Origin of the sequence: Achromobacter deleyi, assembly GCF_902859705.1 — a bacterium.
GTDB classification, from domain to species: domain Bacteria; phylum Pseudomonadota; class Gammaproteobacteria; order Burkholderiales; family Burkholderiaceae_B; genus Achromobacter; species Achromobacter deleyi.
The window spans coordinates 395797-451394 of sequence record NZ_CADIJO010000002.1; the positions used below are offsets into that span (position 1 = coordinate 395797).

Sequence of the window (55598 nt, forward strand, 5' to 3'; positions counted from 1 at the left end):
CAACATGCTGGGTGCGTTCCGCCAGTTCCGCCAGGCCAACATCGCCTCGGGCTTTCCGGTGTCCAGCGGCGGCTCGCCCGGTTCGCCGTACGCCAACACCGGCCAGGCGCTGCCGTACAAGGCCTACGATCCGGCCACCGACAACGCGGCCAATCCGCTCTACAAGGGCATTGCCAACACGCTGCCGGGCACGGCGCCCGAGCAGTATCTGGATGCCTTCAAGCGCGATATCCGCGAAGGCAGGCTGCCGCAGGTCTGCTGGATGAACGCGCCGTCGATCTATTGCGAACACCCCGACCCGTCCAGCCCGGTGCAGGGCGCCTGGTTCCTGCAAGAGGTGCTGGACGCGCTGACCGCCGTGCCCGAGGTCTGGAGCAAGACGGTGCTGCTGATCAACTTCGACGAGAACGACGGCTACTTCGACCACGTGCCGTCGCCGTCCGCCCCGGCGCCGGCAGGCGGCGGCGCCTTCGCGGGCAAGACGACGCTGTCCTCGGCCGACATGGCGTTCGAATACTTCAACCACCCCGCGCCCACCGGCAGCACCAGCCAGCCCGCCCGGGACGGCCGCGTGTACGGCCCGGGCCCGCGCGTGCCGATGTACGTGATTTCGCCCTGGAGCCGCGGCGGCTGGGTCAATTCGCAAGTGTTCGACCACACCTCGGTGCTGCGCTTCCTGGAAGCGCGCTTCGGTGTGGCCGAGCCCAACATCAGTCCGTTCCGCCGCGCCATCTGCGGCGACCTGACCAGCGCCTTCAATTTCAAGACGCCCAACACGGAATCGCTGCCGACCCTGGCCGGACGCGCCACCCGCAGCGCGGCGGACCAGTTGCGTACCGCGCAGGAAGCGCTGCCGCAGATGCCGTTGCCCACCGACATGCAGCTGCCGATCCAGGCCAGCGGCACGCGGCCGTCACGCGCCTTGCCGTATGAACTGCACACCAGCGCCCGCTGCGACGCGGCCGGCACGGTGCAGCTGGTGTTCGCCAATACCGGCACGCAGGGCGCGGTGTTCCACGTGTACGACCGTTACCACCTGGACCGCCTGCCGCGCCGTTATGCGGTCGAGCCGGGCAAGACCCTGGACGACACCTGGAACGTGCTGGCCGACAACCTGGGCATGTACGACCTGTGGGTGCTGGGCCCCAACGGCTACCTGCGCCATTTCAAGGGCGACACCAACCGCATCACGGATAGCGGTTCGTTGCCCGAGATCCGCGTCTGCTACGACATCGCCAATGGCGAGGTCTACACCGAACTGCTGAACACCGGCGGCAAGGCCTGCACCTTCACCATCACGCCGGTGGCGTACCGGCAGGACGGCCCCTGGCCGCAGTCGGTGCAGGGCGGCGGCAAGGCGTCGATGAACTGGGCGCTGGCCGCCAGCGGGCAGTGGTACGACTTCGCCGTCACGTGTTCCAGCGACCCGGCGTTCTATCGCCGTTTCGCCGGCCGCGTGGAAACCGGCGCGCACACGGTCAGCGATCCGGCCATGGGCGTGGTGGCGGCGTAACTCAAACGCGAAAGTCCGCCGCCATGTCCTCGTCGGTGCGCATGGGCAACCTGCCCGCGCGGCATGCGTCCAGGAAGTGGCGGTAGTCTTTCTCGTTCTGCCGCGCATAGGCCTGGGCGTAGGCGACCAGCGCTTCGGCGAACTGGGTCGAGCGGCCCATGTAGGCCGCCAGTTCCACCGAGTGGCCGCTGGCCTTGGCATGCGCCCGGGCCAGCGCGCGGGCGCACATGCGGGCATAGCCGGTCAGGATCTTCTGATTGAAGCTCTCGACATCGGCCGATACCTTCATGTCGCGCAACTGGCGGAAGTAGTAGTAGCGTCCGCGCGGCCCCGTCGACCAGCCCAGGAAAATGTCGCTGGCGGCCTGCAGCAGGCGCTGGCCGGCCACCACGCGAAACCCTTCATGCCCCGGGTCCTTGCCGCGCGCATAACGGTCAATGACCGACTGGCGCGCTTCCTTGGCCTGCAGGAACAGCGGGTTGCCCCAGCTGTCCACCATCAGCAGCACCAGGCAGACCGTGCCGACGCTGCCCACGCCCACCACTTTGAAGACCACATCCTGCAGGTGAAAGTGCATGAGCAGCGCGCGCCGGTCGGGCGCCAGGCTGTCCAGGTAGCCGGCATAGCACTTGGCCATCTTCTTTTTCCAGGCGGCGGTGTCGGGCCAGTGCTCGCCGGGGCCCAGCAGCGTGGCGGGGCCGGTGGGGTGAAACAGGGCAGGCGGCGCATCGCGGATGCGCCAGCGGCCTTCGTCCTGCCAGGCCATCTTGCGCAGCATGCTTTCGTTGGTGCGGCCCGCGGCCTTTTCCATGGCGCGCTGGATCAGGCGGCGGCCTTCCTGCGTTTCGGCATCCTGCAGCATGCGTTCGAAGGTCAGGCCTTCGTACCAGACGTCCAGCGTGCTGTTCTGCGCATATTCGGTCATGCGGCGCTGGTACTCGGCGGCGGCCGCCATGACGATGCCCGCGGTGTCGCCGCGGCCATACCCCATGTGCTGCGCCGCCACCGCCAGGCTGGCGGTCAGGCGCTTCACATCCCATTCCCAGGGGCCGGTGGCGGTTTCGTCGAAATCGTTCAGGTCGAACAGCAGCTGCCGCTCGGGCGTGGCGAAGCCGCCGAAATTGAGCAGGTGCGCGTCGCCGCAGATGGGAATGGAAATGCCGGTGTGGGGCGTGCCGGCCAGGTCGTGCGCCTGCAGAATCGCGGCGCCGCGAAAGAAGGTGAAGGGCGAGGCGGCCATGCGGCCGTAGCGCAGCGGGATCAGCGCCTTGACGCGTCCGGCGCTGTTGATGCGCAGCAGCTTGACCGGATCGCGGTCGACGTTGCCGATCGCCGCATGGGAAGAACGCCTGGCGTGTTCGCGGGCCTTGTGTCCATGGGACTTGCGCGCCTGGATGCTGTCTGTCTCGAGCATGGGGAATCTCCCGGGTCATACACAGAAGTCGACGGCTGGCCAGGGGCTGCGGACACGCAAGGGAGCGTTCCCTGGAAGTCGGCAGGGCCTGGTCGGGCAAGTGTACGGGGCCGGCGGCGGCTTGGCTATGCCCCCGCCACGGCGGGACGTGAGGGCCGGCCGTGCAGCCGGGTCAGATCACGGTGATGCGCAGTTCGGCCAGCAGGGTGGCCGCCTGGGTCTTGGAAATGGCGGCGCCGGCCAGCCGGGCGGCCGCCGACAGGTCGATGCCGCCCAGGTCGGCCTCGCGCAGGTCGGCGCCTTCGAAGCGCGCGTTCTTCAGCGTGGCGTTGCGCAGGCTGCCGCCGTGGAATACCGTATCGCGAAAGTCGCAGCCGGTCAGGTCGGCGTCGGAAAAATCCAGCTGGTGCAGGTCGGTCTTGCGAAACGAGATGCCGCGCACCAGCGCGCCGACCAGCAGGCATTCTTCCAGCGTCCAGCCCAGGCAGGCGATGCCGTCGAAGTCGGACCCCGTCAGCTTGCAGCCGCGAAAGCGGGCCGTGGCCAGGCGCGCGCGGCGCCAGCTGGAATTGTTCAGGTCGCAGCCGGAGAACACCGCATCGCTGGCGTCGGCCGAGGCGAATACGGCATGGCCGCCGCGGCAGCGCAGCCATTCGGTATCGGCCAGGGTGGCGCCCTGGAACGAGGCGTCGGCGATGGCGCAGGCGGTGAAGCGCGCGCCGCGCAGGTCCAGTCGGGAAAAGTCGGCGTCCTGGAAATCGCAGTCTTCGAAGACCAGGGGGCGCTCTTGCGCCTGTTCGATCAGCGCCTGCATTGCCTTGCGGTCCAGCGCCAGGCCCGTTATCGGGGGCTGCGTCATGCCATCTTCTCTTGGGGGTTGCGACAGGCGCTATTGGAACATGCCGCTTTCGGCACAGAACGTCACCAGTTCCTGGTCGGTCTGCACGTTCAGCTTGCGCATGGCCGATATCTTCTGGCCGCTGACGGTCTTGACGCTGCGCTTGAGGCTGTCGGCGACCTGCATCATGGATTCGCCGCGCACGAAGTGCCGCAGCACCTCGAATTCCTTGGGGGTGAGGCTGTTGATGCGTTCGCCCAGGAACCGGGTGCGCGCCGCCGCGCTGCCGTCGCGCTGGAAGTTCGGCGGATAGTAACGGCGGCCGGCTTGCAAGGTGTGCAGCGCGGTGACGATTTCGGCCAGGTCGTCGTGCTTGAGCACCACCGCCGCCACCCCCGCGTCGTACAGCGCCGAGATGATCATGGGGTTGGACACCATGGTCAGCACCACGATGCGCGTGGCCGGGTAGTGGCGGATCAGGTACTTGACCAGGCGGATGCCGTCGCCGTAGGTCTCGTCGCCGGGCATCGAATAATCGGTGATGACGACCTGCGGCAGATCCCGGGCCAGGTGTTCGACCAACGCCGTCGGGCTGGACAGCGTGGCCACGACATCGAAGCTCAGGTCCTTGCCCAGCAGGTCGCTCATGCCCATCAGCACCAGCGGATGGTCATCGGCGAGGACGATGCGAAGTCTTTGCATGCGGGGCGCGGTCAGTTGGGGGCAGGGAGGCAGACGGGATCGAGCAGCCCGCTCAGCCGATCTGCTCGGCCTGCAGGCGGCCCAGGATGAAGCCGTCGACCGCGTTGCTGCGGCCGCGCCACAGCGTGGGCTGGCCGGCAATCGGTGTGCCGTCGGCGGTGAAGAACAGGGCGTCCGCCAGGTGGATGTAGTTGGGCAGCGGTTCGGCCGGTTGAGGCAGGCGGAACACGTCGCCCAGCTCGGCCAGCGAGTTGCGTACCGTTTGGCGGCCCGCCGATTCCATGTCCGTCAGCGAATCCGCGAAGCTCTCGGCGAAGCGGTCGAAGTATTCGGCGCCCGACACGATCGAGCCGGACACCAGCATGCCGCCCATCTGCAGCGTGACGCCGATGCTCTTGAGCTGGCCGCCGTTGTTCACCAGGTTCACCAGGAATTGCAGGAACACGTCGGCCTGTGGGTTGGCGGCAACGGGGGAAACGGGCGTATCGGGGGTCGGGTCGAGACTCATGGCAAGAGCGCTCCGGTGAATGCGAGGGAGTCACAAGATACTCGAACCGCGCCGAATACGCATCAGGCGCAATCGGCGGATAAGGCGCCGGATCGGGCGGCAGTCCGGCCAATCGAGGGTGGCGGCGCAGGAGTAACTTTCGGAGAATCGAGACTTTGACCGATCCGGCCAGACCATGACCATTGTGAACTCGTCGACCGCCGCCACTGCCGCGGACGCCCGCAAGACCAGCGCCACCAACGGGGCGGAAGGCGGCGCCTTCCGCGCGGCCTTCGCCGATGCGCAGCAACGCAACGCCTCGGCCCTGGCCGGCGGCGTGAAGGGCGCGGCCCCGGTAGCCGCTTCCGCGGCCGAGCAGGAATTCATGGACTACGCGTCCATGTCGCTGCAGGACAAGATGTTCTATGCCGCCCTGGCGTCGCTGGGCATTTCCAAGAAAGACTACGACGCCATGTCGGCCGCCGACAAGCTGAAGGTCGCCGAGAAAGTGTCTTTGATGATGCAGCAGCTGTCCAAGGCCGACCAGGCCAAGCTGGCCAGCTGACCTCCTGACGGGGCGACGACACGTCCGTTTCGCCTTTCGGCAAGACGTCAGCCCCATGCCGGCAAGCCGGCTGCGCGGTCAAGCCGGGCCGCCCGCCTCGCGCCGTTGCAGCATGCGGGCGACGCGTTCGCCCGCCGCCTGAAAGCGCTGCGCCAGCGAGTCGGGCGCCAGCACCTCGAATTCCACTTCCAGCGCCATCAGCCAATACGTCAGCGACTCCAGCGATTGCCCTGTGCAGCGCAGCAGGCAGCGGCTGTCGTCGTCCAGCGCCTCGACCTGGCCGGCCGATGCGGGAATGCGCGCCGCCATCACCGCGCGCGGCGCGTGCAGCACGATGCGGGCTTCTTCGGCATTGGGCGCCTGGCCCACCGAACGCGCCACATACGCGCGCAGGTCGCCGCCTTCCGGGGGCGGCCGTGGTGCGAAATGCGCGCCCAGCGCCACGGGGCCGGCAATGCGGTCCAACCTGAAGGTGCGCCAGTCGTCCCGCGCCGGGTCCCACGCCACCAGATACCAACGCCATCCTGTGTGCGCCAGCCCTTGCGGCTCGACCTGGCGCGTGCTGGCCTGGCCGCGGCTGTCGGCGTAGTCGAAATTCACGCGCAGTTGATCGCGGCAGGCCGCCGCCAGCGTGGCCAGCTGGCCGGCGTCCACCAAGGGGCCTGCGCGCGGCAGCGGCACGATGGCCGAGCGCAGCGCGTCCAGCTTGTGGCGCAGCCGCGTGGGCATGACCTGTTCCAGCTTGACCAGGGCGCGCAGCGCGGCTTCTTCCACCCCGCCGACCGAGCCGGTGGCCGCCGTGCGCAGCGTGATGGCCACCGTCATGGCCTCGTCATCGTCCAGCAGCAGCGGCGGCAGCGTGTTGCCCGCGCGAAACGCGTAGCCGCCCGCCACGCCGCTGCTGGCCTGGATCGGGTAGCCCAGTTCGCGCAGCCGGTCGATGTCGCGCCGCAGCGTGCGCGGGTGCACCGCCAAGGCTTGCGCCAGCTCGGCGCCGGCCCAATGGCGGCGGGTCTGCAACAGGGAAAGCAGGCGGAGCAGGCGGTTGCTGGAACTGAGCATGGTGAGGCGACGATACCTCGTATCGAGGGCGGAAACTGTCCGCAATGGATTCTACAGTTCGTCCGTCGTCAGCGGCCACGGGGCCGCGGCACTCACCCCCGAAATCCGGAGCCTTTTCCATGTCTATCGTTTTCTATTGGCACCCCCAGTCCAGCGCTTCCCCCATCGCCTGCGCCCTGGCCGAATTGCAGGTCTCGCACGAACGCGTCAAGGTGGATATCCGCGCGGGCGAGCAGCGCCGCCCCGAATTCCTGGCCCTCAATCCCAATGGCAAGGTGCCCACGCTGACGGTGGACGGCGCGCCGATGTTCGAGGCCCTGGCGATCCATCTGTGGCTGGGCGAGAACTGGGGCGTCAAGCAAGGCCTGTGGCCCGTCGCCGGTACGCCCGAGCGGCTGGCCGCCCTGTCGTGGTGCGCCTGGGCCTACGTGACGTATGGCGCGGTGCTGTCGCGCCTGTTCCTCACGACCCACGGCGATGAACAGATCCGCGATGCCGGCCAGGCCGCGCGCGCCACCGCCGACCTGGATTCCCTGCTGGGTCTGCTGGACGCGCATCTGGCACGCCAGCCCTGGATGCTGGGCGGCGAATACTCGCTGGCGGACCTGGTGGTCGGGTCGGTGGTCGGGTATTCCGCGATGGTGGGCGCGCCGGTGGCCGCGCACCCGAAGGTGCAGGCCTGGCTGGGCAAGGTCAAGAGCCGCCCCGCGATGCAGGGCGACGTCTGAATGTGAAACCGCCGCGCCAGGCCGCTCGCTTACCAGCCCCAGCAGGTGCCGGCGGCGGGCTTGCCGCAAGCGCGGTAGTTCACCGAATACCAGAGCTTGCCTGCGGTGCGCGGATCGCCATTGGTCTTGACGTCGTTGCGCGGCAGTTCTTCAAGCGCGTCGCGCGCCGCCTTGGTGGGCGTGCCGCTGGCGGCACCGGCCACCAGCACGATGCGGCCCAGGCTGGCGGCGGTGCTGTCCTGGAACACGATGTCGGTGTCGGCCAGCGCGGTCATCTTCAGGGCGGCATTGCGCACCGCGGCGGCGTAGCCGTCGTTGGCGCCGGTGGGCGCCAGCGCGGAACTCAGCGTGCTGACCGTCAGGATCTGCGCGGGCGTGGCCGGGGCCACCATGGCGTACGCGTCCAGGCCGGCCAATTGGCCGCCTGCCACCTGGCGGCGCAGCCAGTCGCCCCACAGGAATTCGGCGAATTCCGGCAGGCTGCCGTTGCTGTAGGCGATGTCGCGGGTGAAATACACCAGCGAGCGGTAGCGGTCTTCCTGCATGCCGCCGGCTTCCTGCGCGTTGGCGATGCCCACGCGCGACGGCAGCTGGTCCACCGTGATCGGCTGGTTCTGGCCATCACGCAGCCACGCGCGGCGCTCGTCGACCATGCGCTGCCAGAACGCGGACGACGTGCCCAAGGTACTGTAGTTGGCGCTGACCTTGACCCACACCGGCAGCTTGGGGCCGCCGTCGAAGATTTCACGCAAGGACGAGAACGTGTGGTGTCCGTCCGTCAGGTACAGATTGCCATCCCAGCCGATCACCACCGTCTTCAGGTTGGTGGGGTCGCTGCCGGGGGCGGCGGTGCAGGCGAAGCTGTCGGGCTTGTCCAGGCGGGCGGCCTGGGCCTGGGCGACCGAGGTGAATGCGACGGCCGTGGTGCCGCCCATGTCTTCGCAGTAGTCGCTGAATTTCTTGCCGACCGTGCGGTTCACATAGTCCAGCTGGTTGACGGCATTGCCGGCCCAGGTGGGGCGGGCGAAGTCACCCTGCCAGCGGCCGAGCTTGTAGTAGATCTGGTCGTAGCCGATGGCCGCCTGGGTGGGGCGCAGCTCTTCGATGCGCACCTTGAGCACGTCGCCCGTCTTGGCGGTCAGGTAGGCCTGGTTGCGGGTGTCGACGGGCGGCGGCGCGGGAGTTTCCGCAACGGGAGGCGTGGGGGCGGGGGTGTCGTCATCGTCGCTGCTGCCATTGCAGGCGGCCAGCCATAGCGGCAACGAGGCCAGCGCCAGCACGCGCAGGGCGGGGCGCCAGCGCGCGGCAAAGGGCAAGGGAGCAACGGGGGAGGGCGTGCGGGACATGGGCGTCGAGGGGGGATTGATCAGAGAAGTATCCAATGATGACGGAACCGTGTTGCGTGATCATTGCACTTGTCATGTGCGCGACAAAATTGTCGGTGCGCGCAGCACCATCAGTATCAGGGCCACGGCCACCCAGGCGGCGGACAGCGGCCGCGGTGTGTCGAACGGCAGCCACGCGCTGGCTGCCAGCCCCAGGCCCAGCAAACTGTAATAGGCCAGCCCGAACAGCGCACCGGCGCGTCCCAGGCAATGCCCATAGCGGTGCAAGGCCGGCCCCAGCAGATTGGGAATAGCCAGGCCAACCCCCACGAAGATCGGCAGCGCCGCCGCCGCCCACAGCCAGCCCGGTTCCGGCCGCCAGCACACGGCCACGGCTTGCGCCACCGCGCCCAGCGCCACGCCGCGCAGGCCATGGCGTACCCGCGTGGCCGCCGTCATGGCGTTAGGCATCACCCGGTTCAGCATTGCGCCCAGCGTGCCGGCCAGGGCAACGCCCAGCCCCACCCAGCCGAATCCCAGGCCGGGCAGTTCGCCGGTCATGAACGGCCCCGCAGCATAGAAAGAGAACACCAGCAGGTTCAGGCCGGCCACGCGTAGCACCGCCAGGCGCAGCTCGGCGTCGGCCAGCATCTGGCGCGCCAGCGCCGCCAGCGGCACCGCGGCGGTGACAGCCGGGCGGGTTTCGCACCAGTGGCGCACGGCGAACAGCAACAGCCCGGCAATGGCCAATGCAATCACCGCCAGTACGCCCGCATAGCCCTGGCGCTGCGCCACCAGTTGCCCCGTCAGCGGGCCCACGGCGGGGGACCACGCCAGCACCGCGCCCAGCGTCACGAAGTAGCGCGTCAGGCGTTCGCCGGCCAGGCAGTCCCTGAGCAGCGTCTGCGTCACGACCGAGCACGCGGCCAGGCCGAGCGCCTGGATGAAGCGCCCGGCCAGCAGCCACGCATAGGTCGGCGCGGCCAGCGCGCCCAGCGTGCCCGCCAGGCTGATGGCCAGTGCGGTCAGCATTGCCGGGCGGCGGCCCCAGGCGTCGGCCAGTTGGCCCCATAGCAGGACGCCGCAGGCAAAGCCCATGAAGAAAATGCCCATGACGGGTTGGGTGGCGGCCGCGTCCAGGCGCCAGTGGCGCGCCAGGTCCGGCAGGGCCGGGGCCAGGATGGTTTCCGCGATCTGGGGCAGGGCCAGCAGCGCGATGATGAGCCAGCGCGGCGGCAATGTGGGCGCGGACGAAGGGGGAGCGGTGTGAGGCATGGCGAAGCGGTGCGGCAAAAGGACCCTAGCGTATCGGGCCGGCTTTGCGCAAAATCACGACATCTCGCCATAAAACATCGCCAATCGGACATGCCTGTCTATTCCCCCACTTCGGTCGAAGATCCCGACAGCGTCGTCTGTCCCGTCGTGGGCCAGGCCATCGATACCCGGGCCCATGCCTCGGACTGGCACGCCCATCGGCGCGCGCAACTGCTGTATCAGGTGCAGGGCGGGGTGACCTTGTATCTGGCGGATCGGGTGGGGCAACTGGCGCCCTTGCAGGCGGCCTGGCTGCCGGCAGGGTGCCTGCACCGCACGGTCATGCAGGGCGCGTTCGCCTATCGCAGCCTGTATTTCGACGTGGGTGTGTTTCCGAATCTGCCGCGGCAGCCGGGCATCCTGGACGTGAACCCCTTGCTGCGCGAGATGATCGTGCGCATCACGCAATGGCCGTCGGACCAGCCGCTGGACGCGGTCCGGCAACGCCTGGTGGCGACCCTGCTTGATGAAATGGCGGCGGCGCCCACGGCGCCGCTGCATCTACCGATGCCGCGCGACCGGCGGCTGGCGCCGATTGCGCGCGCGCTGCTTGCCGACCCGGCCTGCCCGCGGTCCATCGAAGACTGGGGCAGGCAGGTGGGTGCCAGCGGCCGCACCTTGGCGCGGGCCTTCCTGGCCGAGACGGGGTTGCCGTTCACCCGCTGGCGCACCCAGTGCCGCTTGCTGATCGCGCGGGCCCGGTTGGCCGAGGGTGCCTCGGTGACGGAAGTGGCGCATTCGGTGGGCTATGCCAGCGACAGCGCCTTCATTGCGATGTTTCGGCGCGCCTATGGCGAGCCTCCGCGACGAAGGCTGCACAGGCGCGCCGTGGCGCTTTAGAACACGTGGCGGATGCCGACGCCGGCCGCGGTGCTCTTCAGGCCGTCGATGAACGCGTAGTCCTTGCCGTACGAGCCGTAGGCGTACAGGTTGGTGCGCTTGGACAGGTCGTAGGTGTAGCCCACGCTCCAGACGTTCATGTTGGCATCGCCGCCGGTCAGGCGGTCGTTGGACGGCGACACGTGCTGCCACGACGTGAACACGCTGCTGGCGCCGCCCACGGGGATGGTCGCGCCCAGCATGTAGGCGTTGGCCTTGAAGCCGTCGACGTAGCGGTTGGTGCCGAATTCATCGCTGAACGGCGTGCCGCCGGGCAGGTCCTGGCCGACGAACCAGCCGTCGGTGGTGCGGCCGTAGGCGGCGGCCAGCTTCACGACTTCCAGGTCGTACGAGATGCCGGCGGCGTACTGGCGCGGGGTGGCATCGTGGTCGATGGCGGCGCGGTTCGAGCCGTTGAGCTGGTCGTAGGTCAGCGTGAAATTCAGCGGGCCCTGCACGTAGCGCGCGCCGACGGTGATGCCGCGCGAGTTGTCGGCGGTACGGAAGCCCGTTTCGTTGGCGTTGGTGTCGTCCGCGTTGAACGAGTAGCCCGCGGCGAACTCGAAGCCGCTCATCGAGGGGCTGCGGTACATGACCATGTTGTCCCAGCGCATGGTGTTGGCCGCGCTGAAACCCAGGCCCAGGTTGGATTGCGTGTAGCTGGTGTAGAAGGGGTCGATGTCGGCCAGGTAGTTCGAGCCCACGGTGGCCTGGCGGCCGAATTCCACGGTGCCCCAGGCGTCGCTGGTCAGGCCGATGGTGGCCTGGCGGCCGAACAGGCGGCCGTTCTGGGCGCGCGAGCCGTTGCCCGAATCGAACCCGCTTTCCAGCTTGAACACGGCGCGCAGGCCGTCGCCCAGATCTTCGGATCCGCGCAGGCCCCAGCGGGAGCCGGCCTGGATGCCGTTGATCATGCCGAGTTTGCTGCCGTCATAGCCATCGCCCTTGATCTTGTTGTAGCCGAGGCCGGTGTCGATGACACCATAGAGAGTGACTGACGTTTCTGCCTGAGCGACGCCTGCAAAGGTGGTCAACATTGCGGCTGCGAGCAACGTCTTTTTCATCCGGAAAACTCCTAGAGTGGGGTGGAAAAAACAAAGGGAACAGCACGTTAGGCGAGGCGCCTAGCGGTGTTCCCAACCCCTAGTGTAGACCAGTTTGGTCTATTTTCCGGCAATTCGGTCGAATTTCTGGCTATTTACGGCAATTATCAGACCAATCTGAGCACCCAGCCACGGCCGCGGAGACCGCCGCGTCTGCCCTAGCCGCGACGCCCGCGCAGGCGTCGCTCTTCCCGCACCACGATGGCCGCGCCCACGATGATCATGGCGGCCAGGGCGTACCAGGTAATGGCATACACCAGGTGGTTGTTGGGGAAGGTCAGCACCGTCAGGCCGGCCACGGGCGCCTTGGCCGGATCGCGGGCGGCGCCAGGGGCGGCGTCCGCGTCGATGAAATAGGGCGCCACATCCGATGCCGTCAGCCCGCGCGCCGCCGCAATGGCCGGCAGGTCGCGCGAATACCAGAGGTTGGATGCCGGATCGTTGTTGCGCAGAAAGCCGCTGCCCGGTTCGCCCATGCGCAACAGGCCGGTGACCTGCACCGGGGCCGCCGCGGCTTCGGCCTGGGCTTGCGCCTGGCCGGCGGCCTGGCTCTTGCGCCACTCGGGCAACACGAAGCCGCGGTTCACCAGCACCGTGCCGCCGCCATCCGCCAGTTGCAGGGGCGTCATGACCCAGTAGCCGCTGCCCAGCTCGGTGGCCGCCTGCACCAGCGTCTGCTTGTCGTATTGGTACACGCCGGAAGCCGACACACGGCGGTATTCGGCGTTGTCGGAATTCAGGGCGGCCCAGTCGGCCCGCGTGGGGGCGGGCGTGGGGGCCGCATGGGCGCGCTGGTCGACCTGCGCGATCAGGCCTTGTTTCCAGGCCAGCCGATGCACCTGCCAGGTGCCCAGGGCGCACAGGCCCGCGAACAGCGCAACGGCAATCACCCCGAGTATGACCAGGGTGGTTGCCTTGCGGGGACTGCGGGGGGTGTCGCCGGGTAGGGAAGAGTCTTTTGTTGCCGCCATCACATCAGGGCATATTCCGCATGTCGTGGATCGACATGGGCATCATGTTGGAGTTCAAGTGATACATGATCCAGATGGATCCGCTGAGCGTAATCACGACCAGCACCAGGGTGAATATTAACGCCAACATGTTCCAGCCGCTTTCGGACTTGGCGTCCATGTGCAGGAAGTACACGATGTGCACCACGATCTGCACCGCCGCGAAGGCCAGGATGATCAGTGCGGTGGTGCGCGAACTGTCGAACACGCGGCCCATCACCAGCCAGAACGGAATCGCCGTCAGGATGGCCGCCAGCACGAAGCCGGTGACGTAGCTTTTCAGGGTGCCGTGGGCGGCGCCGTCATCGTCGTCGTGGTGGTCGTGGCCGCCGTGGCCAGCGTGGTCGGCATGGGCGGTCATGGCAGCACTCCCATCAGGTAGACAAAGGTGAACACGCCGACCCAGATCAGGTCCAGGAAGTGCCAGAACATCGACAGGCACATCAGCCGGCGGCGGTTTTCGGGGATCAGGCCATGCATGCGGACCTGCACCATCATGGTCACCAGCCAGACGATGCCGAACGTGACGTGCAGCCCGTGCGTGCCCACCAGCGTGAAGAACGACGACAGGAACGCGCTGCGCTGGGGCCCGGCGCCGATGTGGATCAGGTGCGCGAACTCATACAGCTCCAGGCACAGGAAGCCCAGCCCCAGGATGCCGGTGACCGCCAGCCAGCCCTGCGTGGCGCCCACCCGGTTGCGCCGCATTTCCAGCATGGCGAAACCGTAGGTGATGGACGACAGCAGCAGCAGCGACGTGTTCACGGCCACCAGCGGCAGGTCGAACAGGTCGGCGCCCGACGGCCCGGCCGCGTAGTTGCGTCCCAGCACGCCGTAGGTGGCGAACAGGCAGGCGAAGATGAGGCAGTCGCTCATCAGGTAGACCCAGAAGCCCAGCAGGGTGCCGTTCTTCGGGTGGTGTTCGCCGGGCACGTGGAAGACGGGCTCCGGGGGCGGCGTGGCGCCGCCAGGCAGGGTGGGGGCCAGGGTATCAGACATGTTTCGCCAACAATTGGGTGCGGGCGTCTTCCGTGCGCACGACCTCGTCGGCCGGCACGTAGTACTCGCGCTTGTAGTTGAAGGTATGGACGATGGACACGATGATCAGCGCGGCGAACGACAGCACCGCCAGCGGCCACATGTGCCAGATCAGCGCAAAGCCCATCACCACGCTGATGCCCGCCAGCACGATGCCCGCCCAGGTGTTCTTGGGCATGTGGATGGGAATGAAGCCGTTCTGCGGGCGCTGGTAGCCGTGCTGCTTCATCTGCCACCAGGCGTCCTGGTCATGCACGCGCGGGGTGAAGGCGAAGTTGTAGTTGGGCGGCGGCGACGATGTCGACCATTCCAGCGTGCGGCCGTTCCAGGGGTCGCCGGTCAGGTCGCGCAGCGATTCGCGGCGGCGGTAGCTGACCACCAGCTGGATCAGGAAGCAGGCGATGCCGATGGCGATCAGGAAGGCGCCGAACGCGGCCACCTGGAACCAGATCTGCAGCGACATGTCCTCGAAATGGTTGACGCGGCGGGTCACGCCCATCAGCCCCAGCACGTACAGCGGCATGAAGGCGAAGTAAAAGCCCACCAGCCAGAACCAGAACGAACACTTGCCCCAGAACGGGTCCAGCTTGTAGCCGAAGGCCTTGGGGAACCAGTAGGTGATGCCGGCCATCAGCCCGAACAGCACGCCGCCGATGATGACGTTATGGAAGTGCGCGATCAGGAACAGGCTGTTGTGCAGCGCGAAGTCGGCCGGCGGCACCGCCAGCAGCACGCCGGTCATGCCGCCGATCACGAAGGTGACCATGAAGCCCATGGTCCAGAGCATCGGCACTTCGAAGCGGATGCGGCCGCGGTACATGGTGAACAGCCAGTTGAAGATCTTGGCCCCCGTGGGGATCGAGATGATCATTGTCGTGATCCCGAAGAACGAGTTCACGCTGGCCCCGGACCCCATGGTGAAGAAGTGGTGCAGCCACACCAGGTACGACAGCACCGTGATCACGACCGTGGCGTACACCATCGACGCGTAGCCGAACAGGCGTTTGCTGCAGAAAGTGGCCACGACTTCCGAGAATATGCCGAAGGCCGGCAGGATCAGGATGTAGACCTCGGGGTGGCCCCAGATCCAGATCAGGTTCACGTACATCATGGCGTTGCCGCCGAAGTCGGCCGTGAAGAAGTTGGTGCCCACGTAGCGGTCCATCGACAGCAGCGCCAGCACCGCGGTCAGCACCGGAAAGGCCGCCACGATCAGCACGTTGGTGCACAGCGCGGTCCAGGTGAAGATCGGCATGCGCATCAGCGACATGCCCGGCGCGCGCATCTTGACGATGGTGACCAGCAGGTTCACCCCTGACAATAATGTGCCTACCCCCGCGATCTGCAAGGCCCATATGTAGTAATCGACCCCCACGTCGGGACTTTGCGCGATGCCTGATAAAGGCGGATACGCCAGCCAGCCGGTACGGGCGAATTCGCCGACGAACAGCGACATCATCACCAGCACCACGCCGCCGGTGGTCATCCAGAAGCTGAAGTTGTTCAGGAACGGGAAAGCCACGTCGCGCGCGCCGATCTGCAGCGGCACCACGTAGTTCATCAGCCCCGTGACCAGCGGCATGGCCACGAAGAAGATCATGATCACGCCGTGGGCGGTGAAGATCTGGTCATAGTGGTGCGGCGGCAGGTAGCCGGTCGAATCGCCGAACGCCACGGCCTGCTGCAGCCGCATCATGATGGCGTCGGCAAAGCCGCGCAGCAGCATCACGATGCCCAGGATCATGTACATGATGCCGATCTTCTTGTGGTCGATGCTGGTGAACCATTCGTGCCACAGGTAGCCCCACTTCTTGTAGTAGGTGATGGCGCCCAGCACCACCACGCCGCCCACCGCCACCATCAGGAAGGTGATCAGCAGGATGGGCTCGTGAAAGGGAATGGCATCCCAGGTCAGGCGACCGAAGATCAGCTTGGTGAGGTCTGGTTGATCAGTCATCTCGGTTCCAGGGTGAAGACCTTGATTTCATGCGGCCGGACCGGTGCGCCGGGCCGGCCTTACATCGTCAATTCGGCGGCTGACGTGCACATCGCGCCGACGTACTTGCGCGGTGGCGTGTCGGTCAGGCCCAGGCGCTCGCGCGTGGCGGCATCCAGGCTGGCGATGTTGTGCGCGCCCGGTATGCCCATGCCGCCACCCGCGTCGATCGCCATGGCGTCTTTCATGCACATGCGGTTGGGTTCGACGCAGCGGTTGACGATGGCGTCGAACAGGCCGGGCGCCACGCTGGCGTAGCGCTGCACAGGGTTGCGTTCGCTGGGCTGCTCAAGCTTCAGGTAGGTTTCTCGGCTGAGCGCGTTGCCCGAGGCGCGCGCATCGGCAACCCACTTATCGAAACCCTGCGCGTCGACCCCATGGAAGCGGAAACGCATGCCCGAGAAGCCCGCGCCGCTGTAGTTGGCCGACAGGCCTTCGTAGTCGCCGGGGTGGTTGATCACCGCGTGCAGCGTGGTCTGCATGCCGGGCATGGCGTAGATCTGGCCGGCCAGGGCGGGCACGAAGAACGAATTCATGACCGTCGACGAGGTGATCTTGAACTGGATCGGGCGGTCGACGGGGGCGGCCATTTCGTTGACGGTGGCGATGCCCTGTTCGGGATACAGGAACAGCCATTTCCAGTCCAGCGCCACCACTTCGACCACCAGCGGCTTGGTGCCCGGCGGCACCTCGCGGCCTTCGGACAGCCGTGCCAGCGGCCGGTAAGGATCCAGCTGGTGGGTGCTGACCCAGGTCAGGGCGCCCAGCGCGATGATGATCAGCAGCGGCGCGGCCCAGATCAGCAGCTCCAGCATGGTGGAGTGGTTCCAGTCCGGGTCGTAGTGGGCCTCGCGGTTGCTGGCGCGGTAGCGCCATGCAAACAGGAAGGTCAGGAAGATCACCGGCACGATGATCAGCAGCATCAAGCCGGTGGAGATGATGATGAGGTTGCGCTGCTGCACCGCCACGTCGCCGGATGGCGAGAGCAATACCGCATTGCATCCTGCGAGCAATGGCAGGGCGGCAAACAGGATCAATCCGCTAAGCCTAGGGAAAGACGGCATGGCCATACCTCGAAACGTAACCGTGGGAGGTAAACGCAACACTACGCTGGAAGCCGCGAAAAATCTAGGGTAAAAAGAGCAAAAGTATGCACGCCCAAGGCGTGCGGGGCGGGGCCGGGCACTGTTGGGCTGCGGCCCGCAAAGCCTTTGGCGGTTGTGCATACGGGTGCATTGCAAAAGCGTAGACAAGGCGTCTTTCAAACTTCCTTTCAGCGAGCAATCACATGGCGACCACCACGCAGGTTCCCGGCCACGTCTCCCCCTTGCCCCTGCCGGGGTCGGCGGGCGCCGCGCCCAGCCACGCCAAGGTGGCGCCTGGCGAGATCGCCGTCGGCGTCGTCATCGGACGCGCCTCTGAATACTTCGACTTCTTCGTGTTCGGCATCGCTTGCGTGCTGGTGTTTCCGCGGGTCTTCTTCCCGTTCGAGCCGCAACTGGAAGGCACGCTCTGGGCCTTCGTCATCTTCTCGTTTGCCTTCATTGCGCGGCCCATCGGCACGGCGCTGTCGATGGCGATTCAGCGACGCTGGGGCCGCGGCACCAAGCTCACCACCGCCTTGTTCCTGCTCGGCACGGCCACGGTGGGCATGGCGTTCTTGCCCGGCTACAACGTCATCGGCGCGCATGCCATCGTGTTGCTGGCCGTGTTCCGCTGCCTGCAGGGCCTGGCCTTCGGCGGCTCTTGGGACGGCCTGCCGTCGCTGCTGGCATTGAACGCGCCGCCCAACCGCCGCGGCTGGTACGCGATGCTGGGCCAATTGGGCGCGCCCATCGGCTTCATGATCGCCAGCGCGTTGTTCCTGTATCTGCACATCACCCTGACCGAAGCCGACTTCCTCGATTGGGGCTGGCGCTATCCGTTCTTCGTGGCCTTCGCCATCAACGTGGTGGCGCTGTTCGCGCGGCTGCGCCTGGTGCTGACCGAGGAATACACCCAGCTGCTCGAAGAGGGTGAGCTTGAACCCATCAGCACCACGCAGATGGTGCGCGAGCAGGGCTATAACCTGTTCCTGGGCGCGTTTGCGGCGCTGGCCAGCTACGCGCTGTTCCACCTGGTGACCGTGTTCCCGCTGTCCTGGATCGCGGTCAGCGCCACGCAGCAGATATCCGATGTGCTGATCGTGCAGATCATCGGCGCGTTCGTCGGCATCCTGGGCACCATCGCCTCGGGCCTGATCGCCGACCGCATCGGCCGGCGCACGACGCTGGGGTTGCTGGCGGGGCTGATCGGCGTGTTCGCGCTGTTCACGCCCTGGCTATTGGGTGGCAGCCCGAAGGCGCAGGACGCCTTCATCCTGATCGGCTTCGCGCTGCTGGGCTTGTCTTATGGCCAGGCGTCCGGCACTGTCACGGCCAACTTCAGCAAGCGTTTTCGCTACACCGGCGCGGCGCTCACCACCGACATGGCCTGGCTGACCGGCGCGGCCTTCGCGCCGCTGGTGGCGCTGGGGCTGTCGGCGCGTTTCGGGCTGGTGGCGGTCAGTATCTATCTCTTGTCCGGCACGGCCTGCACGCTGTTGGCGCTGCGCATCAACAAAGCGCTGGAAACGCGTGACTGATCCGGGCGCGACGACCTCCCGCCCTGCCGGCTTACCGCTGCGGTGGGTGCGCGCCCTGGTGCTGGGCGTAATCCTGGCAGCCATCGCCTGCACCCGAACGCTGGATGCCCAGGTGCTGCCCGCCTGGTATCTCGGCGCGGGCGACGTGATCTTCGTGGTGGTCTGCATGCTGGCTGCGGCGCTGGGCCGCGGGCCGGGCTTTCGCGATATCTGGTCACGCGGCTTTGTCTCGGCCTTTCTGCTCTACAGCCCGGCCCTGTTGCAGGGCGGCCGCACGGCCGTGCCCTGGATGCCGACGCTGCTGGCCGTGCTGCTGCTGGCCTGGCCGCTGCTGTGGCTGTTCGAAGCGCTGTGGTGGCGGCGCGGGGCGCGCACCGCGTGACCTGACGGGGGCTCGTGTCAACGCACGGGCCACCCATACATCAGCCCGCCATCGCGCCACTGCGCATTGAGCGCGCGCGGCAATTTCATGGCGCTGGCCATGCCCAGGTTGCGCTCGTAGCTTTCGCCGTAATTGCCCACCTGCTTGATCAGCGTATACGCCCACTTGTCGTCCACCCCCAGGTTGCGGCCCATGCCGGGCGTGACCCCCAGGATGCGCTGTATGTTGGGATTGGCGCTTTTCAATTGGCTGTCCACATTGGCCGAGGTCAGGCCGAATTCTTCCGCTTCCAGCGAGGCATAGAAGGTCCAGCGGACCACGTTCAGCCAATTCTCGTCGCCCTGGCGCACCATGGGGCCGAGCGGGCTCTTGGCGATGTTCTCGTCCAGGATCACGTAGCTGTCGGGATGTTCGAGCGTGGTGCGTGAGGCAGCCAACTGCGATTTGTCGGACGTGAACGCATCGCAGCGGCCGGCGGAAAAGGCCCGCACGATTTCGTCGTACTTGTCGATCACCACGGGCTTGAAGTGCAGGTTTTTGCCGCGGAACCAGTCGGCCAGGGCCAGTTCGGTCACCGTGCCGGGCTGCACGCAGATCGTGGCCCCATCCAGTTCCTTCAGTGTCTTGACGCCAAGCTTGGCGGCCACCATCACGCCCTGGCTGTCGTAGTAATTCACCGCCACGCTGAGCAGGCCCAGCGTGGTGTCGCGGGCCAGCGTTGGCGTGACGTTGCGGGTCAGGACGTCCACTTCACCGGATTGCAGGGCGGTGAAGCGGGCCTGGGTGGTCAGCGGCGACAGGCGGAACTTGCTGGCGTCGTTGAAAACAGCGGCGGCGATGGCGCGGCACAGATCGACGTCCAGGCCTTGCCAATCGCCCTTGCTGTCGGGGGCGGAAAAACCCTGGATGCCGGTGGACACGCCGCATTGCACGTAGCCGCGCTTCTTGACGGTGTCCAGGGTGGGGCCGGCGTGGGCCAGGCAGGTCACGGCCAGCGCCAGGGCGCCGGCCGTGGTTCGGAACACAGGTTGGAACATCGGCATTGCATTCTCCTGCCGGGCTTGGCCCGGTGCCCACAAAGGCGGTTTACGCGGTCAGCGCGCGGGGTTTGGCCATCGCATCCAGGCTTTCGGTCAGCGCCTGGTCCAGGATCGCGATGGCGCGGTCGATTTCCTCGTTGCTCACGGTCAGGGGCGGGGCGATGCGCCACACCGAGCCGCGTTCGGGGCGGCGGCGGATGTTCATCGACAGGCCCAGTTCAAAGCAGCGCTGCGTCGTCAAGGCCCCCAGCTCGTGGTAGGGCTCGCGGGCGCCGCGGTCGCGCACCAGTTCCACGCCCAACAGCAGGCCCAGGCCGCGCACGTCGCCGATGGCTTCGTGGCGTTGCTGCAGTTCCAGCAGGCCGCGGCGCAGGTAGTCGCCTTGCTTGCGGGCGCGTTCGATCAGGCGCTCGCGCTGCAGGGTCTCCAGCACGGCCAGGCCGACGGTGGCCGGCAGCGGGTCCGACACGTGGCTGGTGTAGAAGGTGAAGCCCTTTTCGTGCACGTCCTGCTCGATGGCCGGGGTGGTGATGGTGGCGGCCAGCGGCAGGCCGCCGCCCAGGGTCTTGGACACGCTGATGATGTCGGGCGTGACGTCGAAATGATCGGCGCCCGTGCGGCAGCCGATGCGGCCGAAGGCGGTCTGGGCTTCGTCGAAGATCAGCAGCATGCCGCGTTCGTCGGCGGCACGGCGCAAGGCCTGCATGTACGACTTGGGCGGCACCAGCACGCCGCCTGCGCTGATCACCGGTTCGACGATGATGGCGGCGGGCCGGCCGGCTGACGCCATGTCGAACATCTTCAGGCCGATTTCCAGGCAGGCCAGGGCGGATTGCTCGCCGTCCAGGCCGGCGATGTAAGGCCGGTAGGCATTGGGCTCGGGCATGACGAACACACCGGGCGGCGGCACGCCATAGCCCTTGCGGTCGCTGGCATACGACACCGAGCCGGCGCCGCTGGTCACGCCATGCCACGACCCGCCGATGGCCAGGATCTCGAAGCCGCTCTTGTACATCTTGGCCATGCGCAGCGCGATCTCGTTGCTTTCCGAGCCGGTGTTCACGAAGATCGACTTGGTCATGCCGGTCGGCATCCAGTCGCGCGCCACCGTCGCGGCCAGTTGCGCCACGGCCTCGGGGATCATGCCGCTGAAGAAATGGAACGCGGTTTCGCCCGCTCGGTGCACGGCTTCCACGATGGCGGGGTGGTTGTGGCCGATGGTGGCGCACATCTGGCCGGACGTGAAGTCCAGGATTTCGCGGCCCGTGTCGTCGCGCACGATCGTGCCCTTGGCCGACTTGAACAGGTTGGGAAAGGTGTCGCCGCCGTAGCGGATGAGGTATTCGCGAGCTGCGGCACGCAGGGTTTGATCCATGTTTACACTCCGGCGGTGGGCAGGTTCCAATGCGGAACCGTCGGGCGCAGTGTCTGGCGGCGCGGCGCGGGCGTCCAATGCGAAGTACGCATGCGCCGCCATGCATGGCGCGCATGGGCCATGTGAATCGCGCAAGGATCAGTATGGATACCCGATGGCTGCAGGACTTCATCACCTTGTCGGAGCTGCGCAATTTCACGCGCGCGGCCGAGGCCCGCAATCTGTCGCAGGCCGCATTCAGCCGCCGCATCCAGAGCCTGGAAAACTGGGCCGGCGCGCGCCTGATCGATCGTTCCGCATTTCCTACCCAGCTGACCGAGGCCGGCGAGCGCTTTCGCGTCGCGGCGATCGAACTGGTCAATCAATTGGTCGAGGCGCGGGCCGGCATCGCCGCCGTGCCGGCGCGCAACCAGTTGCGCCTGGCGACGTCATATGCCTTGGCGACCACGCACCTGCCGGCGTGGTGGCGCGACTGGAGCGCAGGGCAGCAGCTCAGTTGCAGCCTGCAGACGGGCAACGTGCACGATACCGTGTCGGCCTTCACGTCGGGCACGGCGGATCTGCTGATCTGCTTTCATCAGGTGGCGCAACCCCTGCCGCTGGACCTGGCGCGCTACGAAAGCCTGACGCTGGGCACGGAGCTGATCCGGCCCTACGCGTCGCCGGCCTTGATCGCGCGCGACGGCCTGGATTTGCCTGGCAGCATTGCCCGCCCGGTGCCGTTGTTGATGTATTCGCCCAGCGTCTATTTCGCACGGTTGATCGACGCCGCGATTGAAAATGCAGCCGAGCCGCTGCACGGCGTGCGGCTGTTCGAAGCCGAGATGTCGGATGTGCTGGGCGACATGGCCGCGCAGGGCCTGGGCGTGGCCTGGCTGGCCGACAGTGCGCTGCAGCGGCTGGCGGCGGCCGATCTGCAACCGCTGGCCAACCGCGCCTGGGATATCGAGGTGGCGATCCTGGCGTTCAAGGACCGCAGCGACGCGCGCCCCGCGGTGGACGCGCTGTGGCAGCGGATGCGCGCGGGCGTTCAGCCCGCGTAGCCTTCCAGCACGTTGGCGACGTTGATGCCGACTTCGGCCACCGCGTAGCCGCCTTCCATCGTGAACACGGCCGGCAGGCCCAGCTGCGCCAGCCGCGCGCCCACCAGGAAGTAGTCAGCGCTTTGCAGCTTGAACTTGGAGATCGGGTCGCCTTCGTAGGTGTCCACCCCCAGGGCGATGACGACGGCGTCGGCCTTGAAGCGGCGGATGGCGTCGATGCCGGTGTCCAGCGCCTGCGTCCAGGTGGCAAAGTCGGTGCCGGCGGCCAGCGGCAGGTTCAGGTTGCAGCCGGTGCCGTCGCCTTGGCCGGCTTCGTCGGCATAGCCCAGGAAGAACGGATATTCGGTGCTGGGGTCGCCGTGCACCGAGACCGTCAGCACGTCGCCGCGCTCGTAGAAGATGCTCTGCGTGCCGTTGCCGTGGTGATAGTCGATGTCCAGCACCGCGACCCGCTCGGCGCCCGCGTCGCGCAGCGCCTGCGCGGCCAGGGCCGCGTTGTTCAGGAAGCAATAGCCGCCGAAGAAATCCGCGCCGGCATGGTGGCCGGGCGGGCGCGTCAGGGCCATGGCCGCGCGCGGGCTGCCGGTGGCCGAGACGGCGCGCGCGGCGTCGATGGCGCAGGCCGCGCCGGCCGTGGCGGCTTCCCAGGTGCCGGCGGTGAGCGGGCTGCCGCTGTCGAACGAGAACAGGCCGACGCGGGCGGCGAAGTTGGTGGGCGAGATGTCGTGGCGAAAGCCGCGCACCGGCCAGACCGACGGCAGGATGTCCAGGTCGGCATTGGCCGGGTCCAGCGCGATCCAGTCGGCCCAGGCGCTTTGCAGGAAGTCGACGTAGCGCGGGCTGTGCACGCGCCGGACCAGATCCATGTCGGCTGCCGACGGGGCCTGCAACGCGCCGATGCCGCGCTGGCGCAGGGCGTCCAGCACGTATTCCAGCCGTGCCGGCGTTTCGTGGCAGGGCACCAGCTTGCCGCGGAACATTTCCTGGCGGCCATCGTGTTTGCTGTGGACGGGGTTGTGGAAGATATGCACGGGGTTGCCTGCGCAGGAAAGGGGGAAGGGGAAAGCGAAACTATAGCGGCCGGACGGCGTACCAGGCCAAGGCCGGCAGCTCGCGCACGATCGAATACAGGTCGCGCGCTTCGAAGAACCGGGGCGAGGCGCCGCCCACCTGCGCCACGCCCTGGCGCTTGAGCGCCAGCATGGTGCGCGGCACATGGAAATACTGCGTGATGGCCGTGGCGCTGGCGTAGCCGTGTTCGCGCATATAGGCGCTGGCGTGGCGGGCCGTGGCCCAGCTGTCGTTGCCCAGGCTGTCGACCACGATGCGGGCGGCGGGCACGCCGCGCGCCAGCAGGTAGTCGCGCATCACGACAGCTTCGTCGTGGCCGTCCGGGTCGACGCCGCCGCTCACGAAAACGATCTTGCAGCGCTCGGCGGCCACGCAGTCGTAGGCACGGTCCAGCCGGGCCGCCAGGCGCGGCGACGGCTTGCCGTCGGCGGCAACGGTATTGCCCAGCACGACGGCGACGTCGGCGGCGGGGGCGTCGGCCAGCAGGCCAGCGGCGATCACGGCGCTTGCGGCGATCAGCACGACGGCCACCCCGGCGGCCAGGGCGCGCCACAGCCATCGCATCACACCTGTCTTCTCGTTGCGGTTCATGGTCGGCCCATTACGACGGGCGTTTGGGGAACGGGTAGTCGACTTCGATCTCGTTCGAATAGACCGGTTCCGGAAGGCCCGGGTCGGTCAGCACGACGGCCAGGCGGTAGCGGCCAGGCGCCAGGTCGGGAAAGAACGGCACATACTGGCCGTTGCCTTCGCTGATCTGGTACTGCGGCTTGCCGTCTTCGCCCGCGCGCCAGACGACGGGGTCGTCGGCCCAGTCCGCGACGTGGCGCGGCGTGGCCACGGGTGGCGGTGCCGGGCGGTCTTCGGCCGGGGATGCGTATGGGTCAGCCGCCGGGGCAGGCGGGGGCGCAGGCGGTCCCAGCCTGACCGCGGGGCGTGAGTACAAGGGCTGCAAGGTGCGGCGCCCTTGTGCATCGGTGAACAGCAGCCGGATGCGCGGCGAGGCCAGCGTCGCCGGGCTCGGATCGAGGTTCGTCACATACAGCGTGAAACGGCCGCCGGCCTCGTAAAGCTGCGTGCCCAGGTGGCCGCGCACCGACAGCTGCAACCCACGCGTGGGCATGCGCTGCTGCGGCACGTAGGCATGCTTGTCGATCTTCAGGTCCGCGTAGCGCACCCACTTCAGGGGCGCGTCCGCCCGGTCTGCCGGATAGCGCACTTGCAGCCACTGCGGCCGCAGCGCCACCACGTTCAGCGGTTCGCCGGCCTGGGCGGTCTGCGTGGCCGGCGCCTTGACGTCGGGTTGGTCGTACAGGTCCAGCCGGCTGACCGGCACGCGGCTGTCGCCATCCAGGGGCGAGCCTTCGCCATCGATCTGGATGTGCGCCACCGCGCCCTGGTCATCGAAACGGGTATTGACGTCGAAGGAGGCGTCTTCCAGGTCGAACAGCGCGCGGCTCATCCAGCGCACCGGACGCGCCGTGCCATCGGCGCGCAGCACGTAGTCTTCGGACCCATAGCTGTCTGCGCCATAGCGGCAGCCCACCGAGAAGGCGGCGTGTTTGGCGTCGAATTCGGGGTTGACGAACTGGTGGCAGGGGCTGGCGTCGGGCGCCGGATGCCGGATTTCCTGGAAGGTGCCGTCTTGCGGGCGATACAGGAACAGGCGTGCATAGACCTGGGTGCTGCCGCCGCTTTGGCCGATCACCAGATCGCGGTAGCCGTCGTGGTTGATGTCCGGGGTCTGGATCTGGTCGACGGCCTCGTCGTCCAGCTTGGCCAGCGGCTGCGGGGCGCCACCGCGCACGCGCACGCTGACGGTCTGGCTGCCCGTGCCGGTGATGCTGACGACGGCGGGCAGGTCTGGCTTGATGGGGTAGGGGATATCGCGCGCGCAGGCAGGGGCGCCGAGGGTGGCCAGGGCGGCCGCGAGCAGGAACGTCTTCAAGATACCGCCTCCCGGATTTTCGTTTCGGCGAATTATGCCTTGTAGAATCAACGGATAGCGTTTGGTATGCCATGAACTTTCCGTTTCCCATCCGTCAAGAATGCCCGCCGGGCGCCTGTGAGTGCGACCGCGAACGGCTGCTGGCCGATCCGGCGGCGGACGTGCGCGTGCTCAAGTTGACCCGCGAAGAGGAAAAACGCCTGGTGGCGCGGCTGGAAAACATCACCAGCCTGGAAGACCTGCGTGCCATGCAGGGACGCATCCAGGCCCAGCTGGGCATCGTGGTGCGCATCACGCCCAGCGATAACGAAGTGCGCACCTCGCGCGGCATCGCCATCCAGCTCGACGCGCAGCCCGGCCTGTGCCGCAAGACGCGCGCGTCGATTCCCGCCGCCATCCGGCGCGGCTTCGACAACACCCCTGAAATCGTCTATGCGCTCTTGAACGAGCGCGACCTGCTGAGCGGCACGTAGGGAAACGGGCGGGGCCACCGCCCAGGCCGCCTATCGCCCCGCCGCAGTGGCACTAGGCGGCGTCTTGCGCTATTTGCCGCGCGGCACGGGGCAGGGCGCCAGGGGCACGACGTCGGCCGGCGTACGGCCCGCCTCCGGACGCGTGTCCATTTTCTTGCCGCTGCGCGCCGGATAGGCCAGCAGCACGGCGCTGCCCGCGTCCAGCTTGGGCGTGTTGGGGCCGCCATAGGCCACCGTCCAGCCGCGCACCGCCAGCGGCGCCAGCGTGTATTGCAGCGCCGAGCCGGGCGAGACGTGCGCGACCTTGCCGGCAAACAATTCCTGCTGCCGGGTTTCGACGCCGTTGACGGATTGGTAGGTGGCGATGCTGACCAGCGCGGCGGATTCACCATGCCGCGCCAGGATGGCGGTTTCGTATTTGCCGGGGGGAATGGCGGTCAGGCTGACGCTGATGTTGCCCTGGGCCTGGCCGCCCGCGTCCAGTGTCACGCCGGTGACGTCGGCACGGGCCAGCGGCGCCGTGCCGGTGTTGCGCACCCGCACGCTGTACTGCCCCGACGTGCCGGTGAGCGTGCAGACCTCGACGCCGTAGGGCGTGGCGCCCGTGCTGGCGTGGGCCGGCGCGAACGCGGTGAAGAGGACGGCGGCGGGCAGGCTGGCGGCGCGGATAAGTCGGGACGGCACGGTACGCTCCTAGGAGGCAGCGCGCCGGGATGCCGCGTCGCCTGCCTTATTACACCACTTGGCGGCCGGGGCCGTCGGCCTGCGCCCGCTTGCCCGCCAGCCAGTGCAGGATCAGGGCCAGCACCAGCAGGGCCGCCATGATGAAGCCCCAGAAGATCCAGCCGAGCACGGCGATCCACGTGCCCAGGCTGCCGGCGGCCGGCAGCACCTGGTTCAGGGCGCCCACCAGCCAGACCAGGCTGTCCTGCAGGGATTGGATGAGGCCGGCGTCGGCCCATGGCGCGGCCCAGGCCGGGGCCTGCCACGGCGTGGATTGCAGCGCCGCGGCGCCAGGCACCTGCGCGGTGGCGATCGTGGCCAGCACCCAGTCCGCGAGCTGCAGCGTGATCGCCACCAGCCCGGTCCATAGCGCGGCCAGCACGGCGAAAGCGAGCCAGATGATTTTCTTCATTGCGGTGGTACTCCGAGGATTCAAAAAAGAAGCTCAACGATAGAGCGGATTGCCTTCCCGAAAAACCAGCGTCTTTGTGACAATCATTAAGAAAAAACCGAAGTCTTGGCGTGCGCCAGGATCTGCTGCACCAGGGGGTGATGCTGGCCCCGGCGGTTGCGGATGCCATAGATTTCCTCGTGCACGCTGTCGCAGCGCGCCAACGGCCGCAGGCCGCGCAACAGGCCCACGTCGTCGCCGCCCAGGCGGCTGAGCGGAAATACGCCCAGGCCGCGGGCCGCAAACACCGACATCAGGGCGCTGTCTTCGAATTCACCCACCACGTTGGGTCGCAGGCCCTGGTCGTTGAACCAGCGGTCCAGCGTCTGGCGCAGCACCGAATGGCCGGTGGGCAGCAGCACGGGCAGGCGTTCCAGGCAGTGCGGAAAGTCCTGCGTGTCGGCCTTGCGCACCCACCGGGCGGGGCCGTACCAGTCCACCGGCGAAGACACCAGCCGGTCGCTGGTCAGGCGCAGGTTGGGGTTGGCCGGCGCGCCCTGGCCGGCCAGCACCAGGTCCAGGTGGTGGCGCGCCAGCTCGCCCAGCAGTTCCTCGACCTCGCCTTCGTGGCAGGTCAGGCGCAGGTCGGGGGTATCCAGCACGGGGCCCAGCAGTGCGTGGGCGGCCAGCTTGGAAATGCCGTCGGACAGGCCCACCGACAGCCGGATGACCGGCTTGGTGGCGGCGGCGCGCACCTCCTGCGGCAGTTCCTGGCCGATCTGGAAGATTTCCTCGGCGCGGGCAAAGGCAGCCTGGCCCGCGTCGGTCAGCGCCACGCCGCGGCCGGCAGGGCGCAGCAACTGGTGGCCCAGGTTCTTTTCCAGTTCGCGCACCTGGGCGCTGATGGTCTGGATGGCCATGTCCAGGCGTTCGGCGGCGCGGGAAAAGCCGCCTTCCTTGGCGACCATCCAGAAGTAATACAGGTGACGGTAATTGAGCATGGTGGCATTCACTTCGGTTTTTTCGAACCATAACTCACTTTCAGGCTGATTTCTCCGGCAGGCCAGGATCCGGATCATGGGTGCCTTCGAACACAAGCGGGAACGTCATGGAAGCCTTGCTCTCTTTTCTACATACCGACTTCGTCGGCACGCCGGCCTGGAGCTGGCTGCTCTTCATGGGCATCGTCGCGGCCCTGCTGGCCTTTGACCTGGGCGTTCTGCACAAGGACGATCGCGAGATCGGCGTGCGGGAAAGCCTGCTGCTGTCGGCCGGTTACATCACGGCTGCCCTGCTGTTCGGCGGCTGGGTCTGGTGGCAGATGGGCCCGACCAGCGGCATGGCCTACTACACGGGCTTCCTGATCGAGAAGTCGCTGTCGCTGGACAACGTTTTCGTGATCGCGCTGATCTTCAGCTTCTTCGCCATCCCGCGCCAGTTCCAGCATCGCGTGCTGTTCTGGGGCATCCTGGGGGTGATCGTGCTGCGCGCCATCATGATCGGCCTGGGCGCCGCGCTGGTCAGCAACTTCGGCTGGTTGATGTATCTGTTCGGCGCGTTCCTGGTGTTCACGGGCATCAAGATGTGGATGATCGCGGATCAAGAGCCGGATATCGCCACCAACCCGATCCTGAAGTTCCTGAAGCGCCGCATGCGGGTGACGGACGGGCTGCGCGGCAATGCCTTCTGGGTGCGCGAGCCGGATCCGGCGACGTCCAAGCCGGTGCGTTGGGCCACGCCGCTGTTCCTGGCCCTGGTATTGATCGAGTTCGTGGACCTGCTGTTCGCGGTGGATTCGGTGCCGGCGATCTTCGCCATCACTACCGACCCGTTCATCGTGTACACCAGCAACATCTTCGCGATTCTGGGCCTGCGTGCGCTGTACTTTGCGCTGGCGGCGATGATCCACCGCTTCCACTACCTGAAGTACGCGCTGTCGCTGGTTCTGGTGTTCATCGGCACCAAGATCTTCCTGGTGGGTTTCATCGGCAAGATTCCCGCGGTGGTGTCGTTGTCGGTGACCTTCGGTCTGATCGCGGGCGGCGTGCTGTTCTCGCTGTGGAAAACCCGCTCGGGGCAGTCGCAGCCTGAATTGAAGACCGAGTAATCGCGATATGCGTCAACGCCCCGGGGCCCGCCAATTGGCGGGCCCCGGGGCTTTTGACATATCGATTCGATATTGATTTTGTGTCGACTATATATTTGTCATATGGAATCGTGCGGCGTAGAGTGCAGGGCGTACACAGACCCACGCGAAGGAGCCGTCATGACCTGGTCCGCCAAACAGTATTCCGCCTTTGAAAACGAACGCACGCGCCCGGTGCGCGACCTGGTCGCCGCGCTGCCCAATGAAGACATCGCCACCGCGGTCGACCTGGGTTGCGGCCCGGGCAATTCCACCGAAGTGCTGGCCAGCCGCTACCCGAAGGCCGCCGTGACCGGCATGGATAGTTCCGACGACATGGTGCAGGCCGCGCGCAAGCGCCTGCCCGGCATCGCGTTCGAACTGGCCGACATCGAAACCTGGAATCCGCCGCAGCAGTACGACGTGATCCTGGCCAACGCCGCGCTGCAATGGGTGCCCGACCACGCGACGCTGTACCCCCGCCTGGTCAGCAAGCTGGCCCCGGGCGGGAGCCTGGCGGTGCAGACGCCGGACAACCTGGAGGAGCCTGCCCACCGGCTGGCGCGCCAGGTGGCTGCCGACGGACCCTGGGCCGCCAAGATCGGCACGGTCAAGCATCCGCCGCGCCACAGCGCCGCCTGGTACTACGAATTGCTCAAGCCGCATTGCGGCCGGCTGGATGTCTGGCGCACGACCTACATGCACCCGCTGGCGGGCGCGCAGGCGGTGGTGGAATGGTTCAAGGGCACGGCGCTGCGGCCCTACCTGAACCGGCTGGATGCCGACGAGCAGGCGGCCTTCCTGGAACGCTACCTGGACGAGATCTCGCGCGCTTATCCCGCGCTGGCGGACGGCACCGTGCTGCTGCCGTTCCCGCGGCTGTTCCTGGTGGCGGGGCCGAAGTAAGGCCTTGCCCGCGGCGCTGCGCAGGCGCCCCGGCATGGCCGATTTGCCGGCCACTGGCACTGCGGTGCCTACGCCTGCATCGCGCCGCGCTCTTCTGCCTTGTCCGAGAAATAGCGCGCCGGCGTCTGCCCCAGCGCCTTGCGGAACATGGTGATGAAGGCGCTGACCGATTCATAGCCCAGGTCTTCGGCCGTGCGCTGCACCGACACGCCCGATGACAGGCGTTGCAGCGCCATCACGATGTGCATCTGCTGGCGCCAGCGGCCGAAGCTCATGCCGACTTCCTGCTGTACCAGCCGCGCCAGCGTGCGCTCGCTCATGGCCAGGCGGCGGCCCCATTCGGCTACCGTGCTGCGGTCGGCGGGATCGGCGCGCAGGGCGGCCGCAATTTCCTTCAGGCGCGGGTGGTCGGACAGCGGCAGGTGCAGCTGTTCGGTGGGCAACTGCGCCAGCAGGTCGACCAGCACGCCGGCCAGCCGGCGATTGGCGGGTTCGCCCGTGGCGGCGGGGGGCAGGTCGGCCAGGTAGGCCACCATTTCGCGCACCAGCGGCGTCACCGCCAGCGTGCAGCACTGGGCGGGCAGGCCGGGCGTATCGGCCGGCACGAACAGGAAGCAGACCCGGCCGTTGTCGGTGACGCGGTTGCTGTGCGGCACGCCGCCCGGAATCCAGACCGCGCTGCCCGGCGGCACCATCCACAGGCCCTGCGGCACGAAGCTGGTGACCCCGCCTTGCAGCGACAGCACCAGTTGCCCCATGCGGTGACGATGGGTGGGCGATTCGTGCTCGTTGCGGGCCGCGTCCACCCGCATCGCGTAGGTCCATTGCGACGGGGTGTCGGGGTCGAAATAGGGGCTGTGCTGGTCGGGCGGATACATGGCGCGGCGGCGCTTGGCAGAATTTAGGGATATTTTGTCATTATCTCGAAATTCAGCAGAAGCGCCATTGCTTAAGCTAGTCGCCATGAATGCTCCTGCCCCCTCTCTTGCTTCCCAACGCCCCGTCTTGCTGATCGTGGGCATTCTTTTCATCGCCATGGCCCTGCGCGCGCCGTTCACCGGCATTGCGCCGTTGATCGGCCTGATCCGCGAGCAGATCGGCCTGTCGTCGTCCGCCGCCGGCATGCTGATCGCGTTGCCGTTGCTGGCATTTGCCATCGTCTCGCTCGGCGTCGCCAGCCTGGCGCGGCGCTACGGCCTGGAACGCACGCTGTTCGCGGCGCTGGTCATCATCGGCGTCGGCATCGTGCTGCGCAGCCAGGGCGCCGCCTGGGCGCTGTACGCCGGCACGGCCGTCATCGGGTCCGGCATCGCCATCGGCAACGTGCTGTTGCCCAGCCTGCTCAAGCGCGACTTTCCGCAGCGCGTGGCCGGACTGACCTCGGCCTATGTGCTGACGATGAGTATCGCGGCCGGCGCCGCGTCGGCGCTGGCGGTGCCGCTGGCCAGCCTGGCTGGCGGCGACTGGCGCTTTTCATCGCTGTGCCTGCTGGCCGTGCCGCTGGCCGGCGTGCTGCTGTGGCTGCCGCAACTGGCCAACCACACGCCGCCCGCGGCCACCACGGCGCATGCGCCGCATGGGGCGCGGCTGTGGCGTTCGCCGCTGGCCTGGCAGGTGACGCTGTACCTGGGCATCAATTCCTTCGTGTTCTACGTGGCCGTCAGCTGGCTGCCGGCGATTCTGCGCGACGCGGGCTATTCGGCCGAACGGGCGGGCTCGCTGCATGGGCTGCTGCAGCTGATGTCGGCGGGGCCGGCGCTGTTCCTGGCGCCGGTGGTGCGCCGCATGAAAGACCAGCGCGCCGCGGCGTTCTGCTCGGCGGGCGCGTCCTTCGTGGCGTTGGCCGGCCTGATCCTGGCGCCGGCCTGGGCCGTGCTGTGGATCGTGCTGCTGGGCCTGGGCACCGGCGGCGGCATCATCCTGGGGCTGATGTTCGTCGGCCTGCGCGCCAGCCACGCGCAGCAGGCGGCGGCGCTGTCGGGCATGGCGCAGTGCGTGGGCTACCTGTTCGCGGCGAGCGGCCCGGCGCTGGTCGGCGCCTTGCACGACCGGCTGGGCGGCTGGTCGCTGGCGTTGGGCCTGTGCGCGGCGCTGTGCCTGGTGATGGCCGGCTGCGGGCTGCTGGCGGGCCGCGCTATCCAGATCGGCCAGTTCCGTCCGCATGGTGCGGCGGCGAAGGCCGCCTGATCACGGTCTGGCGCCCTGGCTGCGCCAGAGCTGCACCAGGGAGTCAGGCGCCTCGGCCTCGGGCACGTCGAACACCAGGCTGGCGGTCGCGCCATCGGCCGGATCCCTGAAGACCAATTCCACATGGAAGTAGCGCTGGTCGCCACCCTGCGCGCCGCATTCCGGCGACGCCACCGGCGCGGCGCTTTGCAGCGCTTCGCAGACCTGTTCGCGCAGGCCGGGCGGGCAGGCGGCCAGGTCGATGCTGCGCGGCTGGGCCAGGCCGGGCAGGTACGCCAGGCCGCCTTCGCGGGTCAAGCTTACGCGCAACGCAAATTCCAGCGGGGGCAGGTCGATCATGGCTGCACTCCCACCGCGGCCCAGGCGCTGGCCACGGCTTTGTGGACCGCGCTGTCGTGGCGGGTGCGGGCGATGTCGACGGTCAGCGTGGCGAAGGCGGCGAAGTCGGCATCGTGGCGCAGCCGCTTGTCGCAGAGCGTGTCGTACCAGATGCGGCCGGCCACTGCCCAGGCCGGACCGTCCAGCGCGGTGGCGGCCAGGTAGAAGGCGCGATTGGGAATGCCGGAATTGATGTGCACGCCGCCGTTGTCGCGCGGCGTGTCGACGTAGGCGCTCATGTGGGCGGGTTGCGGGTCCTTGCCCAGCACGGGGTCGTCATACGCCGTGCCGGGTTCGGCCATCGAGCGCAGCCCGCGCGCCTGTACCTTGGGCAGGAACAGGCCCTGGCCCACCAGCCAGTCGGCTTCGCGGGCGCTCTGGCCCAGCGCGTACTGCTTGACCAGCGCGCCGAACACGTCGCACAGCGATTCGTTCAGCGCACCCGACTGGCCCTGGTAGGCCAGCGCCGCTTCGGTGTCGATGACGCCGTGCGTGAGTTCGTGGCCGATGATGTCCACCGCGATCGTGAAGCGGTTGAAGACTTCGCCATCGCCGTCGCCGAACACCATCTGCGCGCCGTTCCAGAAGGCGTTGTCGTAGTCTTCGCCGTAGTGCACGCTGCCCACCAAAGGCAGGCCGCTGCCGTCGATGGAGTCGCGCTGGTAGATGTTCCAGAACAGTTTGTAGGTGGCGCCCAGGTGCGCATAGGCCTCGTCCACCGCGGCGTCGCCGCTGGCCGATGCCCCTTCCGCGCGCACCAGCCGGCCGGGCAGGGTGGTGCCGTTGTCGGCGTTGTGCACGGCGCGTTGCGGGTCGCCGGCGGCGGCATTGGGGCGGGGGGCGGCCAGGCGAGCGCGGGGCGGCTGCTCGGCCATTTCGCGCAGGCCGCGTTGTTGCTGGTCGATGATCAGGGTCTTGACTGCCGGCATGCTGACTCGCGCATCGGCATGCTGCGCCAGGCGGTCCAGCACGTAAGGCGGGATCACGCCGATCAGCGGCGCGGACTCGGAAGGTCGGGTCATCGTCGGTCTCCGTCTGAGGACCGGGCGGGGGGCGCCAGGCCTGCGAGCGGGCGTTCGGCCCACGCTTTACGGTAGCAGAGGGCGGCGGCGCGCAGGCGTAACAGTGTGCGGCGCGATGCGAGGAACGATGAGCCTGGCGACGCCGGGATCAGCCGCCGTGCGGCGTCGACGACAACGGGACCCTAATCGCCTTCCAGCACGCGGTTCATGTGCAAGGCGGGCGCGGCCATGAATTCGTTGAACCCGGCGATGTCGCCGTATTCCTCGTGTTCGATATCCCAATAGCCGATGCGTTGGGACGCGGGATTCCACACCAGCAGGATGTCGGAATAATCGCCCGACGCGCGGCTCAAGCGCAGCACCTTCCTGCGCCCGGCCTGCATCGCAATGGTGTCGGTGAGCGCAAAGAATTCCACGAAGCCGAAGTCGCTGTCCGGCAATTCGATGCGCCGCTGCGCACCTTGCAGGAAGGCGAGCAGTTCCGGAACGAGCTTGTACGGCTTGAGCGCATGCAGCCTGTGGGCCACGCTGTGCAGCTCGGGGGTTTCCAGCGATTTGAAATAGTCCGCCAGCGCGGCGTCGTCCTGTTCCATGGCAATCGTGTAGGGGCGTTCGCCGTCACGGTTGGCCAGCGTGACGTCGGCGCCGTGTTCGACCAGCAGGCGGCATGTCTTCGCGTCACGATTCCGAGCCGCGACCATCAAGGGCGTCGCGCAGTCGGGAAACACCTGGTCCCGCTCGCGGAAATTGACGTCCACGCCATGCCCCAGAAAGAACGTGATCGCCGGGTACTGGCGGTTGAAGACCGCAGAGCGAAAGGCCCCGCCCGCATGGACGGCAGCGGTGTGTCCCAAGGCGTCGATGACGGGCAGGTGCTTGAATTTCTTGCCGTACAACGCTTGTTGATAGGCATCGCCACCGACTTTCAGGCGGGCATGGATATCGGCGCCATGCTGCACCAGATAGCGCATCATGTCCGGGGTGGCGTGGCGGGCGGCCAGAACGAAGGCAGGCGCCCGAGTGTCGTTCAGGTGGGCGCCGTGTTCGACCAGCCAACGTGTCGACGCGGTGCACTGGGCGACGAGCGCCAGTTCGATCGGCAAGACCTGCACGTGCGGACTCAGCACGATGGCCGCGTTGATATCCGCCCCGCCTGCCAGGAACGCATCGAGCGCCGCGACGTCGTTCGCCAGCACTGCGGTGGCGAAAGGCGGCACGTCTGCGAATTTGCCGAGACCTGCAATGTTGACCATGTGGTAGAACTCCGGAAACGCACGGATAGCCGCGCACGACTAGCCATTGATTACGCGGTGATTTTGCCAAAGGTTCGGCGATCGTGCCGGGCGACCCCGCGCCACCCATGTTGCTCATTCCAGGAATTCACCGCATGTCCGACTACCGCATCCGCGATCTCTCGCTGACCGACACCCACATCGTCCTGACCCTGGCCAATGGCCGCACGCTGCAGGAACCCATTCGCCGCCACATCCGGCTGGAAAAAGGCAGCCCGGCCGAGCGCGCGCAGTGGCAATTGGTGGACGACGGCCACGGCGTGGTCTGGCCGGCGCTGCTGGCGCCGTCGGCCGAAGGCATGCTGAACGTGCGCGACCTGCTGTGGGATGCGGTCTACGAGCGCGCGCTGGCCACGTTGCAGGCGGCCGGCTGGCAGTTGGACAGCCTGTCGCCGCGCGACCAGGAGCTGGTGGCGTTGTGGCGCATGGAAGCCGACATCAACAACGGCGGCTTCATGCAGTTCCTGTGCAACTGGGGCGACCCCACCTGCCAACTGGCGCTGGGCGCGCTCAAGAAGATCGGGGCGGCGCGCACGCATGCCATCCTGGCGGACATGCGCGGCCTGATCGACCGTTTCGAGGAATCGCCCGAGGTGGTGCAACTGAACGACATCTACGGCGCGATGACCGAAGACGAACAGGCGCGCCTGGAAGAATTGGACGAGGCGTTTTTCGAGTACCCGGACAACCTGGCCCGCTTGGGATTGGCGTGTTACGGCGCCTGACAAGACGAAACAACCGTAACTTTTCTGTCGATTTCCGGGGACGGAGTCGCGCTAGAATCGCTGGCTTCTATCCCGGGGGGGAATGCCAGATGCGTTATTTCCTGATCTTGGTTGGGGCGGCCGTGGTCGCCTATTTGCTCGCGCGCGGTATCGCCGCCGTGCTCTCGGACCGTAAACGCAACAAATCAGAAAAGGACTCCAAGTGAAGCCGACCGACCTGCAGATCGTCAAATCCGCCAAGCCGCGCAGCCTGATGGTGGCCGTGGTCACTGGCGTGCTGTTCCTGCTGATTCTGTTCATTGCATTCGGCTCTTGGTTCCAGGTGGATCAGGGCGAACGCGGCGTGGTGCTGCGCAACGGCAAGCTGGTGCGCGTGTCCGAGCCGGGCCTGGATTTCAAGACGCCGTTCATCGATAGCGTCATGATGGTGTCGGTGCGCGACCACACCTTCGTGTTCGAGAAGCTGGAAGCCTACAGCTATGACCAGCAACCGGCCACGTTGCGCGTGTCGGTCACCTACCGCGTGCCGTCCGAGCATGTGGCCGAGCTGTATTCCGAATACGGCACCATCGGCAATCTGCAGATGCGCGTGCTGGAACGCAAGACGCCCGACGCGGTCAAGAACGTGTTCGGCCAGTACACCGCCGTGCGCGCCATCCAGGAACGCCAGAAGCTGGGCCTGGACGTGAACAACGCCGTGCTCAAGACGATGGAAGGCGCACCGGTGCAGGTGGTGGGCGTGCAGATCGAGGAAGTGGGCTTCTCGCAGGCCTACGAGCATTCCATCGAGCAGCGCATGCTGGCCCAGGTGCAGATCGAGACCACGCGCCAGCAGAAGGAAACGGCGATGATCAACGCCGAGATCCAGGTGGTCAAGGCCAAGGCCGAAGCCGATGCGCGCCGCCAGCAGTTCACGGCCGAAGCCGACGGCATCCGCATGCGCGGCGAAGCCGAAGCGGCGTCCATCCGCGCCAAGGCCGAAGCCCTGGCCGCCAACACCAATCTGGTCAGCCTGAACGCCGTCGAGAAGTGGGATGGCGTGCTGCCGGCCACGCAGGTGCCCGGCTCGGCCATGCCGTTCATCGGCATCAAGTAGGCGCGGCAGTGTCCTGCGCGGCGGCCTGCATGCGCTGCCGCGCGAATTGCACCACGCTGTCGCCCGGCAGCGCGCGGCTGTAGAACCAGCCTTGCACGATGATTTCGGCGCTGGATTCCAGCGCCGAAATCTGTTCCTGCGTTTCCACGCCCTCGACAATGATCTGCAGGTCCAGCGCTTCGCAAAAGCGCAGCAGGCCGCTCATCACCTGCGCGCCGCGTTCGCTGCGCTGGGCCAGCACGAAGCTGCGGTCGATCTTGACCGCGTCGATCTCGAACTGGTGCAGGTAGCTCAGGGCCGAATAGCCGGTACCGAAGTCGTCGATGTAGATGCGGCAGCCGATACCGTGCAGGCGGCCGAACGCCGTGTGCAGCGCCTCGGCGTCTTCCACCAGCGCGTCTTCGGTCAGTTCCACCGAGACCTGCCCGCGGGCCTGTTCCAGCACCTTCACCAGCTTGTCCAGGTACGACGCGGACGTCAGCGTGCTGCTGGTGACGTTGATGGTCAGCGGCAGGGCGAAGCCGGCGCGGCGCCAGGCCTGGCATTGCAGCACGGCCTGCTTGGCTACCCACAGATCCACCTCGCGCATCAGGTCGGCCTGCGCCAGCCAGCGCAGGAATTCCAGCGGCGCCTGCTGCATGCCTTCGGGGCCGGTGGCGCGCAGCAGCGCCTCGCAGCCGGTGCACAGGCCGGTGCGCAGCGACACCTGCGGCTGGTATTCCAGGTAGAAGTCGTATTCGCTGATGGTGCGGATGCGCGAGATCTCGGCGCTGCGGCGCGCGCGGTTGGCGTAGGTCGATACCACGGGGTCATGCGCGAACAGCAGCGATTCTTCCTGCAGGCGCGGAAAGGTGGTGTCCAGCGACTTGAAATACACGGTGGCATCGGCCTTGCGCTGGCGCTCCAGCGCCACCACGAAGGGCGCGTACAGGCAGGTGCCCAGCGCGATCAGGAACACCTGCAATACGACGCCACCCAGGTGGCCGCCCGAACCCAGGTAGGCGTTGAGCAATACCGGCGAGGTCAGCGGCAGCGTGACGGTGGCCGGGTCCAGCCAGCCCAGCTGCACCACGGCCAGCGCAATGATGACATTGCACACCGGCGTCAGCACGAACGGAATCAAGAGGCGCGGATTCAGAATCAGCGGCAGGCCGAACAACAGGATCTCGTTGACGTTCAGCAGCGACACCGGGATGCTGGCCAGCGCCAGCAGGCGCAGTGATTCGCTGCGCGAGAACAGGAGGATCGCGGCCACCAGCGACAGGGTCGCGCCGGCCCCGCCGATGAAGGCAAAGGCGCCCAGCAGCGTGCTGTTCAGCGCATACATGCCCTGGTAGCCGGCGGCGGCGCTGGCGGCGTTGAGCGACGTGGCCTGGTCCAGCACATCGAGAATGGGCGCCATGGCGTGGTAGCCGTGGATGCCGAAGAACCAGAAGATCGAGTTCATCGCGGCCATCATCGGGCCGGTGGTGAAGGGGCTGTCCAGCGAAGCCAGGTCGACAGGGATGTTGAACTGCGTGACGCCGGGCACGCGCAGCACCGCGCTCAGGACCAGCACGACGACCCCGGCGACCAGCAGCCCCGGTATCACCATGTTCAGCGTGCCGCGCACGTTTTCGCCGATCAAGCCATCGGGCGCCAGGCGGGTCCAGCGGCGCCGGTGCAGCCACGACAGCAGCGGCACCGTGCCCAGCGGCGCGACGATGGCGATGAACAGGGTCAGCGTGGCGGCGGCGTGCGGGTAGGGCGCCAGGAGGCCCTCGGCGATCACCAGGTACGACAGGCACAGGAAGGCGGCCGGCAGGTTGGGCACGCGGTAGCGGATGGAAAGCATGTAGCCGATGGACGTGCTGACCAGCATCGGCATGACGGCATTGAGCTTGTCGTGTACCCCCGACAGGACATCGGCGACGTGGGGCGGCAGCCCCAGCTGGCGCGCCACGATGGCCAGCACGAGAAACAGCGCGGCCACCAGCAGGCAGGGCATCGTCCAGAGCAGGCCTTCGCGGATGGCTCGCAGCGCGCTTGCGCCGGCCAGGGCCGCCAGCCGATCTTTCGGATAGCGCATGAAGCTCGATGTCGGCATACCGGTGTCGCCCTTAAAAGCCCGCAACCGAGGGAGGGCTGTCCCAGGGACCGCATCGTGCCGGTGACCTGGGCTTTGTAAGAATGCTTTGCGGCATCCTAGCGCCTGAGTTCCCGCTTTAGCAATCGCGTTTCGAAAAAATCCTAGGGATTCCCCTCTGTCAAGAATTGAAAAGGCGGCGCATCGTGCGCTTATCAGGAGGCAGGCAGCGCTATACGATCAATTCGACGGCGTCCGTTTCGTGGGAGCGGCGGTGTCAAGCAAGGGCGTTACCGAGAGGACGACAAGATGTCTCAGTTGGAGTGGGTGCCTGGCGACAAGACGCCAGAGCGGCAGGGCTATTACGAGACCAGGCTGGACACGGGCGGTACCGCGATTTCGCTGTACAGCGTGCTGGGATGGATGCCGGCCAAGGCGCCGGGCAACATGGTGAGCTGGCGCGCCTTGCCGCCGGCGGCCGAACGCGAAGAGGCCGAACGGCACATCCAGGAGCTGCGCGCGGCCCAGAGCCATGTGCCGATGGATTATTAGGACCGAATCGGCAGATCAGATGCGTCTGACTTTCCGGGTGACCTGACCGGATCGAACGGCCCGCGGCGGGGTGGGGCGCGTGCGCAAGTTGCGATAATGAGAATTATTTGTAAAATCCGCAGCGTTGCCACCCTACGCTACCGGATCGCCCCATGTCCCGCCCCGCCTCGTCCCGCCCCGGATGGCTCGCCTGCTATGACGAGCTGATCGGCGCCTGGACGCGCCGGTCGGGCAACCGGCACGACGCCGAAGACGCCGCGCACGACGCGATCGAACATCTGCTCAAGGCGGACGGCAGCGTGGCGGCCAAGGCCCGCGGCTATCTGTTCCAGGTGGCCGGGCATCGCCTGATCGACCGCTGGCGCCGCCAGGGCCGCGAGCAGCACGTGCCGCTCGATGACCTGGCCGAAGACGACCAGCCGGCCGGGCCCGACCCGGATGCGCCGCTGCGGGCGGCGCGCCTGGCCGACGACCTGGCGCGCGTGCTGGCGGAACTGCCGCCCAAGTGCCGCCAGGCCTTCGTGCTGAATCGCATCGAAGGCTGGACCCAGGCCGAGGTGGCCACCTACATGGGGCTATCCAAGAATATGATTGAACGCTACGTCATGCGGGCGATCGAATACGTGCAGGAGCGCCTGCGCGAGCACGCGCCGTGACGCAGGTTTCCTTCACTACAGATCCGCGCCCGGACGCGGACGGCAGCCACCGATGACCGAGTCCTTTACCCGCGATGCCGACGACCCGCGCCAGCCCGCCACCGCCGCCTGGTGGTTTGCCCGCTGGCATTCGGGCGACATGACGCGCCGCGAGCGCCGCGCCTTCGCGCGCTGGCGCCGCGAGCAGCCGGACGCCGCGCGCGACTTCGACCGCATGCAGCAGCTGGGGCAGGCGGCCGAGCGGCTGCCGCAAGACCGCGTCCAGGCCCTGCTGGGCGGCGCCGTGCCGGCCCGGCCCAAGGGGCGCCGATGGTTGCCGTTGCCTGCGCCATTGCGCGTGGGCTTCGCCTGCGCCTTGCTGGCGCTGGTGGCCCTGGCGGGGTGGTGGAGCCTGCCCGGCGAGGCGCCGTCCTTCACGACCGTGGTGGGCGCCGACCGCGGCGAGCGCAAGCAGGTCACGCTGCCCGATGGCTCGGTGCTCGAGATCAACGGCAACACGCTGGCCGAGGTGAAGTTCTACGCGGGCCGCCGCGAGGTTGAACTGCAGGGCGGCGAGATTCTCTTTTCCGTCAGCCCCGATGCCGAGCGGCCGTTCCTGGTGCGCGCCGGCAGCGGCGAGGTGCGCGTGACGGGCACCGTGTTCGACGTTCGGCGCGACGAAGACGTCGTCACGGTGCTGGTGCGTTCCGGCACGGTGGAAGTCACCGGCGGCCATTGGTGGAACCTGGGCCTGGCGGTGCTGCGCGGCGGCCATGGCATCCGCGTGCCTAGTAGCGGCGCCATCGGCGTGCCGGCGCCCGCCGACGTCGACACGGCGCTGGCCTGGCAGACGGGGCGCGTGGTGTTCAAGAATGCACCGCTGACCGAAGTGGTCAGCGAAATGAACCGCTACCTGGCCACGCCGCTGCGCGTGGCCGACAGCCGGGCGGGGCGCCTGCGCGTGTCCGCTTCGTTCAGCCTGGACCGCCCCGAAGCGCTGCTGGACGCCTTGCCGGCGGTGGCTCCGGTGAAGCTGGCGCCCGCCGCAGACGGCGTGATCGACGTGTCGGCGCGTTGATCGTTACAAATTAATCGGACGAAGCATTCAGGTTTTTTCGCCGCTGCATCGTTCTAGGTGAGAAGGCGCGTCGCGCCGCGTTCCCGCTTCGGGGACTTTCCTTCTTGCCGTTGAACCGAATCCGCAGCTGACCGTGAACCTTCCTGTCTGGCGCCCCGCGCGCGCCGCCACCCGTTTTGCCCTGTCTTCCCTGACGCTGTCGCTGGCCATGGCACTCGGTGCCAGCCCCGCCGTGCAAGCCCAAACCCCTCCCCAGTCCGTGACGGTGGACATCGCCGCCATGCAGCTGGGCGATGCCTTGCTGCAATGGGCTGCGCAGACCCGCCAGCGCGTGTTCTACGCGCCCGAGGTGGTCGCCGGATTGCGCAGCCCCGGCCTGCGCATGAGCGGCAGCCCCGAGCAATCGCTGGCCCGCCTGCTGCAAGGCACGGGCGTGGCCTATCGCTGGCAGGGCGACAGCATCATCCTGTCGCGCGACGGCGAGGTGGCCAGCCTGGCGCCGGTAACGGTACTGGGCGCGCGCGATCCCGCCGTGACCGAAGGCACGGGGTCCTACACCACCCCGGCAACGGCCGCGGCCACCGGACTGTCGCTGTCGTTGCGCGAAACGCCGCAGTCGGTGTCGGTGGTGACGCGCCAGCGCATCGACGACCAGAACCTGCGGTCGCTGGACGAGGTGATGGGCAACGTGGTGGGCGTGCAAGTGGTGGCCGAAGACAGCGACCGCACCGATTTCTGGTCGCGCGGGTTCTATATCGACAGCTTGCAGTACGACGGCGTGCCCACCACCATCGGCCTGTCGATGTACGGCGAATCCGACAACGATTCGATCATCTACGACCGCATCGAAGTGGTGCGCGGCGCCACGGGGCTGATGACCGGCGCGGGCAATCCGTCGGCCTCGATCAACCTGGTGCGCAAGCATGCCAACAGCCGGGAATTCACCGGCACGATCAACACCGGCGTGGGCTCGTGGAACCAGTTCCGCAGCTCGGTCGACCTGAGCACGCCGCTGAACCAGGAAGGCACGGTGCGTGCACGCATGGTGGCGCTGTACCAGAAGAAGGATTCGTACATCGACCTGTACCACACCGACAAGAAGGTGTTCTACGGGGTGATCGATGCGGACCTGACGCCGTCGACCACATTGAGCGTGGGCATGGATTCGCAGGACAAGCGGCCGCGCGGCACCACCTGGGGCAGCCTGCCGGTGGTGTTCAGCGACGGCACGCCGACCGACTGGCGCCGGTCCAAGACCAGCGCGGCCGACTGGACCTATTGGCACACCACGCAGCGCACCACCTTTGCGTCGCTGTCGCACCGCTTTGAGAACGATTGGGAAGCCAAGGCCGACTGGTCGCTGCGCAAGAGCAAGTACGACGCCAAGCTGCTGTACCTGTACGGCCAGCCGGATCGCGACACCGGCGAGGGCCTGGGGGCGTTGCCGGGTTACTGGAATTCGTATGCGCAGCAGACCTCGCTGAACCTGCAGGTCAAGGGGCCGTTCCAGCTGCTGGGCCGCCGCCATGAGCTGGTGCTGGGCGCCATGCGCAGCCGCTACAGCGAAGACTTCTACAGCTATGGCCGCGAGGGCGCGATGCCCGACACGGGCTCGTTCTACGACTGGGACGGCTCGTACGCGCAGCCCAACTGGACGACGACCACGCTGCGCGACACCATCACGCACCAGCGCGGCGCGTACGCCGCGGCGCGCTGGTCGCTGACCGACAGCCTGACGCTGATCACCGGCAGCCGCTATGCCACGTGGCAATCGCGCTCGCCGACCCGCGACCAGAAAGACTCGCGCCTGATTCCCTACGCGGGCGTCGTCTACGACATCAACAGTACGTATTCGGCCTACGCCAGCTATACCGACATCTTCCAGCCCCAGGATTACCGTGACCGCAGCGGCAATTACCTGGATCCGGTGGAAGGGCAGAACTACGAAGTGGGGGTGAAGGGCGAATACCTGGACGGCCGCCTCAATGCGTCGGTGGCGCTGTTCAAGGTGAAGGAAAGCAAGACCGGCGTGCCGGACCCGGGCTACATGGTGCCGGGGTCCACCGACGGCGCCTACAAGACGGCCGATGGCGTCACCACCCGCGGTATTGAAATGGAAGTGACCGGCCAGCTGGCGCCGGGCTGGAACACCACGCTGGGCGGCACGTACTACACCAGCCGCGACGTGCACGGCGTGTCGGTCAACACCGAACGTCCGCGCGCGACCGCCATGCTGTTCACGACCTACCGCCTGCCGGGCGCGTGGAGCAAGCTGACTGTCGGCGGCGGCGTCAACTGGCAGATCAGCACGTACAGCACCGTCGAGCTGGACGAAGGCAGCGTGACCGCCAAGCAGAAGGCCGCGGCGCTGTTCAACGTGATGGCGCGCTACGACTTCAATTCGCGCCTGTCGGCGCAGTTGAACGTGAACAACCTGTTCGACAAGAAGTACTACCTGGGCGGCGTGGCCAACCAGGTCTACTACGGCGAGCCGCGCAGCGTGTTCCTGAACCTGAAGGCGACGTTCTAGCGTTTGCAGAGGCGCCGGCCAGCCCGGCCGGCGCGGGCGCAGGGCCTACGCCTGTTGCCGCGTCGCGGCCAGCACGATCTCGCGGATGCACACGCCGGGGGGCTGCGAGTAGGCGTAGTACACGGCGTTGGCCACGTCTTCGGCGGCGAGCACCTTGCCGCCCATGTCGGCCTTCCAGGCCTCGTAGCCGCTCTTGATGCCGTCATCGGTGGTGTGGCCCAGCAGTTCGGTTTCGACCGCGCCGGGGGCGATGGTGACCACCCGCACGTTGTGCGGCGACAGTTCTTCGCGCAGGTTTTCCGACAGGCCATGCACGGCAAACTTGGTGCCCACGTACGCCACGTGGTTGGGGAAGGTCTTGCGCCCCGCGACCGAACTGATGTTGATGATGGTGCCGCGGCCGCGTTCGGCCATGCCGGCCGCCACGGCATGCACGCCGTTCAACAGGCCTTTGACGTTGACGTCCAGCATGCGGTCCCATTGTTCCGGGTCCTGGCGGGTGATGTCGCCCAGCAGCATGACGCCGGCATTGTTGACGATGGCGTCGGCCGGGCCGTATTGGGCTTCGGCTTCGCGCAGGGCGGCGGCCAGCGCCTGGCGGTCGGTCACGTCGACCTGGCGGGCCAGCGTGTTGGGCAGGTTCAGGGCCTGCATCGGCGCCAGGCGGCGGGCCAGCAGCAACAGCGGATGGCCGTGGGACGAGAACAGGCGGGCGGTAGCCAGGCCGATGCCCGAGCTGGCGCCGGTGACAACGACGAGGGGAAGTTTGGGGGTGCTCATGGTGGGGCTCCAGGTATCGGTGATTCGTATGTCAGAATGACTGAAAACCAGTGTATGGCGGCTTTTCCCGCTTGAAAAATGGTTTATTCTTCTTGCATCAATCGGGAAAACTTATGGATAGCCGCCAGCTGAACGCCTTCATTGCGGTGTTCGAAGAGCGTAACATCACCGCCGCCGCGCAGCGTCTGCACCTGAGCCAGCCGGCCTTGTCGGGCACCATCAAAAGCCTGGAAAGCCTGCTGGGCGCGCAGTTGTTCGAGCGCCAGGCGCGCGGCGTGTCCGTCACGGACGCGGCCCGCATCCTGTACCCGCAGGCCCGCCGCCTGGTCGCGCAGACCGAATCCATGACCCGTCAGTTCCGGCAGGATGCCCGCGTGGCCGAACTGCGCATCGGCATCGAAGGCGAGATTGCCGGCGCGCATATCCGCGCCTTCGTGGCGCGGGCGCGGCAGGCCGTGCCCAACCTGCAATTGCACCTGCTGGAAGGGTGCACGGGCGACGCCCGGCTGGCCACCGAAGACGAGCGCTGCGAAGACGAACTGTTCCTGCCGCTGTGGAACGACCCGTACGCCATCGCATCGCCCGCCGACGCGCCGGCCGATGCCATGCCCGACTGGATCGTCTGCCCCGACCACCCCAGCCATCAACGCCTGTTGCCGTACTACGGCGCGGCCGCCAACACGCCCGCCGCACAGGCGGCGTCGCTGCGCCTGGCGCTGGAATTGGCCGGGGCCGGGGTGGGCGCCTGCATCGCGCCGCGCTCGCTGGTGGATCAGCAGGGCGGCGTGGTGGCGCGCGCCCTGGACGGCCTGGCGCTGTCGCGCCGCGTGGGCCTGTGCTACGCGGCACAGGCGCTGGATACGCCCGCGCTGGCGCTCTTGGCCGAACAGCTCGGCAACGCGATCCGGGCCTGAACCCCCGGGCCCGGGCCGTCTGGCCTGCGACGCACGAGGCTGGCGCCGCGGGTTGGGGCGGGGGATCTGTTCAAGGCGGCCGGCCGGACTATAATGAGAATAGTTTCCATTACATTAACGTCTCTGGTGGTCCCGGCTGGGGCCGGGCCGTCATGCACTCCACTTCCCTAGCGCCTCACGCCGAGGTGCAGTCCGTTTATCAGGCGCACCATTCCTGGCTGCGCACCGTGCTGCATCGCAAGCTGGGCAACGCGTCCGATGCCGCCGACGTGGCCCACGACACGTTCGAAAGGTTGATCCGCGCCAACGTCGCCCAGCCGTTGAGCGAGCCGCGTGCCTACCTGCGCACCATCGCCAATCGCCTGCTGATCGGGCGTGCGCGCCGCGCCGCGCTGGAAGCGGCCTATGCCGAATCCCTGGCCCTGCAACCGGCGGCGGTGGAACCGTCGGTGGAGTCGCGCGCCTTGATCCTGGAGGCGCTGGAACAGGTTTGCGAACTGCTGGATACCTTGCCCATGACCAGCCGCCGCATTTTCCTGATGGCGCAGATCGACGGCCTGTCCAACATCGAGATCGGCGAACGCCTGGGCCTGACGCCCAACGCCGTGCAGAAATCGCTGGCCCGAGCGCTGGTGCGTTGCTACGCGGCGGTCTACGGGTGAGCGGCCCGGTGGATAGCGTCCGTCTGCTCCGGCCGCTGGCGCCGGAAGCCGGCAAGCTCGACCCCAAGGTGATCCGCCAGGCGGCCGACTGGTGGGCGCGCCTGCGCGATGGCGCAACGCCCACCGAGCGCGACCGCTTCGAGCGCTGGCGCCAGGCGCAGCCCGCCCACGACCTGGCCTGGCAACGGTTGGGCGCGCTGACCCGGGGCGTGTCCCTGGGCGCCGAGCAGGCCGGCGCCGATGTTGCGTCGCGCACCCTGCAGCAGGCGCCGCTGATCCGTGCGCGGCGCAACGCCATCCGCTGGATGATGGCGGCGACCGGCGTCGGACTGGGCGCCTGGGCCGTCAACGACCGCGAGGCCCTGCGCAATCTGGCAGCCGACCTGCGCACCGGCACGGGCGAACGACGCAGCGTGGTGCTGGCTGACGGCACCCGCGTCGAACTGAATGCCGGCAGCGCGGTGGACCTGCGCTACACGGATACGCGGCGCGAGCTGGTACTGCGCGAAGGGGAAATCCTGGTGGCCACCGGACAGGACCCGCGGGGCCGTCCCTTCACTGTGCGTACGCGCGCCGGCGTGCTGACGCCGGTGGGCACGCGCTTCCTGGTGCGCGACCTGGGTGCGGGACGGGTCCGGGTGGCCGTGCTGGAAGGGGCGGTGGATGTCGCGAACGGCCAGGCCGGCGCGGCGCCGCGGCGGGTGCCGGCGGGCGGGCAGGCCGAGTTTTCCGCTGCGGGCGATTTCGTGCCGGCGGCGCTGGCGCCGGGCGTATCGGCCTGGCTGGATGGCATGCTGCTGGCCGATGCCATGCCGCTGGCCGACTTCCTGCGCGAACTGGGGCGCTACCGCCCCGGCGTGCTGCGCTGTGCGCCGGAGGCGGCGCCGCTGCGAGTGGTGGGCGCGTTTCCGGTGGCCGACACGGACCAGGTCCTGTCGATGCTGCAGGACGTGTTGCCGGTGCGGGTGCAGCGCTACACGCGCTACTGGGTCAACGTGCACCTGGCCTGACGCGATTGATTTGTAACTGGAACGGCGTGATCGGCGTTCTCACGCTTCATGTAGGGAAAGCAGCCCGCTCGACGGGCCGCATTCCTCCCTCGTGAACCAGGACTTCTTCATGCCTTGCCATTCCCTTTCCGCGGCCCGCGCCGCGAATGCCGCCCGCCGCGGCGTCCTGCCGCGCACGCGGCTGTGCGTGGCGCTGTCGCTGGCCCTGCCGCTGGTCGTGGCGGTGTGGCCCGCCGCGTCCGTCCAGGCCCAGGCCGCGCCGGCCGCGCGCACGGTGTCCTTCAATGTGCCTGCTGGCCCGTTGGGCGCGGCGCTGGGCGCCTTCGGCATGCAGGCGGGCGTGATGGTGGCGTCCGACCCGGCGCTGACGCAGGGCGCGCACACCGATGGCGTGTCGGGCGCCTATTCCGTGGATGCGGCGCTTGCGCGCCTGCTGGCAGGGACCGGATTGCAGGCCGTGGCGCGCGGCGAGGGCGGCTATCGATTGCGCCAGGCGGGGACGGGCCAGGCGCAGACGCTGGCGCCGGTGACCGTGACCGGCAGCTACCAGGCCACCACCGATGGCACGGGGTCGTATGCCTCGCCCGCGGCCACCATCGGCAAGACCACGCAGGCATTGAAGGACATTCCCCAGTCCATCACCATCCTGACGCGCCAGCGCATGGACGACCAGGACATGACCAGCCTGCCGGACGCGATCAACAACACCACCGGCATGGTGGGCGTGCAAGGCGTGGGCCCGGGCATCGCGATCAACTCGCGCGGCTTTCCGGTGGACATGCTGCAGTACGACGGCGTGCCGCTCTTGCGCAACAACTACAGCCTGGGCAATTGGGAACAGGATTCGCTGGTGTTCTACGACCGCGTCGAGATCCTGCGCGGCGCGGCCGGCCTGTTGCAAGGGGCCGGCAGCCCGGGCGGCGCGGTCAACCTGGTGCGCAAGCGCGGCGGCGCCGAACCGTCGGTGGTGGTCACGGGCAAGGTCGGTTCGTGGGACCGCTATGGCCTGCAGCTGGACGCCGGCAGCCCGCTGAACGCAGCCGGCACGCTGCGCGGCCGGGTGGTGCTGGACGATGACCGCAGCCATTCGTACACCGATTACGTGTGGGACAAGACCCGCAACCTGTACGCGGCGCTGGACTACGACATCAGCCCCGACACCACCGCCGGCATCGCGGTCAGCAACCGCTTCAGCCGCTCGCGCCCCATGTTCGTGGGCTTTCCGCGCTTTGCCGATGGCGGCGACATCGACCTGCCGCGTTCCACCTACACGGGGTCGACCTGGAACCGCGCCAAGAATGACCAGACCGTGTTCTACGCCGACCTGGAACACCGCTTCAACGAGGCCTGGCGCTTCAAGCTGGGCGGCGTTGCCATGAACGAGAAGAACACCACCGTGCACCAGCGCGTGGCCGATGCGGTGCAGCGCGACGGCAGCGGCTTGTCGTATGGCAATTTCGGCGTGGACTTCAACAGCAAGCAGCGCGGCCTGGACATGTCGGTCAGCGGCGATTTCACGGCGCTGGGCATGAAGCAGGAAGTCGTGCTGGGCGCGAACTATTCCAAGCTCACCACGCAAGACCGCTTCACGCGGGCCTGGAGCGATAGCGACGGCAATATCTTCGACATCGACCACAACCGGCCGTGGCAGGATATCGACAGCATCGCAGCCGCCAGCGGCTACGACAGCCGCAGCGCCTACGACATCCGGCAGAAGGGCATCTACGGCACGTGGCGCGTCAAGCCCACCGAGTCGCTGTCGTTGATCGGCGGCGGCCGCGTGGGCTGGTATGACTTCACGTACCGGTCGGCCGGCGAGACCTCGGCCACGACGGAATCCGGCCGCTTCATTCCTTATGCCGGCATCGTCTACGCCCTGAGCCGCGACTGGTCGGTCTACACCAGCTATACGTCCGTGTTCGAGCCGCAGACCGATCGCAGCGTATCGGGCGCGTTGCTCAAGCCGGTGGAAGGCGCCAACTACGAAGCCGGCGTGAAGGGTGAGCTGGCCGATGGCCGCGTCAACGTGGCGCTGGCCGTGTTCCGCTACGACCACAAGAACCGCTCGGTGACCGACTACGACAACGGCTTTGCCTGCGACGGTTGGTATTGCTCGCGCGCGGCCGGCAAGGTGCGCAGCCAGGGCTTCGAGGCGGAAGTGTCGGGCGAGGTGATCCAGGGCCTGCAACTGTTCGCCGGCTACACCTACAACACCACCAAGTACCTGGAAGACCCGGACAACCAGGGCAAGATCTTCAACACGTGGACGCCCAAGCACATGCTGCGCCTGTGGGCCAACTACAAGCTGCCGGGTGACTGGAACCGCCTGAGCGTGGGCGCCGGTGTCAACACGCAGACGCATACACTGAGCTCGGACCGCAAGTTCGCGCTGGCGGGTTTTTCCGTGTGGAATGCCCGCGTGGGGTACCAGGCCACGTCCGAGCTCAGCTTCGGCCTGAACCTGAACAACGTGTTCGACAAGAAATACTACGTGCCGTCCTACAACACGATCAGCAGCAACAACTACTACGGCGAGCCCCGCAATGTGATGCTGACGGTGCGCTACGCGCCGAAACTGTAGCGCGGGGGCGGGGCGGCCGCGATGGGATAAAATAATAATTATTCCCATTTAGATTCCATCGCGAGCCGCGCCGTGTCCTCGACCGACTCCCTGCCCAACGACGCTGTCACGCAGATCTACCGCGACCACCACGGCTGGCTGTCCGGGTGGCTGCGCAAGAAGCTTGGCAATTCCTTCGATGCCGCCGACCTGGCGCACGACACCTTCGTGCGGTTGATGGGGGCGCGCGTGCGCGAGGGCGGCGGCGGCGAGCCGCGTGCGCTGCTGACGCACATCGCCAAGGGCCTGGTGGTGGACCACTGGCGCCGCCGCGCGCTGGAAGACGCCTACCAGGCGGCCGCCGCGCAGTTGCCGCCTTGCGAGGCGCCGTCGCCCGAAGTGCGGGCGCTGATCCTCGAAACCCTGTACGCCATAGACGCCACCCTGCGCACCTTGCCCGCGAAGACGCGCGAGATATTCCTGGCTTCGCAATTCGACGGCATGGCCTATGCCGACATCGCGCGGGTGCAGCGCGTGTCGCTGGCCACGGTCAAGCGCCACATGCAGAAGGCGCTGACGGCCTGCCTCGTGGCCTATCACGCGAGCGCGGCATGACCGCCGTGCCGGACCGCGCGCTGCTGGAAGAGGCCGCCGGCTGGCTGGTGCGGTTCCAGTCGGAAGCGCTGTCGGCGTCGGACCACGCTGCCTTTGAACGCTGGCGCGGCCGCAGCGCGGCGCACGCCGCGGCCTGGGCCCGCGCCGAGGACATGCTGCGCAGTTTCGGGCAGGTGCCACCCGCCCTGGGCGCGCAGGCCTTGCGGGGGCTGGACCGGCCGGGGCGTCGCCAGGTGCTGCGCACCGTGGCCGGCCTGCTGGCATTGGGGCCGGCCGGGTGGCTGGCCTGGCGTGAACTGCCGTGGCGCGAGTGGGCGGCCGATGCCCGCACGGCCGCCGGAGAGCAGCGCCGCCTGCAACTGGCCGACGGCACGCAACTGATCTTGAACACCGCCACGGCGGTGGACATCCTGTACACCGCGGATCAGCGTGTCGTGTGGCTGCGGGCGGGTGAAATCCTGCTGACCACCGGCAAGGACCCGTCGCCGGTGCACCGGCCCTTCATCGTGCGCACGGCGCAGGGCACGGTGCAGGCGCTGGGCACGCGCTTCCTGGTGCGCGACGAAGGCAGCCGCGTGCGCGTCGCGGTGTTTGAAGGCGCCGTGGATATCGGGCCGGCGGGCGGCGGCGCGCATCGCGTGCTGCAGGCCATGCAGCAGACGGTGTTCGATGCCGGCCAGGTGGGCGCAGCCGCCGACGCGGATGCCGGACAGGCTTCATGGGAGCACGGCATGCTGGCCGCAACCAATTGGCGGCTGGCCGATCTGGTGGACGAGCTGGCGCGCTATCGCCGCGGCTTTCTGCGCTGTGATCCGGCCGTGGCCGACCTGCGGGTGTCGGGCGCTTTTCCGCTGCACGACATCGACGCCGGCCTGCGCCTGCTGGAAAAGACGCTGCCGGTGCGGATCAGCCGGGTCACGCCGTATTGGGTCAGCGTCACGGCGCGGTGACGCAATACCGTTACAAATTAATCGCCCAAGTCCTGACACTTTTTTCGCCTTCGTCCGGTGTACCGGGTGAATGATCGCGGCCCGGCCGCGACGCCCAGCCCCTAACGAAGGATCGTCACATGGTTTCCCGAAGCTCGCATCCCCAGTCCGTTTGCCGTACCCCGGCCGCGCCATCGCCCGCGGTGAGCGCGGTGCGGGCCGTCAGCCTGGGGGTGGCGTTGCTGTTCGCGGCCACCGCGGCGCCGTCCGTGCGCGCGGCCGATGCCGCCAGCGCCCCGGCCGGCAAGGCCTACGCCATCGGCGCCGGTCCGCTGGGTGACGTGCTGGCGCAATTCGCTGCGGCGGCGGGCGTGCCGCTGTCGTTCGACCCGGCCGTGCTGGCGGGGCAGCGCAGCAGCGGCCTGAACGGCGTCTACACGGTGCGCGACGGCTTCGCGCGCCTGCTGGCCGGGTCCGGCTACGCGCTGGCCGAGCAGGGCGGCGGCGCCTATTCGCTGCGCAAGCTGCCGGCGCCGGAAGCCGGCGTGACGACCTTGCCCGCCGTGACCGTGGCCGCGGCGGGCGTAAGCCCCTCGGCCTTGCCCGTCGAATACGCCGGCAACCAGGTGGCGCGCGGCGGCCGGCTGGGCCTGCTGGGCAACCAGGACGTGATGGACACGCCCTTCAGCGTCACCAACTACACGTCCGACCTGCTGGCCAACCGCCAGGCCGTCACCCTGGCCGATGCGCTGAACGTGGATTCTTCCGTGCGCTTTACCGGACAGATCGGCGGCGTGACCGATTCGTTCTACATCCGCGGCTTTCCCATCGGCGAAGGCAACCTGGGCGAGATCGCCTTCGACGGCGTCTATGGCGTGGCGCCCAACTACCACGTGTTCACCGACTACATCGAACGCGTCGAAGTGTTGAAGGGCCCTGCGGCGCTGTTGTACGGCATGTCGCCCAACAGCGGCGTGGGCGGGGTGATCAACATGGTGCCCAAGCGCGCCTTGCCCGAAGACCTGACGCGCCTGTCGGCCGATTACGTGGGCTCGTCCCAGTTCGGCGGCCGGGTGGACTTGAGCCGGCGTTTCGGCAATGACGGCGAATGGGGCGTGCGCGTCAATGCCATGCACCGCCAGGGCGATACGCCGCTGGACAATCTGCATTCGCGCACCGACATCGGCGCCTTGTCGCTGGACTACCAGGGCACGCGGCTGCGCGCGTCGCTGGACGTGGTGATGCAGAACGAAAAGGTCGATGCGCCGACGCGGCCTTTCCTGGTGGCGTCGGGACTGCAGGTGCCGGGCGCGCCGGACGGCCGTCGCAATGCGACCCAGCCCTGGGGCTGGTGGAAGTCCGACAGCCAGTCGGCGCTCTTGCGCGTGGAATACGACATCAGCGACCGCCTGACGGTGTTTGCCGACGCGGGCGGCTCGGACACATACGTGACGCGCCTGTCCGACCAGACGCCCACCATCGTCAACGCGGCCGGCGACACGCTGGTGACGCCGAACAACTCCAAGTTCCAGATCGACCGCAGCACCTACAACGCGGGCCTGCGCGCCAAGCTGGACACGGGGCCAGTGCGCCACGCCATCAGTTTCATGGGCAGCCTGTACAGCGACCGCAACCTGCAGGCCAGCGTGCTGGGCACGCCGCTGTCGTCCAACATCTATCACCCCGTGACGCGGCCCGAGCAGTTCATTCCGGCACCCGCCAACCTGCCCAAGGTGTCGTCGTCGGACCTGACCGGCTTTGCGCTGGCCGACGCGATGAGCATCCTGGACGACCGCGCGCAGCTGACGCTGGGCGTGCGCCAGCAACGCATCGAGTCGCGCAACTTCAACGCCACCACCGGCGCGCGCACGCTCAGCTACGACGAAAGCGCCACCACGCCGCTGGCCGGCCTGGTGGTCAAGCCGTGGAGCAATGTGTCGCTGTATGCCAACTACATCGAAGGCCTGAGCAAGGGCGACGTGGCGCCGGCCACCGCCAGCAATGCGGGGCAGGTGTTCAAGCCCTACAAGGCCAAGCAGAAAGAGGTCGGCATCAAGGTCGACCTGGACAGCGCCATGCTGACCCTGAGCGCGTTCGAGATCACCAAGCCCAGCGGCCAGTTGACCGGCAACGTGTACGCGGCCGACAGCGAGCAGCGCAATCGCGGCCTGGAACTGAACCTGTCGGGCGAGCCGCTGCGCGGCCTGCGCCTGTTGGGCGGCGTGACGCTGCTGGACGCGGAATTGACGCGCTCCAGCAACCGCGCCGTGCTGGGCAACCAGCCGGTGGGCGTGCCGCGTGTGATGGCGAACCTGAGCGCCGAATGGGATACGCCGTGGGTGGCGGGCCTGACGGTGACGGGCGGCGTGATTCACACCGGCAAGGAATACGTCAATCAGGCCAACACGCAATCGGTGCCGTCGTGGACCACCTTCGACCTGGGCGCGCGCTATGCGACGAAGATCCAGGGCAAGGACGTGACGCTGCGCGCCAACGTGGTCAACGTGTTCAATCGCGGCTACTGGTCGGGCGTGGCGTCGTACGGCACGATTTCGCAAGGCGTGCCGCGCACGCTGATGCTGTCGGCGTCGATGGATTTCTAAGGGGGCGCAGGGGCCTCGCTCGGGACCTGCTTGTCGAAGCCCTGCGCACCGTGACGGTCATGCCAGCCGGGGCGCGAACACCATGCAGACGGGGCTGCCGACCGGCTGCGTGCCGCCGTCATGGGCGAGCGTGCCGTCGTCGGGATGCACGCGGAAGCGTTCCAGCGTGTCGCTGTCTTCGTTCAGCGCGAAGAGGAAGCGGCCGTCGGGCGCCAGCGTGAAAAAGCGCGGCGTCCTGCCGTGGGTGGCGGCGTGCTGCACCGGGGCCAGGCGCCCGGTCTGCGCATCCACCTTGAACACCGCGATGCTGTCGTCGCCCCGGTTCGACACATACAGATGCCGGCCGCGCGCGTCGATCGCGATGCCCGCGGCGCGGCTGTTGCCGGTGTACGTATCGGGCAACGAGGGCAGCACCTGGAAGGGGCGCAGCGCCTGTTCGTCCAATGCATAGGCCCTCACGGTGTTGTCGAGTTCGTTGATGACATAGGCCCACGGCGCCGAAGGATGAAACACGGCGTGCCGCGGGCCAGCCCCTTCGCGTGCCGTGGCGACATGAACCGCTGGATCGCCCACGCGGTCGTCGTGCAAGGCATGCAGGAACACGCGATCCAGGCCCTTGTCGGGCACCATCACGTAGCGTCCAGTCGGGTCCACCAGGTTGTAGTGCGGCTTGGCGTGGGGCTGTTCCTTGCGGTGCGGTCCCGGCTCGCCTGGCATGGCGATCTGCTGCGCAACCGGCTCCAGGCTGCCGTCGGCGGCCACGGGCAGCACGGCCAGCGTGCCGCTCAGGTGGTTGGACACCATCAGGTAGCGGCCCGAGGGCGCCAGCGCCAGGTGCACGGGGTTCAGGCCTTCGCACGACTGGCTGCGCCACGGGGTCAGCCGGCCGCTGCGCGCGTCGCGCCGCAGCGTGCTGACCTCGCGGCGGTCGCCGTGCACCGCGTACAGCACGGGCAGCGAGGGGTGCGGCAGCAGGTACGACGGGTTGATCAGATCGCCAACGACCTGCGTGGGCGTCAGCGCGCCGGTGTCCGGCGCATAGTCGAAGACGCTGATGCCATCGCCGCGCGCATGGCGTTCGCGGGTGGTGCGGGAACCGATGTAGACGTGCATGGCCAGGGCCTGTTCCGGTAAGACAAGAAAAAGGCCATGCCAGGCAGGCCCTACGAAGCGAGGATGCCGCTGATGCGGGTCAGGTTGTCGAGCGTGCTGCGCAGGTGGGCGGCCAGCGCCTGGGCGGCCTCTTCGTTGCGCTCGCGTTCGAGCAGATCGAGAATTTCCAGGTGCTGGTCGCAGTGCTGCTTGTAGCGGCTGCGGTCCTGCATCGAGCGGTACGACAGCAGCCGGCGCACGCGGTTGACGCGCTTGATGGTGTCGATGAAAAACGGATTGCCCGAGGCTTCGACCAGCGACTCATGAAAGCGCACGCCGCGGTCGTGCAGCTGGTCGGCCGTGTCGGTGGCGATGCCGCCGTCCAGCAGGTGGCGTTCGGCGGCGCGGCAGCGCTCCAGCACGGGCTTGTCGATGCGAAAGCCGGGCTCAAGCAAGGCCGCGGGCTCCAGCGCCAGGCGCAGCCGGTACGACTGCAACAGGCTGTCGGGCGTGGTCATCATGGACGAGAATTCCCAGCCGTAGCCCGGGCGCCGCTGCGCCCAGCCTTCCTGCGCCACGCGCGCCAGCAAGGCCTGGGTCTGCGCCTGGGTCAGCGCGTAGCGGCTGCGCAGCAGCGCCTCGCTGCACTGCATGGGCAGTTCACCGCGCAGCAGCTCGTCGGCCAGCTGAAAATAGCGCTGCGTGACGATGTCGTCGGCAGCGGGCGGGGCCAGGTCCATGGGGGCCTGCGCCAGGGCGTCATAGGCATGCTGCAGGAAGTAGCCGCGGTTGGGTTTGC

General features: G+C 67.7%; 53 protein-coding genes (2 of these 53 only partly in view). 24 read left to right on the forward strand and 29 right to left on the reverse strand.

Annotation, left to right across the window (positions count from 1 at the left end):
* Positions 1 to 1513: the 3' portion of a phosphocholine-specific phospholipase C gene (locus HV798_RS04250; RefSeq protein WP_175191227.1), read on the forward strand. It extends 728 nt beyond the left edge of the window; only the last 1513 of its 2241 coding nucleotides appear in the window; its start codon lies beyond the left edge, outside the window; its stop codon occupies positions 1511 to 1513.
* A 1-nt stretch (position 1514) separates the two neighbouring features.
* Here HV798_RS04250 and HV798_RS04255 read toward each other — a convergent pair whose 3' ends face one another.
* The 4 genes from HV798_RS04255 to gvpU form a co-directional block, all read right to left on the reverse strand.
* A complete protein-coding gene (locus HV798_RS04255) occupies positions 1515 to 2927 on the reverse strand; it encodes a DUF2252 domain-containing protein (RefSeq protein ID WP_175191226.1) in 1413 nt (470 codons plus the stop codon).
* A gap of 172 nt (positions 2928 to 3099) precedes the next feature.
* Positions 3100 to 3786 carry a pentapeptide repeat-containing protein gene (locus HV798_RS04260; RefSeq protein ID WP_175191225.1) on the reverse strand — a complete coding sequence of 229 codons (687 nt, stop codon included), beginning with the start codon at positions 3784 to 3786 and terminating at the stop codon, positions 3100 to 3102.
* A gap of 30 nt (positions 3787 to 3816) precedes the next feature.
* Positions 3817 to 4467, reverse strand: coding sequence for a response regulator (locus tag HV798_RS04265; RefSeq protein ID WP_175191224.1), 651 nt, complete (start codon positions 4465 to 4467; stop codon positions 3817 to 3819).
* A 52-nt stretch (positions 4468 to 4519) separates the two neighbouring features.
* Positions 4520 to 4975, reverse strand: coding sequence for a gas vesicle accessory protein GvpU (gene gvpU, locus HV798_RS04270; RefSeq protein WP_175191223.1), 456 nt, complete (start codon positions 4973 to 4975; stop codon positions 4520 to 4522).
* 175 nt (positions 4976 to 5150) lie between these two features.
* Between gvpU and HV798_RS04275 the strand changes: the two genes are divergently transcribed.
* Positions 5151 to 5519, forward strand: a complete 369-nt coding sequence (locus HV798_RS04275; protein ID WP_175191222.1) for a hypothetical protein — start codon at positions 5151 to 5153, stop codon at positions 5517 to 5519.
* A 78-nt stretch (positions 5520 to 5597) separates the two neighbouring features.
* Here the strand turns inward: HV798_RS04275 and HV798_RS04280 are convergent, their stop codons facing one another.
* On the reverse strand, positions 5598 to 6581 hold the full coding sequence (locus HV798_RS04280; RefSeq protein ID WP_175191221.1) for a helix-turn-helix transcriptional regulator: 984 nt from the start codon (positions 6579 to 6581) through the stop codon (positions 5598 to 5600).
* Positions 6582 to 6700: 119 nt separating this feature from the next.
* Between HV798_RS04280 and HV798_RS04285 the strand changes: the two genes are divergently transcribed.
* Entirely contained in the window at positions 6701 to 7309 is a 609-nt protein-coding gene (locus tag HV798_RS04285) for a glutathione S-transferase family protein (RefSeq protein WP_175191220.1), read from the forward strand.
* Positions 7310 to 7338: 29 nt separating this feature from the next.
* On the opposite strand, the gene HV798_RS04290 is transcribed toward HV798_RS04285, so the two are convergent.
* Positions 7339 to 8655 carry a ParB/Srx family N-terminal domain-containing protein gene (locus tag HV798_RS04290; RefSeq protein WP_175191219.1) on the reverse strand — a complete coding sequence of 439 codons (1317 nt, stop codon included), beginning with the start codon at positions 8653 to 8655 and terminating at the stop codon, positions 7339 to 7341.
* Between the two features lie 72 nt (positions 8656 to 8727).
* Positions 8728 to 9909, reverse strand: coding sequence for a multidrug effflux MFS transporter (locus HV798_RS04295; protein ID WP_175191218.1), 1182 nt, complete (start codon positions 9907 to 9909; stop codon positions 8728 to 8730).
* A 90-nt stretch (positions 9910 to 9999) separates the two neighbouring features.
* On the opposite strand from HV798_RS04295, the gene HV798_RS04300 reads away from it, so the two are divergent.
* Entirely contained in the window at positions 10000 to 10788 is a 789-nt protein-coding gene (locus tag HV798_RS04300; protein WP_175191217.1) for an AraC family transcriptional regulator, read from the forward strand.
* Here the strand turns inward: HV798_RS04300 and HV798_RS04305 are convergent.
* The 6 genes from HV798_RS04305 to cyoA form a co-directional block, all read right to left on the reverse strand.
* Positions 10785 to 11891: a porin gene (locus tag HV798_RS04305; RefSeq protein WP_175191216.1), complete on the reverse strand. Its 1107-nt coding sequence runs from the start codon at positions 11889 to 11891 to the stop codon at positions 10785 to 10787. The two genes, HV798_RS04300 and HV798_RS04305, sit on opposite strands and share 4 nt — an antisense overlap.
* A 197-nt stretch (positions 11892 to 12088) precedes the next feature.
* A complete protein-coding gene (locus HV798_RS04310; protein WP_175191215.1) occupies positions 12089 to 12901 on the reverse strand; it encodes an SURF1 family protein in 813 nt (270 codons plus the stop codon).
* A 4-nt stretch (positions 12902 to 12905) separates the two neighbouring features.
* Complete coding sequence (gene cyoD, locus HV798_RS04315; RefSeq protein WP_025139210.1) at positions 12906 to 13301, reverse strand: cytochrome o ubiquinol oxidase subunit IV; 396 nt, start codon at positions 13299 to 13301, stop codon at positions 12906 to 12908.
* Positions 13298 to 13939, reverse strand: coding sequence for a cytochrome o ubiquinol oxidase subunit III (gene cyoC / locus HV798_RS04320; protein ID WP_175191214.1), 642 nt, complete (start codon positions 13937 to 13939; stop codon positions 13298 to 13300). The genes cyoD and cyoC overlap by 4 nt, the downstream gene beginning before the upstream one ends.
* Complete coding sequence (gene cyoB / locus HV798_RS04325) at positions 13932 to 15935, reverse strand: cytochrome o ubiquinol oxidase subunit I (protein WP_175191213.1); 2004 nt, start codon at positions 15933 to 15935, stop codon at positions 13932 to 13934. Before cyoB ends, cyoC begins: the two co-directional genes overlap by 8 nt.
* 59 nt (positions 15936 to 15994) lie before the next feature.
* The gene (gene cyoA, locus HV798_RS04330; RefSeq protein WP_175191212.1) at positions 15995 to 17038 is read right to left on the reverse strand and encodes a ubiquinol oxidase subunit II; all 1044 of its coding nucleotides are present in this window, start codon (positions 17036 to 17038) and stop codon (positions 15995 to 15997) included.
* Positions 17039 to 17262: 224 nt separating this feature from the next.
* On the opposite strand from cyoA, the gene HV798_RS04335 reads away from it, so the two are divergent.
* Positions 17263 to 18597 (forward strand): MFS transporter, encoded by a 1335-nt coding sequence (locus HV798_RS04335; RefSeq protein ID WP_175191211.1) that lies wholly within the window; start codon positions 17263 to 17265, stop codon positions 18595 to 18597.
* A complete protein-coding gene (locus HV798_RS04340; protein ID WP_175191210.1) occupies positions 18590 to 18979 on the forward strand; it encodes a hypothetical protein in 390 nt (129 codons plus the stop codon). Before HV798_RS04335 ends, HV798_RS04340 begins: the two co-directional genes overlap by 8 nt.
* Positions 18980 to 18996: 17 nt before the next feature.
* Here the strand turns inward: HV798_RS04340 and HV798_RS04345 are convergent, their stop codons facing one another.
* Both HV798_RS04345 and HV798_RS04350 read right to left on the reverse strand, forming a co-directional pair.
* Positions 18997 to 20016 carry an amino acid ABC transporter substrate-binding protein gene (locus HV798_RS04345; RefSeq protein WP_175191483.1) on the reverse strand — a complete coding sequence of 340 codons (1020 nt, stop codon included), beginning with the start codon at positions 20014 to 20016 and terminating at the stop codon, positions 18997 to 18999.
* A 49-nt stretch (positions 20017 to 20065) separates the two neighbouring features.
* Positions 20066 to 21394 carry an aspartate aminotransferase family protein gene (locus HV798_RS04350; protein ID WP_175216338.1) on the reverse strand — a complete coding sequence of 443 codons (1329 nt, stop codon included), beginning with the start codon at positions 21392 to 21394 and terminating at the stop codon, positions 20066 to 20068.
* 143 nt (positions 21395 to 21537) lie between these two features.
* Here HV798_RS04350 and HV798_RS04355 point away from each other — a divergent pair, with 143 nt between their 5' ends.
* On the forward strand, positions 21538 to 22437 hold the full coding sequence (locus tag HV798_RS04355; protein WP_175191209.1) for a LysR family transcriptional regulator: 900 nt from the start codon (positions 21538 to 21540) through the stop codon (positions 22435 to 22437).
* On the opposite strand, the gene HV798_RS04360 is transcribed toward HV798_RS04355, so the two are convergent.
* From HV798_RS04360 to HV798_RS04370, 3 genes are read right to left on the reverse strand one after another with little or no spacing between them, the layout of a single operon-like run.
* A complete protein-coding gene (locus HV798_RS04360) occupies positions 22425 to 23468 on the reverse strand; it encodes a histone deacetylase family protein (RefSeq protein WP_175191208.1) in 1044 nt (347 codons plus the stop codon). The genes HV798_RS04355 and HV798_RS04360 overlap by 13 nt on opposite strands.
* 40 nt (positions 23469 to 23508) lie before the next feature.
* Positions 23509 to 24099 carry a YdcF family protein gene (locus HV798_RS04365; protein WP_246288571.1) on the reverse strand — a complete coding sequence of 197 codons (591 nt, stop codon included), beginning with the start codon at positions 24097 to 24099 and terminating at the stop codon, positions 23509 to 23511.
* 10 nt (positions 24100 to 24109) lie between these two features.
* A complete protein-coding gene (locus tag HV798_RS04370) occupies positions 24110 to 25456 on the reverse strand; it encodes an XAC2610-related protein (RefSeq protein ID WP_175191207.1) in 1347 nt (448 codons plus the stop codon).
* Between the two features lie 71 nt (positions 25457 to 25527).
* Between HV798_RS04370 and HV798_RS04375 the strand changes: the two genes are divergently transcribed.
* A complete protein-coding gene (locus tag HV798_RS04375; protein WP_175191206.1) occupies positions 25528 to 25929 on the forward strand; it encodes a hypothetical protein in 402 nt (133 codons plus the stop codon).
* Between the two features lie 69 nt (positions 25930 to 25998).
* On the opposite strand, the gene HV798_RS04380 is transcribed toward HV798_RS04375, so the two are convergent.
* The 3 genes from HV798_RS04380 to HV798_RS04390 form a co-directional block, all read right to left on the reverse strand.
* A complete protein-coding gene (locus tag HV798_RS04380) occupies positions 25999 to 26613 on the reverse strand; it encodes a hypothetical protein (RefSeq protein WP_175191205.1) in 615 nt (204 codons plus the stop codon).
* Between the two features lie 49 nt (positions 26614 to 26662).
* Entirely contained in the window at positions 26663 to 27064 is a 402-nt protein-coding gene (locus HV798_RS04385) for a hypothetical protein (protein ID WP_025139224.1), read from the reverse strand.
* Between the two features lie 86 nt (positions 27065 to 27150).
* Positions 27151 to 28044: a LysR family transcriptional regulator gene (locus HV798_RS04390; RefSeq protein ID WP_175191204.1), complete on the reverse strand. Its 894-nt coding sequence runs from the start codon at positions 28042 to 28044 to the stop codon at positions 27151 to 27153.
* Between the two features lie 107 nt (positions 28045 to 28151).
* Here HV798_RS04390 and HV798_RS04395 point away from each other — a divergent pair, with 107 nt between their 5' ends.
* Both HV798_RS04395 and tam read left to right on the forward strand, forming a co-directional pair.
* Entirely contained in the window at positions 28152 to 29150 is a 999-nt protein-coding gene (locus tag HV798_RS04395) for a TerC family protein (RefSeq protein WP_025139226.1), read from the forward strand.
* 159 nt (positions 29151 to 29309) lie between these two features.
* Positions 29310 to 30074 carry a trans-aconitate 2-methyltransferase gene (tam, locus tag HV798_RS04400; protein WP_175191203.1) on the forward strand — a complete coding sequence of 255 codons (765 nt, stop codon included), beginning with the start codon at positions 29310 to 29312 and terminating at the stop codon, positions 30072 to 30074.
* A 68-nt stretch (positions 30075 to 30142) separates the two neighbouring features.
* Here tam and HV798_RS04405 read toward each other — a convergent pair whose 3' ends face one another.
* Positions 30143 to 30952 (reverse strand): AraC family transcriptional regulator, encoded by an 810-nt coding sequence (locus HV798_RS04405; protein WP_175191202.1) that lies wholly within the window; start codon positions 30950 to 30952, stop codon positions 30143 to 30145.
* 85 nt (positions 30953 to 31037) lie between these two features.
* On the opposite strand from HV798_RS04405, the gene HV798_RS04410 reads away from it, so the two are divergent.
* The gene (locus tag HV798_RS04410; protein WP_175191201.1) at positions 31038 to 32261 is read left to right on the forward strand and encodes an MFS transporter; all 1224 of its coding nucleotides are present in this window, start codon (positions 31038 to 31040) and stop codon (positions 32259 to 32261) included.
* On the opposite strand, the gene HV798_RS04415 is transcribed toward HV798_RS04410, so the two are convergent.
* From HV798_RS04415 to HV798_RS04425, 3 genes are all read right to left on the reverse strand, one after another.
* Positions 32262 to 32600, reverse strand: a complete 339-nt coding sequence (locus tag HV798_RS04415) for a protealysin inhibitor emfourin (protein ID WP_175191200.1) — start codon at positions 32598 to 32600, stop codon at positions 32262 to 32264.
* Positions 32597 to 33661, reverse strand: coding sequence for a M4 family metallopeptidase (locus HV798_RS04420; protein WP_175191199.1), 1065 nt, complete (start codon positions 33659 to 33661; stop codon positions 32597 to 32599). The genes HV798_RS04415 and HV798_RS04420 overlap by 4 nt, the downstream gene beginning before the upstream one ends.
* A gap of 182 nt (positions 33662 to 33843) precedes the next feature.
* Positions 33844 to 34914 (reverse strand): ankyrin repeat domain-containing protein, encoded by a 1071-nt coding sequence (locus tag HV798_RS04425; RefSeq protein ID WP_175191198.1) that lies wholly within the window; start codon positions 34912 to 34914, stop codon positions 33844 to 33846.
* A 134-nt stretch (positions 34915 to 35048) separates the two neighbouring features.
* Here HV798_RS04425 and HV798_RS04430 point away from each other — a divergent pair, with 134 nt between their 5' ends.
* Positions 35049 to 35678, forward strand: a complete 630-nt coding sequence (locus HV798_RS04430; RefSeq protein WP_175191197.1) for a DMP19 family protein — start codon at positions 35049 to 35051, stop codon at positions 35676 to 35678.
* Positions 35679 to 35931: 253 nt separating this feature from the next.
* Positions 35932 to 36774 carry a prohibitin family protein gene (locus HV798_RS04435; protein ID WP_175191481.1) on the forward strand — a complete coding sequence of 281 codons (843 nt, stop codon included), beginning with the start codon at positions 35932 to 35934 and terminating at the stop codon, positions 36772 to 36774.
* Here the strand turns inward: HV798_RS04435 and HV798_RS04440 are convergent.
* On the reverse strand, positions 36767 to 38860 hold the full coding sequence (locus tag HV798_RS04440) for a PTS sugar transporter subunit IIC/EAL domain-containing protein (protein WP_175191196.1): 2094 nt from the start codon (positions 38858 to 38860) through the stop codon (positions 36767 to 36769). The two genes, HV798_RS04435 and HV798_RS04440, sit on opposite strands and share 8 nt — an antisense overlap.
* A gap of 288 nt (positions 38861 to 39148) precedes the next feature.
* Here HV798_RS04440 and HV798_RS04445 point away from each other — a divergent pair, with 288 nt between their 5' ends.
* The 4 genes from HV798_RS04445 (at position 39149) to fhuE (ending at position 43634) form a co-directional block, all read left to right on the forward strand.
* A complete protein-coding gene (locus HV798_RS04445) occupies positions 39149 to 39391 on the forward strand; it encodes a hypothetical protein (RefSeq protein ID WP_025139236.1) in 243 nt (80 codons plus the stop codon).
* A 152-nt stretch (positions 39392 to 39543) separates the two neighbouring features.
* Positions 39544 to 40047, forward strand: coding sequence for an RNA polymerase sigma factor (locus HV798_RS04450; protein WP_175216339.1), 504 nt, complete (start codon positions 39544 to 39546; stop codon positions 40045 to 40047).
* Between the two features lie 52 nt (positions 40048 to 40099).
* Positions 40100 to 41104, forward strand: a complete 1005-nt coding sequence (locus tag HV798_RS04455; RefSeq protein ID WP_175191194.1) for a FecR family protein — start codon at positions 40100 to 40102, stop codon at positions 41102 to 41104.
* Positions 41105 to 41312: 208 nt separating this feature from the next.
* On the forward strand, positions 41313 to 43634 hold the full coding sequence (fhuE, locus tag HV798_RS04460; RefSeq protein ID WP_425486118.1) for a ferric-rhodotorulic acid/ferric-coprogen receptor FhuE: 2322 nt from the start codon (positions 41313 to 41315) through the stop codon (positions 43632 to 43634).
* A gap of 45 nt (positions 43635 to 43679) precedes the next feature.
* Here the strand turns inward: fhuE and HV798_RS04465 are convergent, their stop codons facing one another.
* The gene (locus tag HV798_RS04465) at positions 43680 to 44414 is read right to left on the reverse strand and encodes an SDR family oxidoreductase (RefSeq protein WP_175191193.1); all 735 of its coding nucleotides are present in this window, start codon (positions 44412 to 44414) and stop codon (positions 43680 to 43682) included.
* Between the two features lie 113 nt (positions 44415 to 44527).
* Here HV798_RS04465 and HV798_RS04470 point away from each other — a divergent pair, with 113 nt between their 5' ends.
* The 7 genes from HV798_RS04470 (at position 44528) to HV798_RS04500 (ending at position 53707) form a co-directional block, all read left to right on the forward strand.
* Positions 44528 to 45328, forward strand: a complete 801-nt coding sequence (locus HV798_RS04470; RefSeq protein WP_175191192.1) for a LysR family transcriptional regulator — start codon at positions 44528 to 44530, stop codon at positions 45326 to 45328.
* A gap of 152 nt (positions 45329 to 45480) precedes the next feature.
* Positions 45481 to 45990: a sigma-70 family RNA polymerase sigma factor gene (locus HV798_RS04475; protein ID WP_175191191.1), complete on the forward strand. Its 510-nt coding sequence runs from the start codon at positions 45481 to 45483 to the stop codon at positions 45988 to 45990.
* Between the two features lie 8 nt (positions 45991 to 45998).
* Positions 45999 to 47000, forward strand: coding sequence for a FecR domain-containing protein (locus tag HV798_RS04480; RefSeq protein WP_175191190.1), 1002 nt, complete (start codon positions 45999 to 46001; stop codon positions 46998 to 47000).
* 109 nt (positions 47001 to 47109) lie between these two features.
* Positions 47110 to 49581, forward strand: coding sequence for a TonB-dependent siderophore receptor (locus HV798_RS04485; protein WP_217481145.1), 2472 nt, complete (start codon positions 47110 to 47112; stop codon positions 49579 to 49581).
* A 72-nt stretch (positions 49582 to 49653) separates the two neighbouring features.
* Positions 49654 to 50175 (forward strand): sigma-70 family RNA polymerase sigma factor, encoded by a 522-nt coding sequence (locus HV798_RS04490; RefSeq protein WP_175191189.1) that lies wholly within the window; start codon positions 49654 to 49656, stop codon positions 50173 to 50175.
* Positions 50172 to 51125 (forward strand): FecR domain-containing protein, encoded by a 954-nt coding sequence (locus HV798_RS04495; protein ID WP_175191188.1) that lies wholly within the window; start codon positions 50172 to 50174, stop codon positions 51123 to 51125. The genes HV798_RS04490 and HV798_RS04495 overlap by 4 nt, the downstream gene beginning before the upstream one ends.
* A gap of 119 nt (positions 51126 to 51244) precedes the next feature.
* Positions 51245 to 53707, forward strand: coding sequence for a TonB-dependent receptor (locus tag HV798_RS04500; RefSeq protein ID WP_175191187.1), 2463 nt, complete (start codon positions 51245 to 51247; stop codon positions 53705 to 53707).
* Between the two features lie 57 nt (positions 53708 to 53764).
* Here HV798_RS04500 and HV798_RS04505 read toward each other — a convergent pair whose 3' ends face one another.
* Together HV798_RS04505 and HV798_RS04510 are read right to left on the reverse strand one after the other, a co-directional pair.
* Complete coding sequence (locus HV798_RS04505) at positions 53765 to 54820, reverse strand: lactonase family protein (protein ID WP_175216340.1); 1056 nt, start codon at positions 54818 to 54820, stop codon at positions 53765 to 53767.
* Positions 54821 to 54870: 50 nt separating this feature from the next.
* Positions 54871 to 55598 carry the 3' portion of a GntR family transcriptional regulator gene (locus HV798_RS04510; RefSeq protein WP_025139248.1) on the reverse strand. It continues 169 nt past the right edge of the window, so only the last 728 of its 897 coding nucleotides appear in the window; its start codon lies off the right edge, out of view; the stop codon is at positions 54871 to 54873.

Excerpts from the sequence above, each read along its gene's own strand:
- HV798_RS04255 (WP_175191226.1), bottom strand. The coding sequence starts at position 2,927 with ATGCTCGAGACAGACAGCATCCAGGCGCGCAAGTCCCATGGACACAAG.
- HV798_RS04260 (WP_175191225.1), bottom strand. The coding sequence starts at position 3,786 with ATGACGCAGCCCCCGATAACGGGCCTGGCGCTGGACCGCAAGGCAATG.
- HV798_RS04265 (WP_175191224.1), bottom strand. The coding sequence starts at position 4,467 with ATGCAAAGACTTCGCATCGTCCTCGCCGATGACCATCCGCTGGTGCTG.
- gvpU (WP_175191223.1), bottom strand. The coding sequence starts at position 4,975 with ATGAGTCTCGACCCGACCCCCGATACGCCCGTTTCCCCCGTTGCCGCC.
- HV798_RS04275 (WP_175191222.1), top strand. The coding sequence starts at position 5,151 with ATGACCATTGTGAACTCGTCGACCGCCGCCACTGCCGCGGACGCCCGC.
- HV798_RS04280 (WP_175191221.1), bottom strand. The coding sequence starts at position 6,581 with ATGCTCAGTTCCAGCAACCGCCTGCTCCGCCTGCTTTCCCTGTTGCAG.
- HV798_RS04285 (WP_175191220.1), top strand. The coding sequence starts at position 6,701 with ATGTCTATCGTTTTCTATTGGCACCCCCAGTCCAGCGCTTCCCCCATC.
- HV798_RS04290 (WP_175191219.1), bottom strand. The coding sequence starts at position 8,655 with ATGTCCCGCACGCCCTCCCCCGTTGCTCCCTTGCCCTTTGCCGCGCGC.
- HV798_RS04295 (WP_175191218.1), bottom strand. The coding sequence starts at position 9,909 with ATGCCTCACACCGCTCCCCCTTCGTCCGCGCCCACATTGCCGCCGCGC.
- HV798_RS04300 (WP_175191217.1), top strand. The coding sequence starts at position 10,000 with ATGCCTGTCTATTCCCCCACTTCGGTCGAAGATCCCGACAGCGTCGTC.
- HV798_RS04305 (WP_175191216.1), bottom strand. The coding sequence starts at position 11,891 with ATGAAAAAGACGTTGCTCGCAGCCGCAATGTTGACCACCTTTGCAGGC.
- HV798_RS04310 (WP_175191215.1), bottom strand. The coding sequence starts at position 12,901 with ATGGCGGCAACAAAAGACTCTTCCCTACCCGGCGACACCCCCCGCAGT.
- cyoD (WP_025139210.1), bottom strand. The coding sequence starts at position 13,301 with ATGACCGCCCATGCCGACCACGCTGGCCACGGCGGCCACGACCACCAC.
- cyoC (WP_175191214.1), bottom strand. The coding sequence starts at position 13,939 with ATGTCTGATACCCTGGCCCCCACCCTGCCTGGCGGCGCCACGCCGCCC.
- cyoB (WP_175191213.1), bottom strand. The coding sequence starts at position 15,935 with ATGACTGATCAACCAGACCTCACCAAGCTGATCTTCGGTCGCCTGACC.
- cyoA (WP_175191212.1), bottom strand. The coding sequence starts at position 17,038 with ATGCCGTCTTTCCCTAGGCTTAGCGGATTGATCCTGTTTGCCGCCCTG.
- HV798_RS04335 (WP_175191211.1), top strand. The coding sequence starts at position 17,263 with ATGGCGACCACCACGCAGGTTCCCGGCCACGTCTCCCCCTTGCCCCTG.
- HV798_RS04345 (WP_175191483.1), bottom strand. The coding sequence starts at position 20,016 with ATGTTCCAACCTGTGTTCCGAACCACGGCCGGCGCCCTGGCGCTGGCC.
- HV798_RS04350 (WP_175216338.1), bottom strand. The coding sequence starts at position 21,394 with ATGGATCAAACCCTGCGTGCCGCAGCTCGCGAATACCTCATCCGCTAC.
- HV798_RS04355 (WP_175191209.1), top strand. The coding sequence starts at position 21,538 with ATGGATACCCGATGGCTGCAGGACTTCATCACCTTGTCGGAGCTGCGC.
- HV798_RS04365 (WP_246288571.1), bottom strand. The coding sequence starts at position 24,099 with ATGAACCGCAACGAGAAGACAGGTGTGATGCGATGGCTGTGGCGCGCC.
- HV798_RS04375 (WP_175191206.1), top strand. The coding sequence starts at position 25,528 with ATGAACTTTCCGTTTCCCATCCGTCAAGAATGCCCGCCGGGCGCCTGT.
- HV798_RS04385 (WP_025139224.1), bottom strand. The coding sequence starts at position 27,064 with ATGAAGAAAATCATCTGGCTCGCTTTCGCCGTGCTGGCCGCGCTATGG.
- HV798_RS04390 (WP_175191204.1), bottom strand. The coding sequence starts at position 28,044 with ATGCTCAATTACCGTCACCTGTATTACTTCTGGATGGTCGCCAAGGAA.
- HV798_RS04395 (WP_025139226.1), top strand. The coding sequence starts at position 28,152 with ATGGAAGCCTTGCTCTCTTTTCTACATACCGACTTCGTCGGCACGCCG.
- tam (WP_175191203.1), top strand. The coding sequence starts at position 29,310 with ATGACCTGGTCCGCCAAACAGTATTCCGCCTTTGAAAACGAACGCACG.
- HV798_RS04405 (WP_175191202.1), bottom strand. The coding sequence starts at position 30,952 with ATGTATCCGCCCGACCAGCACAGCCCCTATTTCGACCCCGACACCCCG.
- HV798_RS04410 (WP_175191201.1), top strand. The coding sequence starts at position 31,038 with ATGAATGCTCCTGCCCCCTCTCTTGCTTCCCAACGCCCCGTCTTGCTG.
- HV798_RS04415 (WP_175191200.1), bottom strand. The coding sequence starts at position 32,600 with ATGATCGACCTGCCCCCGCTGGAATTTGCGTTGCGCGTAAGCTTGACC.
- HV798_RS04420 (WP_175191199.1), bottom strand. The coding sequence starts at position 33,661 with ATGACCCGACCTTCCGAGTCCGCGCCGCTGATCGGCGTGATCCCGCCT.
- HV798_RS04425 (WP_175191198.1), bottom strand. The coding sequence starts at position 34,914 with ATGGTCAACATTGCAGGTCTCGGCAAATTCGCAGACGTGCCGCCTTTC.
- HV798_RS04430 (WP_175191197.1), top strand. The coding sequence starts at position 35,049 with ATGTCCGACTACCGCATCCGCGATCTCTCGCTGACCGACACCCACATC.
- HV798_RS04435 (WP_175191481.1), top strand. The coding sequence starts at position 35,932 with ATGGTGGCCGTGGTCACTGGCGTGCTGTTCCTGCTGATTCTGTTCATT.
- HV798_RS04440 (WP_175191196.1), bottom strand. The coding sequence starts at position 38,860 with ATGCCGACATCGAGCTTCATGCGCTATCCGAAAGATCGGCTGGCGGCC.
- HV798_RS04445 (WP_025139236.1), top strand. The coding sequence starts at position 39,149 with ATGTCTCAGTTGGAGTGGGTGCCTGGCGACAAGACGCCAGAGCGGCAG.
- HV798_RS04450 (WP_175216339.1), top strand. The coding sequence starts at position 39,544 with ATGTCCCGCCCCGCCTCGTCCCGCCCCGGATGGCTCGCCTGCTATGAC.
- HV798_RS04455 (WP_175191194.1), top strand. The coding sequence starts at position 40,100 with ATGACCGAGTCCTTTACCCGCGATGCCGACGACCCGCGCCAGCCCGCC.
- fhuE (WP_425486118.1), top strand. The coding sequence starts at position 41,313 with ATGGCACTCGGTGCCAGCCCCGCCGTGCAAGCCCAAACCCCTCCCCAG.
- HV798_RS04465 (WP_175191193.1), bottom strand. The coding sequence starts at position 44,414 with ATGAGCACCCCCAAACTTCCCCTCGTCGTTGTCACCGGCGCCAGCTCG.
- HV798_RS04470 (WP_175191192.1), top strand. The coding sequence starts at position 44,528 with ATGGATAGCCGCCAGCTGAACGCCTTCATTGCGGTGTTCGAAGAGCGT.
- HV798_RS04475 (WP_175191191.1), top strand. The coding sequence starts at position 45,481 with ATGCACTCCACTTCCCTAGCGCCTCACGCCGAGGTGCAGTCCGTTTAT.
- HV798_RS04485 (WP_217481145.1), top strand. The coding sequence starts at position 47,110 with ATGCCTTGCCATTCCCTTTCCGCGGCCCGCGCCGCGAATGCCGCCCGC.
- HV798_RS04495 (WP_175191188.1), top strand. The coding sequence starts at position 50,172 with ATGACCGCCGTGCCGGACCGCGCGCTGCTGGAAGAGGCCGCCGGCTGG.
- HV798_RS04500 (WP_175191187.1), top strand. The coding sequence starts at position 51,245 with ATGGTTTCCCGAAGCTCGCATCCCCAGTCCGTTTGCCGTACCCCGGCC.
- HV798_RS04505 (WP_175216340.1), bottom strand. The coding sequence starts at position 54,820 with ATGCACGTCTACATCGGTTCCCGCACCACCCGCGAACGCCATGCGCGC.